Below are 57,671 nucleotides of genomic sequence, written 5' to 3' on the forward strand. Positions count from 1 at the left end.
TTCCCGCTGAACCAGCACAGGACATGGACTCCGCCTTCGTAGTCCATCTGCTTGAAGCCGCGAAGCGGCTCATTGTTTGCGTGCATGGCCCCGCTGCCGCCGTTGTCTGTGAGAAAAATCAGCAAAGTATTGTCAAAAATGTCGTGTCGCTTCAGCGAGTTCACAATCTCCCCGACGCCCATATCAAGGTGCTTGATCATGGCCATCAGGATGTCGCGTGTTTCGTCGCCGGTCACTTTTTCGATGTCTTGCTCGGGGGCTTCCGGTGGAGCATGCACTGCGTTGTAAGCGACATAGAGAAAGAAAGGCTCCTCTTTGTGGCGGTTGATAAAATCGACCGCTTCCTCAGTGATTCGAGTGGTGAGGTAGCCTTCTTCTTTGATGGGGTTGAGGCCACGAAAAATGGGGTGATCCATGTTTGAGTGGTCAAAGTAGGGGTGTGCCCCGCGTCCCATGAAGCCATAGAACTCATCGAACCCTCGATTCATGGCGTGGTACTCTTCCGTGAGTCCGAGATGCCATTTACCCAATGCACCAGAGACATAACCGGCTGGCTGGAGTCGCTGTGGAAGAAACACTTCCTCAAGCGGAACGCCTGATCCTCCTTCCCCCGCGGTGTAGATTCCAAAACGTTGCTGATAACGACCCGTCATCAGTCCTGCACGAGTCGGCGAACAAACATGTCCACTGGTGTAGCCCTGAGTACAGATGATGGACGAATGTGCGAGGGCATCGATATTCGGTGTACTGACTTCTGGCGGCGAGTGCGGGTTGTAGCTGACATCGGCATAGCCCTGGTCATCTGTGAGAATGATGACGATGTTCGGTTTCTCTTCCGCAAAGGCGATGGAAGGCATTCCGATCAAACCGAGGATCAGCGCTTTCAGAATGTGTCGATATCTCATGGTTGCTACTCGGGTATGTTCCAGATTTAAACTTGTGGAGTGAGTTGAAACAGGTTGTCGATCTGTTCGCTGGTCAGAGCCGATCCGAAGAAGGCAAGTTCGTCGATCCTTCCGTGCCAAAAGCCCGATCGTCGATCTCGTTTCTTGCCATCGTACTCTTTCGGGGTTCCTCCGATGCTGAAACGGTTGTGCGGTTGTGCTTGAAACCCATTCAAGGGCTCTGAGGCAACGAGGGCTCCGTTTCTGTAAAGTCGCAAACCGTCAGTCGTCTTAACGACGGCAACATGCGTCCAGTCTTCGAGAGGCAAAGGTGACGGATCCACGATCGTTAGAAACCGAGTTTCATCGGCGAGGGTAAGGCCCAAATGCCCATGATCGCCAACAAGCCCAAAGCGAAATGTTTCGTCGCCCGAGAGATTCATGTCTGAGACGAGAACTGCGTTCCTTGGCAATGTCTCGGTGCGGATCCAAGCCATGATGGTGAACTCTGCTGTTGGGAGTTTGAGGCCTGAGGAGATCTGCGCATATCCGCCCGCTCTAGGGCCATCCAAACGAAGGGATGAACCGATACGGCCCGGAGCGAATGGTTGTCGCCGTGTATCACCTTTCACTACGGAGGCCGTATTGCCATGCCCTTTGGTAGCATCCTTCAAGGTATGTCCGTCGTCGATGACCGCCATGCGATAGTAAACGAGCGGCAGGAGTTCACGAACGTTCCCACTATAGGTTGGTTCCGGCTCATTGAGACTTCTGAGGAAGCGTTGATGGTCGAGGGAGATGCCGAGCGGGATGAGCGTTGAGTGATCGATGCGAGTCGCCTGATTGGTGACAAGACGAACGGGTTCAATCGAGGTGTCCCGCCGCCTGGGTTGCACTTCCACTTCCCCTTTGAACACATGGACTTCACTGCTGCGCTGGCCCACGACTTCGATGGCGAATTCTGTGCCGAAAACGACCACTTCAGCATCGGGCGTTTCCACTGTGAATCCAACTCCCTCCGAAGTGACATTGGCCGCCAGGCGTCCTTCGTTCAAGCTCATGAATTCAGGGCCATGAATTTCGAAAGAAGCCGGTGCTTCGATGATCACTTCGACACCTGATTCAAAGGTGATTTGAACAAGGCCTTGGTCGAGTTGGTAACTGCCGGTCCGTACTTCGCTGCCCATGTTGAACTCAGAGGATGCGCCGAACAGTTCCAGACTGGCAGCCACGCTCCGGGTCAGAGATGCGACCGTTTCGCCCGGTTTCATTCTTGATCGTGCGCCCCATCGTGGCCACAGGATCACTCCGGCCAGCACCAACGCAGCGGCCACGGCCAACGGTTTCCAAAAGCTCAAGAAATCAGAGGGAGGATCGGGAGCGTCAGAAAGATCTGGCAACTGCAGATCCCGCAACACACCATGTTCCCATGCAAGCATGGTGTGAACCTGGCAGTATTCCAGGTGCAGTTGTCTAGCCGCCGGATGCTGGCGAATCACACTCGCCAGACGATGGCTTTGTTCCGGCGAAAGTTCGCCCTCGGTAAGTTCCATGAGGAGAGACTCCAGATCGTTTTTTTCCTCCTCTGTCATACGGCTTTCTCCGGGCGTTGACCTTTGACGCACTCGATTAAAGCGGCACGTGCTCTGAAAAGGGCCTGCTTGATTGAGTTCTCTGTCTGACCGCTTTGAGCGGCTATGGATTTCAGCGTGGCACCTTCGGTGTATCGACGGCGGGTGAGTTCCTGATAGCGCTGGGTTAGTTTTTCGATGCAGTCGCCCATACGTCGTTGTTTTTCTCGCTGCCACTGGCATTGCTGCTCAGCGTCTTCAGCGATGTCTCGAAGGAAGTCATCGTCGAAAACAAGGCGATCCCGCGTCAGTCTGCGGCGGTGCGCCATGACTTGGAAGTAGGCAACTTTGAGCATCCAGGCACCGAAGTTGGTGCCCAGTTTGAAGTCCTGCGATTTACGCCAGAGAACAGCGTTTGTCTCCTGCAGGACATCCTCCGCCTGAGTGCGGTCACCAAGAAGCGACAGTACATAGGCGTAGAGTCGGCTCTGATGGCTGGTCAGAAGCTGAACAAATTCGAAGGATGGTTCTGGTTGTTTTCCGGGCATGTATTTCCGTCCGTTGTTCGGCCATGTATTCCCGTGATCGATGGCGGCTGGTCAGGAAGGATATAGCCCGGGAGTATGGATTGGTTACGGAGGAGAACCAAAAAGAAGGCTGGAAATTATTCCGCCCCCTTTCGGCAGAAACCCGCAGTTCATCGTCCGCTCCACAGTTGTTGTGCGCGCGCGCAACAAAAGTCAGCTGCTCGTTTGTTTGGCATTAACGTGTGCGTAGCGCGAAAAGCCACGAAAACGTGATGTTGGGTGAGCGGGAAGAAAAACGACCCCATATTGCTTTTTTGACTACCCGCACGAAAAGAAGCCTCTCACAAGAGTGTTTCAGTGCCGGTTTGAGCGAGGTTTGGTTCGCGCATGCCGGGGAAAACTAGGAGCGATCGGCTTGGCGGAAGTCGGGGCTGTGCGGCGTGACTTGCGGCATGAAAATCAGCACTGTGTTTTCTGACACACCGATTTTCGACGAATTTGATTGTCCGTCATGTCTCCAACCCTCTCAGCGTTCCAGTACTGCTGGAGAAAGCCTGGTCTTCGATACCCAGATTTTGCAACATACTGACGAATACGTTTGCCAATGGCTCGTTGTGTTTCTGATCAAACGCCAGATGCGAGCCGTGCTTGAATCCGCCGCCAGCGAGCACTACCGGCAGGTTCAAACCATCGTGCCGTGCTGCATTGCCAAGGTTGCTGCCTTGTAGCACCATCGTCTGGTCCAACAGGGTGGCTCCGTCTTCTTTGACCTCTCGCAAGTCTCGCAGCAGCTTTGCGAGGCAATCCATTTGAGCCTTCTCGATCGTCGCCAACTCCTCGGCGGAATCCTTCTGAGATGACTGGTGTGTCAACGCGTGGTGCGGTGCGTTCACGCCGGGCAGGTCGACGGTGGGATTAAAGTCCTCGTTGATCAGCACCGTGATTGCTCGTGTCGAATCGGTTTCCAAGGCTAGTCGAGCCATGTCGAACAACATGCGAGTTTTCGGAATCAATCCGCCCGGCGAGGTATCGTCTTTGGGCATGGAAATCTCCACCTGCGGTTTCGGACGCTGCGACCATGCTTCCTGAATTTCCAGGCGTTTTTCGAGTTCACGTAGTGAATCGAAGTACTGTTGCAGTCGGTGGCTGTCTGCGTTTCCGACACGGCGCTGAAGCGAGTGAATTTCGTCACCGAATTGGTCCATCAAACTGCGACCGTCTCGCAACCGTTGGACTTGGTTTTGAATCTGTTCAACCGAGCCTTCCATGAACAGCAAGCGATACACGTCGCTGGGACGCTCGATCGCGGGAAGCGGAACGCCATCGGCGGTGAACGACAATGATTTAGAACCGGGACCGACTCGCAGCGAAAGCGACGGAAACCGGGTGAGATGTCCCACTTCCTGAGCGATCCGTTGGTCAAGCGAAAGCGTGTTCTTGAAACCGGGGCGAGTTGGATGCGTCGCTCCCGTCAGAAAGCACACATCCGCGGCATGCAGTCCGCCGGTACCGGGATGGTGGAGACCTGAGAAGATCGTGAAATCATCACGCAGGTCATTGAGTGGCTCAAGGTACGGAGACAACTTGTAGTCGCGGCCAGATTGTTTTGGGAAGAACCGTTCGGGCATGAATCCAAGGTCGACGTTGATTGCCACCATTCGCTTTGGCAGCGGAGAATCCTGCTGAGCCGAAAATGCTGGACGCATCGCGTCAAGGAAAGGCAACGCGAGGCTAGCACCTGCGGCTTTCAACAACGTACGACGATTCAGCGATTTACGTTCTGGGAAATAGACGTTCTTCATATTAGTTGGCGTTGTTGAGTATTTACTTATTCCGAAACAATGAACTTTGGACGAGGCCATGGATCACTGATCGAAGCCTGTAACCATCGTCGGCGGTGGCATCCAAAATCGTTTCGATATGCGGTCGGTCACTGATGCCGACTGGATGCCCGGTCGCATAAACGACCAATCGTTCCAGCAGATTCCGAGCTATCGCTCGCTCATCCTTGACGATATTCCGTCGAAACTGTTCGATGCCGTCGAATGGCCGACCATCTTCCATCTGGCCGCTAGAATCGACGGATAGTCCCAGCTTGAATTTGATGGGTTTGGCCCTTCGATTGATGCCCTCGACTGGTTTGCCTTTTTCAAGCGAATGGTATCGCTCGCGAAAACGACCCATCACGTCGAACGATTCTAAGGCAAATCCCGGTGGGTCAATCTTACGGTGGCAGGAGGCACATGAGGGATCTGCACGGTGGCGGGCCAGTTGCTCACGAATGGTGGTCACTCCACTGATGTCCGGTTCCACCGCCGCGACGGCTTCCGGCGGTGGCGGAGGCGGATCACCAAGCAATCGGTCCATGACATAGACTCCACGTATCACGGGAGACGTTGTGGTGCCGTTGGCACTGACTTTCAAGACACTGGCTTGCGTCAAAAATCCTCCGCGAATCGAGTTTTCCGCAATAGCCACTCGCGTTACCGTTGCACCGGCTGGACCTTCGATGCCATAAAGTTCAGCCAATTCACCGTTGAGCATCAGGAAGTTGGAGTCGACCACATTGCGAATCGGTAGATATTGGAGAATCATCTCTCTAAAGAACGCGCGCGTTTCCATCAGCATGGATTCCAGTGTCCATGTTGAGTAACCGTGGTACAAGTTCTCGTCCGGTTCGGTCACTCCGATATCACGCAAGTTGAGCCAGTGGTCGAGAAAGTGATCGACGAACCGCGTCGAGCGTGGATCAACGAGCATTTCATCGACGAAGGCGAGGTAGCGATCAGCCTTCAACGCGGTGTTCAACGATCGACGAAGCTGACCGTCGGCGGGGGCGTTCCAAAGAAACAACGCCAACCGATTCGCCAACTCGGGTGGTGGCAATTCGCCCGCATGCATCTCGACAAGAACAAAGCTCGGCGAACTCAATACCGAGCTGTACGCGGAAATCATCGCAGCCTGAAAGGAAGCACCACTCTCCAGTCGGCGCTGAAACATTCCCATGGGAATCTCAAAGTCCAATGGAGAGATGTCGCGTCGATAGGCTTCGTTCATGAAACTCGATAACAGGCGACGTGCGTCTTTCGAGGGATCCTCGGATACAATTTCATAATCCATAGAACCAATGACAGTGGATCTTGTTGAAGATCCCCGTGCGGACGGTTCTTGGACACGATCCACCCCGCGAGGCTGGAGAGTCAAATCTCCGAACAAACGCCGATGGCTTTCCGGCGGCCAGGCATCAACGAACGGTCCTTCAATCTCGAACCCCTTGATCGCAACAGCGGGAACGTCAACAGCAAGATATTTGGCCTGCTTGCCGCCAACCTCGATTCGCCACAACGGTAAAGTTGCCATCGCGATACTGATTGTCTCGCCTGCCTTGAGTTCAACCTCCAGAAATTGAAGGCCGTCGTTTGCGGATATATCAAACGTCCCCAGCAAAGAAGTGTCGCCGTACACTGCAATCACTTCGGTGCGTTCGGTTGGCTCAACCGTTCCTTTATTTGCCTGAAACGCAAACGCATCGATGCGAATGGTATAGCGACCGGCTTGGCTAGCTCGCCCGATTTTCAGGGGAGCGTTCGAGACGATGCCAATGGCGTCGATGTAGGGTTTTTGGTCCAACACATAGCCATGCTTCTTGGTCTGGAAATTGCCCGGATGGCTTTCAAATGTGAGATCTCGCTTGCGCCCGATCAGCGGTAGTGCACTGCCGTGTTTGAATTCCAGATAGACATCTTGTGCCTCGCGTATCAACCGCAGCGTCGCCTGTTCCTTTGGCTTCCCCTTGTCTAGAACAATGGTTTGCCCGCAAAGATCCTTGATCCAGACGCTGGTTTTTTTGGACACTGGCTTTTCACGCTGCGGAGCCATCGCCGCACGCAAGGCATCATCAGCGACTTCCAAATAACGATCGACCTGAACATGCGAAAACGGCAACGTCGATGAAGATTTGCCAAACCCGTCAGACAATGGATCGGGCGGCAGTTTGTCGCCTGCGTCGAGAAGCGGCATCTTCAATAAATCACGCAGCGCATTGATGTGCTCGGCGCGGCTCAATCGGCGAACGGTTGACCGTCCCTCTTTGGCAATGCGATCTTGCTCCGCTGAGATCAGCGTTGGCTGAAGCGTTTTGAGAAACGCGTCGACGTCGGGTTGCTCGGGTTTTTCGGCGTCGGCAGGAGGCATTTGACCGGTCCGAACCCGGTCGAAGGCACGCACCCATTTGTCGTGAGAATTGGTGTCGGCAAGGTCAAACGAAAGCCCATCTAGATCGAAGCCACGTTCCGAACCATCGCCGCTGTGACAATCCAGACAATGGTTCTCGATGAAAGTCGCGACCTGCGGTGGAGCTTCGGCGCGCAGTGGCGCCGATACCGACAGGCTAAAAACCAACAAAGCAATCAGTAACGACCAAGCCGAAGTGGATCTTGTTAAAGATCCGGCCGTACAGGGATCTTTTGCAAGATCCAGCACCACCACCACCAATCCGAACTTTTGGAGAACAGCAATACGGTTCTTCATGAAAGAATCTCCTTCACGACGTCTCCCGCCAGGTCAGTCAATCGAAAGTCGCGGCCTTGAAGACGGTACGTCAAGTGTTTGTGGTCAATGCCAAGTTGGTGCAACACCGTAGCGTTCATATCGTGAACGGGAACAGGGTTCTCGACCGTGTGAAAACTCCACTCGTCGGTTTGGCCGTAAGTAAACCCCGGCTTCACGCCTGCTCCAGCCATCCACATCGTGAATCCGAGATGATGATGCTCACGCCCGAAGCTCATTTTCGTAAGCTTGCCTTGGCAGAACACTGTTCGTCCAAACTCACCGCCCCAGATGACGAGCGTGTCGTCGAGCATCCCGCGTTGTTTCAAATCTTGAATCAACGCCGCGTTGGCTCGATCGGAGTAGGCAGAGTACTGTTCGATCTGTTTCGGCAAGTTGGAGTGCTGGTCCCAGCCGCCCTGGAACAGCTGCACAAAGCGGACGCCGCGTTCGGCCAATCGTCGCGCCATCAGCGCGTTGTAGGCATACGTTCCCGGTTCGCGAACGTCGGGCCCGTACAAATCCAGAATGTGCGCGGGTTCGTCACTGAAGTCAGCCAATTCAGGAACGCTCATCTGCATCCGCGCCGCCATCTCGAACTGAGCGATACGTGTGTCGATTTCCGGATCACCAACACGCTGGCGATGGTCTCGATTGAGTGCCGCAATGTCCGCAATGGTTCGCCTGCGCATCGCGTCGGAGATGCTTTCCGGGTTGCTGAGGTACTGCACCGGTTCCCGATCCGATCCGCCGATGCGAATGCCTTGATATCGGGATGGAAGAAACCCCGATCCCCAGTGGCGATCGATCAGAAACGAACCGCCCTCTTTCGTTCGCAACGCGACAAATGCTGGTAGGTCGTCGCACTCGCTGCCGAGTCCATACGCGGCCCAAGCTCCAATTGTGGGTCGGCCCGCGATTTGATGACCGGTTTGGATGTACGTGATCGCAGCGTCATGATCGACTTGCGTAGTCGTCATCGACTTGATGAAACAAACGTCATCGACGACTTTTGCGAACTCGGGCATCAGCTCACTGACCCAAGCACCACATTTTCCGTGTCTGGCAAACTTCCACCGCGATGCGACGACTGGAAATCGTGATTGCCCATTGACCATTCCTGTGAACTTCACGCCGCCCATCACCGACTTGGGCAGGTCCTTTCCGTCCCATTTTTCCAGCAGGGGTTTGTGATCGAATAGGTCGATTTGTGAGGGCCCTCCCGCTTGAAAGAGATAGATGACCCGTTTTGCCTTGGCGGGGAATTCTGGAAAGCCGGTGATGCCAGCCGGATTTGCTGGGACGGCGGCGGCCTCCGCAGCAGGCCTGCAGAGTAGCTGGCTGAGCGCTCCGGTTGCCATCACGCCGCCAAGACCGTTCAGAATTCCTCGACGTGACAAGCTCACATTGTCTTGATTGTTAGTGCCCATCACTACTCCAGTGTCATCGTTGCATCGAGGTTTAGCAGCACGTTGCAGAGTGCAGTCCATGCTTGTGATTGATTGCTGTCGGCAATCTCAAGGTAGTCCTTGCGAATCGTTTGAAGTTGCCGCAGTTCTTCATCACTCGGAATGCGCCCCGTGCAGGCATGCCACAACCAGCCAAGCTGTTCGGGTTCGGTTTGAGCCGCCTGCTGTGCCCGTTCTGAAAGGTCTTTCGCGGATGCCGCAAAGCCGGGTTCGTTAAGCGTGACCAGAGCCTGCAATGGCGTGTTGGTTCGCATCGTGCGGACTTCGCACTGATTGCGATCGGCAACGTCAAAGACCGCTAACATCGGGTGCGGCGAGTTGCGTTTCCAAAACGTGTAGAGCGTGCGTCGATGGTTCGACATTTCATATGGCAGCTTGACAATCTTGCCGTTCTGACCGATCACGTCATCAATGATGACCGGTGGGCCGCCTACCGTGTTATCGAGAAGCCCGCTTAGAAAGAGTGCTTGATCTCGGACGGTATGTACGGGCAGTCGAAAGCGTGGACCGCGCGCAAGATGGCGATTCGCTGGGTCACTCGCCCACATCGCTTCGCTGGCGTCGGAACTCTGTCGGTACGTTCGACTGGTAACGATTAGCTTGATCAACGCTTTCGTATCCCACCCCAGTCGTACATATTCGGTTGCTAACCAATCCAGCAGCTCCGCGTGCAGCGGTTCACCTGTTTGTGTTCCAAAGTTCTCCGGTGAATCGGTAAAGCCGCGCCCCCAAAGCGTTTGCCAAATACGATTGACGGCAACGCGAGCGGTCAACGGGTGGTCGGGATGTGTGAGCCAGTGTGCGAGAGCCAAACGGTTTGGATGCTCTTGCGGCAGCGGAGGCAAAAAATCGGGCGTGTCGGTTGCGACTTTGTCACCCAGTGAATTAAACACCCCTGCCAAGCGTATTTGTGTGTGTTTGGTTCGTCCTTCTTTCATCACCATCGTTGTGGGTGACTGAAAAATCGCTTCATCAAGTTTGGCGTGCGCAGCTATCCGAGCATTGTACAATTCGCGTAGATAGGCTGGGAGGCTGTCGTCCTCCAGAAACGCAAGTCGCAAAGTCTCTCGTTCCGCGTGAGTTCGGTTGTTTACCGGAACACGGGCGATCTCATTGATCGTCCTTGCATCGGCGAGTGAACGCACTTCGCTGACGTTCAATTCTCGATCATAGAACCGTAAGTCTCGAAGATCGCCAGAGAAATTCGCAAGGAATGGACTGCCGCCCAGAACCAGCTTTGCCTTGCCAGCGTTATCGGCCGAATCGTTGGTAACTGGATGCGTGCAGAGCATCGCATCATCGCTGCCATCGATGGACGCGGAATACGCGATGCCTTGCATCCGCCCGTCGCAGCGGAAGGTCACATGGTGCCACTTGCCGACCCTGAGCGTCTGGGCCGATTCAAATTCGATGTAACTGTTTACCCACCGACATACATGACGAACTCGGATTTTCCCATTGACCCAATCGGCTTGGATTCCCTGTCGGTAGCGTTCCGGTTCTTCGACGCTTGAAAAGATCGCAGCGCCCTTGTCCGATTCTGGCCGGAACCAGAACGAAATCGTCCAGCGCCGGTTGCCAGCACACAAAGCGATTGCGTCATTTGGTTTTTCGATCGAAGTGTTGCCATCAAGATGAAGCGGCGTTTCTGCGTAGTGGAATTTCAATCCGCGAGTGACACGCGTTTTCGGAGCGGATCTTGTTACAGATCCTTCTTCCAAGGGAACTCTAACAACATCCGCTACCTTGGACTCCCACTTCTGCTGCGCCTCTGCAATCGACGACTCGGCTGCAAGCATTGCCGCGTCCGCAGCATCTGTGGCTTGTTGCAACTGCTTCAGTCTGGCTTGTTCTTTCTGTGTCGGTGTGTGGATGTAAGGGTGCGAAGCAAGCTTGAGCGCGGAACCGGCTTCGCGGACATTGTCGAAGAAGGACAGCAATTCGTAGTACTCACGATTCTCGATCGGGTCGTACTTGTGCGTATGACAACGCGCGCAAAGCATTGTCATTCCCATCCAGACTGTGGCAACCGTTTCCATTCGATCCGCAGCGTTTTCAAACTTGGACTCGGCGGGAATGGTTCCGCTGCCAGTGTCATAACGGTGATTCCGCAGGAACCCTGTTGCGATCAGATAGTCTCTGGATCTGTCGTCGGCAATCCAATCGGCGGACTGCCAGTGTTGGTGCTCTTTCGGAATCATCAAGTCGCCGGCCAACATCTGCTCGGTTAACTTGTCGAACGGAAGATTTGCGTTCAGGTTGCGGATCAACCAATCACGCCACGGCCACATGACGCGATGCCCGTCTGCCTGATACCCGTTGGTGTCTGCGTAGCGAGCTGCATCCATCCAATACCAGGCACGGTGTTCACCATACGCTTCCGAAGCCAATAACTTGTCGACCAGCGATGATATGGCTTGATCGGGGTTTCGCTGGAAATCATCGGCAAATGCATTGCCTTCATTGGGAAGGATCGGAAGCCCGGTCAACGCGAGGCTTAAGCGGCGGGCAAGCACTCGCGGTTCAGCATCATGACGCGGTTTCAAGGATTCCGCATCCAAGTGCGAAGCGACAAAACTGTCGATTGGATTGCGAGGCCAATTAGCGTTCACTGTCTTGGGAAGAGCCCGGGTGATTGGTGCTGCAAACGCCCAGTGTCTCTCGTACTCGGCTCCCTGATCAATCCAGTCTTTCAGTATTTGAATCTGCTTTTTCGTCGGTCTGCGTTTGGAATGTGGAGGCGGCATGACTGCGTCGGGGGCATCCGAAAGCAAACGCTCGATCAGCGAACTTTCGTTTGATTTACCCGGTTCGATCACCCAGCCCATCGCTTCCTCTAACGCATCCAACCGCAAGTCAGCCTCGCGGCTTTCTGCGTCTGGCCCGTGGCACTCAAAGCAGTTGTCAGCAAGGATCGGTCGAACGTCGCGATTGAAGTCCACGTCGGCATAGACACTCGAGGCCAATGACACCACACAGCAGACCCGCACGATTCCGAAGATGAAGTATTGGGACGGCATTATTTTGATTTCCTCTGGCGTTTCTTGAGATCGGGAAATCTGCTCAGCGTTGACGCTAAGAATTCTTTGGCCGCTTGCGCCTCGGGGGTGAGATCGTTTGTGATGGAGTGTTCTTCCAGTGGATCAGCTTGGAGATCGAAAAACGTACCGTTCTGGTACAGCTTCCATCGTTGGTTCCGCACACACCAGTCAACCGGCCCGACGGTCGGAGAACTTCCACGCTTTCCGGGCGGCAGACGCTTGTCGGGCTTTCGCGGGTCGAGTGAAAGATAAATCCACTTTCGCGGTTCGGCTTGACCGCCAGTGATCCTGGTAAGAAAGTTCTGTCCATCGAACGGAATGGTCTGCGGAAGTGAGACGTCAGCGGCTTCGGCGAGTGTGGGCACAAAGTCGGTGAAATCAACAAGGTCCGCGGACTGCGTGCCGGGTGGAACATGGTCGGGCCATTTCACCACGAGCGGCACGTGGGTGCCGGCATTCGTCAACCGTGATTTGCCCCCGACAACGATTCCTGAGTCCGTTTTCGATTCAATACCTTTCACGGTTCCGTTGTCGCCGGTGAAGATGAACAGCGTATTGTCACTCAAGTCAAGTTTCGCCAATGTCTCATCAACGCGACCAACACATTTGTCGAGATACTCAATCATGTCGCCGAAGTGTTTTCTATCCTGCCTGCCAGATGGATCATCGGAATCAGGAGTGGCATCGAACGGTTCGTGTGTCAGCCAGATCGGGAAGTAGACAAAAAACGGTTCGTCTTTGTGGCGTGTGATAAAGTCACAGGCAAAATCTGTGAAATAGTCGGGGCCATAGTTCTCGGTTGGCAACTCAGTGGTCGTGCCATTCTTGATGACCTTCATCCCCCAGTGACTTCGCCCCGGAGAATGAATCGCGTACTCATCGAATCCAAAGTGATCCGGGCGATTTTTTCCGAGTTGCCATTTGTGGGCAAAACAGGTTGCGTAGCCCGCGTCTTTCAAAAGGTGGCCGAACGTCCGTTGGTCGGATGCTAACTCAGAGAACCGAGTGTAGTTCCGAAAGTTGTAGAGGCCGGTCATCAGTTGTACGCGAGTGGGCGTGCACAGCGGTTGTGCGTAGCAGTGCGTGAACCGTGCGCCATCCTTTGCGATCCGGTCAATATTTGGCGTCGCGTAAGACAGACCGCCATTGGCGCCAACACATTCGTAGCCAAAGTCGTCCGCCATTATTAAAACGATGTTCGGTCGGTCGGCAGCGAGGCTGAGGTTGGTGAGACCCCCAATGGCCAACGCCGCACAGAATGCCAGAACGTGAATTTGCCATCTCATAGAATCAACTCGTGAAAATTTATTGGCAGTGAAAAACTAACTTTGGACAACGACTTGGTTGAGTGAGCCGACGTGGCTAGCCGTGGATGCCGCGTGTAGCCTGACGCTAACGCGTTTGGCTGGCAGGAAGCATCTTCAAGAACTCGGCGCTTTTCGGATGTGTATGCGGCCCTTCCACCCCAGTCGCAAATTGAATCAGCAGGAGTCTCGTCTTATGGGCCAAACCGGTTGCGTTCGTATTGGACTCGATGACATTGTCCGCTAGTTTGAATCCATTCGGACTCGGACTTGATTTCCCGATCTGAGTCAAGAACCCACCATCGGGTGCGTGCATGGTTCTCAAGAGTTCCGTGCATCGCCGAACGATCTTCACTCGTAACTCCACGTCGCAGTTCTCGCCGTTGCTTGCGAGAATGTTCAGCATGTTGACCGTGTTGTAGAGAACAATCGTGTTCTGATAGTCCGAATGAAACAGGTGATCCAGAGTGGTCGAAAGCATCTCTGTGGATCGCGGAATCGGTGAACCCGTCCCATCAAGGAACGCCGCAATCTTGTAGGTACCCGAAAGACTCGAAGTCCAATCGTCTGTCGGGGCGACGAAATAGCCGTTGTCGGACTGACGTTTCGCGATGAATTCGCGAGCGATCGAGAGCAGTTCCTCTCGCTTGTCCATCGGCAATTGATTGAACACACCTAACTCGGCCCGCAAACGAGCGCCGACCGTCCAGATTCGCCTCTCCCACGGGAGAGAATTTAGCCAAGCGGAAAATGTTTCTGGTGTTTCGTAATGTTGATAATGTTCCTTTGCGGCGGCATTGTCATCGATCCGATCGAGCGGATGTTGGTAAAGCGGCTTTGCACCACAGGTTTCCAATGCACCGATTGACATCCCCAAAGCGCGGGTCAGCGTGTTGTGGCTGTACTGCGTTTCATAATCTGGGTCGTAAAAGAAACCGGTTGCTGGATTCTGGCGACTCTGGAAATAGTGAATCACGCCCGCTCGGAACTTTGGCGACGTTTGCTCCATCATGCCGGTCCACTCGAGAACATGGATTGCCTTGGCAGTGGCTTCGATGAACGGCCCAAATTGCTCGCTACGTTTGCTGCTGAGCGAATAGAAAAATCCGCCGCTGTTGGGATCGTAGACTTTCCCCCACCAAGCAAAGCAATCATCAAACTCGTGATCAAATTCCTGCAGCGCTGCTGTTAACGCCTGCGAGGATTCAGTTGTATGTTTTCCGTCTGGTTGGGCGGCTGCGTTAATCAACGTTCGCCACGTCGGGAAACGCTTCGCATCGCCTGTAGTCAAATGTCGCACGACTTGCATCAGGTCGGGATCAAAGTAACTGGCGTACTCCATCACTGCCAAGGCATCTGTCGGTTCATACAATCGGCCGGCGCGATATTTTTCAATGCCTTCAGCCGCACGGCGACGGTCGAGTTCGACTTTCGTATTGACCCATTCAGCGTGAGTCTTTTCGCCCATCGCATAGGGCACCATGAAATCAACCGATCTTTTGAGCGATCCGCCCCTCGGAGACGTCCAGGAGTACAGCGCCAGCCCGTCATCGCCGGCCAGCATCGCCAGTTCCATCGGCGGTTTTAGTGAGCTGCCGTGATAGGTCAAACTGTCGCGATGTTTCAGGTCACGACTGCTTCCGTCGGCGTAGAGGCTCTTGCGAACAAATCGTTTCACACCTTCGTTGGCCGCCTGTGCCCAGTCGTCTCGCTCAAGAATCAGTCCCGTCAGTGCCAATAGCCGAACACTTTTGGAGTACCGGTTGGTCACATGCTGTGACTTGGCCACAGCCGGTTCGTGCAATTCGCCAATTTGCTCCACCCATGCGTCAATACGGTGCCGCTGTAATTCATCAAACGAGTCTTGCAGTGCCAGGTAGGCCACCAGCAGTGGATGAAATTTGTTTTCGTTGACATCGTTGCCGGTGGGCTTGTAGGTCTGGGCCCAGCCAGCAATCAAGTGCCGCAGCGTCTCGGCGGTGCGTTCGTCAGCGGTCACTTGCCAGTGTCGCATCAACACCGCGATCTCGCTCATCTGATTTAAGTGTTCGACGGTTTTGATCCGCTTCGGGTCCGTATTGACCAGCCCTTCGTACTGAATCACAGCGATTGGTCTCGGTTGGGTACCGAGTAGCGGAGTCGCCTGGGATTGAATCGAAGCCGCCAAAGCAGCGGCTTCGGGATCCGTCTTCACAAGCATTCGCAACTTGGTGAGTTGCGCAGCGCTGAGCGGACTGACATCGGGAATCGAGAATTCACCAACTTCTTTTTTGTGATCCTCCGTCGAAGCCTCCCGTTGCAAAGGTGTGCGAGCAGCGATCACTCGTGATCGAAGCTGGGCTGCTAGTTTGGACAGCAGCGGACCGTCATCGGCCAGTGCCGTCGTCTCACCAGGATCAACTGAAAGATCCGTCGCGACCGCCGCAACCACGGACTCCGCGTCATTCTTATCCCACCACTGTGTATACCGATGGTTTGCCGTACGGATTGAGTGGCCAATCGTATTGGCATTTCCGACGCGAGCTGGGTACGACGAATAGGCGCTGTTGCGAACTTCTGCGGAAGGATCACGAAGGATCGGGGCGAGCGATCGTCCCTGGAGATGCGATGGAAGAGAAATACCTGCGAGTTGGCAAAGAGTAGGATAAAGATCAATCAGTTCGACCAGTGAAGACGATCTCGATCCTCTTTTCTGCACCATCTTGGGGTGTCGAATGATCAGCGGCACACGCGTGTCGACTTCAAAATTAGTGTGCTTGCACCAAGAAGAATGATCGCCAAGTTTCCAGCCGTGGTCACCCCATAGAATGACGATCGTATTGTCCGCAAGGCCGTTTTCGTCCAATGCGTCCAGCAGTCGTCCAATGTGTGCATCGGTAAAAGAAACACAGGCGTGATAGCCATGTAGCAGTCGCTGGTTGAGATCATCGGCCCATTGGGTGGGTGATTCGTCGCTTGGAATGTCACCATAATATTTGATCTCACCGGGATTCAGGTTGGCTGCCCCGACTGGGTATCCGGAGGGAATACCGGCATTCGGTGGCATGTGGAAATTCTCTCGTTGATACAGGTCCCAATACTTTTGCGGAGCGTTGAATGGTAGGTGAGGCTTGGTAAAACCAACGGCCAGAAAGAATGGCGTGTTCTCAGCCAGCATTGTTGCGTCGATATCGGCAGCCAACGGCGCTAGCTGCGAATTCTCCAGACCACCGTCGTTCCCGACACCCGCGGCTCGCGCCGTCGGCTCATCCGAGCGTCTGCCAAGCTGGTTGATCAAGCGGACAGCAAGGTCCGCCCGCTTGCCATCGATGTACGCATCGTCTGCAACGTCATCGGATTCAGTCACAGGGCCTCGCTTGGGGCCTTTTCCTGATTCCCGAAATCGCTTTTCATTGCGATCATGCTTGGCGATATTGTCTGGATCAACCCAATGAGTCTCGTGTGCGAGATCGAACCAGCGGTGCCAGTTGTCACCATCGACCGCGTCGTGTCCAACTCGTTCGTGATAGATTTTTCCAAGGCCGAGTGTCAGGTAACCATGGTTTTTGAGATGCTGGTTGAGTGTCGTCACATCCGCGAGCTTTTTCCGCCAGTCGTTGACGTGATAGCTTCGCAGGCCGGTTGATTCGGGATACAAGCCCGTCATGAGCGAAATGCGCGAAGCACCACAGACCGCTTGGTTGCAGTAGGCGCGATCGAAACGCATTCCGCTGGCGGCAAGCCGATCGATATTCGGTGTGATCGCTTTCGTTCCATAGCAGCCGAGTTCCGGGCGCAGATCATCGACCGCGATGAACAGAACATTGGGCCGATCCTCGGCCAGCGCGGGGACTGAAAAAGCTATCGAGACAATCGCAATCGGAAAGAAACGCAAAAACAAGTTGCGACAGGCCAAGTCAATTGATTTTCGATTCATTTGGTTCATGCGATCAGGTCCTCAATGACCTTGCCGCCAAATTGACTCAGCTGCTTGAAACGGCCAGCGTGGTAATACGTGAGTTTGTTGTCGTCGAGACCGAGCAGGCGCAGGAGGGTGACGTGGAAATCGCGAACGTGATGAACTTGATCGACGGCCGTCATCCCCAACTCGTCAGTTGCTCCAATCGTGTGGCCAGCGTTGCAGCCTCCGCCAGCCAGCCAGATCGTCATAGCGTGAGGGTTGTGATCGCGGCCGTAGGCGACTCCCCCGCGAACACCGTTGTCGGGAGTGCGTCCAAACTCGCCGCACCAAACAATCAAAGTGCTATCCAGCAGGGAACGCTGTTTCAGGTCACGGATCAGCGCGGCAATGGGCTGATCGACTCCACGGATCAAATTGCCGTGCGCGCGTTCAATGTAGTCGTGACTGTCCCACGATCCGTTGTAGAGTTGCACGAAGCGAACCCCTTTTTCGACCATCTTGCGAGCCAGCAAACACTTTCGGCCGAAGGCATCGGTTGAATCGTTGCCAATCCCGTACATCCGCTGCGTCTGTTCACTTTCGTCCGAAAGGTCGATGGCATTGGGGACTTCCGTTTGCATCCGAAACGCCAGTTCGTAGCTCTCCAGCCGAGCCGCCAGTTCCGCGTGTTGGGGATGCTCCGAGGCGTGCCGCCGGTTCATCCGGGTGAGCAGATCGAGATTCATTCGTTGTCTTTGGGAAGTGATCCCCGCTGGAGGCGAAAGATCAAGAATCGGTGATCCCTTGGGGCGTAGTGGAGTGCCCTGATAGAAGGCAGGTAGATAACCGTTGCTCCAGTTTGCGGCTCCGCCCTGTGGATAGGAAATCTCAGGCAAAACGACAAAGCCCGGCAGGTTTTGATTCTCACTACCCAGGCCGTACGTCACCCATGCGCCGATCCCGGGATCGCCGCCGAATCGGTTTCCACAGTTCATTTGATACATGGCGGTAGGATGGTTCACACTGTCAACCTGACAACCGCGAAAGAAGCAGAGTTCGTCAGCAACAGTCGACAGGTGCTCCCACGACTCCGACATGTCCGCTCCGCTTTCGCCGTGTCGAGCGAACTTGAAAGGGCTGCGGACGTAGTATCGCGTGCCACTTTCCATCGCGGATTTTTGCTCACCTTCCCGAGTGAATTCCTTGAGATGCAGTTTGTCGAGTGCTGGCTTGGGATCGAAAGTGTCGACGTGTGATGGTCCGCCTTCCATCATCAAAAAGATGCAGTTCTTTGCCTTAGCAGGCAGATGTCCTGTCTTTGCCACCATCGGATCGGGTTTTTCGTCGCCGTTGGATTCGTCGCATAGCAGCGATGACAGTGCGATGCTTCCAAGCGATGTGCCGAGTCGAAACAGGCTGTCGCGACGATTGATAGGGGGGATGTTCATCGTTCAGGCAATCAATACACGTAGACGAATTCGTTGCAGTTAAGAATCACAAGGCAGAGATCGGCCAACGCTCGCACGTGGCGATCCACCTCGCTGGGTTGCAGGTCCGGCTCGAATGCTTGGTTGGCAAACAGCTGCTCCTGAAACGAGAAGTCCTCTCCCGTATTTTCTTCGACTGCCTCACGTTTGACGGTCAGCAAGACGGGAGGACTTGGCCGCGCCTTTGCCGGCAGCGACTCCTCAAGTGTCTTCCAATGGGCAAGCAGTTCGCCAGATTCTTCTTGAGTGGGTCGGCGTCCCAGCGTCAACAGGAAACATTGCTCGATTGCCTCGGCATTTCGGTCGTCGGGAGTCGATTTTTCAACCGCCTTCCAAACGCGATTTGCAAGTGCCAGTGCTCGTGAATAGGTGTTCTGGCCGTTGAACAAGCTAAACACTTGCGGCGTGACCGTTGATGCCTCACGTCGTTCACAAGAAAAGTCAGGAGCCGGCGAATTAAAGACTTCTAGCATCGGATGCATCAGACCTCGCAGGCGAGTCACATAGATCGAACGCCGATGCCGCTGCTGCGGTTTAGGATTGGGCACCCATGCAGGGGCAAACGTTCCCATCACCATTCGCGGCTGCAGGGCGACCTCAATGTTGATTTCGGGTCGGCAGGGGATGCCGCCCAGTTTCGCGTTCAGTTCGCCGCTGACCGAGAGCATGCCGTCACGCAGTTCTTCAGCGCTAAGTCGACGAGGATGAAAAACCGCATAGGAATGACCCAACGGATCAAGCTTCGCCAACCGTTCGGGCGCCCGATGCGCCGATGATCGTCGGTAGGCCTCGGACAACAGGATCCGGCGATGAAGTTTTTTGATGGACCAGCCGTCTTCCACGAAGGTCGATGCAAGGTAATCAAGCAGTTGCGGATGGGTCGGTTTTCCTCCGGTTGCACCGAAGTTGTTTGGATTTGCTGCGAGAGGTTTGCCGAAGTGCCATAGCCAGAGTCGGTTGACAATGACTCGCGTTGTCAGCGGGTTATTCGGATCTGCTACCCAATTGGCAAAGGCTGTGCGTCGCCCGTCGATGCTGCGGGGGATTTCGACGGAAACCAGATCGTTGACAACGCTCAGTGTGCCGGGGGCAACCGGTTCACCCTGGGCGAACGGATCGCCTCCGGTGTGAATGCAGGAATGTTCCAGTTCGCCGCTTGTCCGGTCCTTTGGCATTCGCAGCGGAGCATAAACGGCATCGATTTTGGGTGTGTGTCCGTTGTAGACCGACAACGCAAACGGCTGATACCGATCCATTTCCCATTTCAGTCGCTCCATTCCTTTTCGTGCAACGACATTCGTGCCGATTTGATCGGGCGTGAGACCGACCTGCTTTGGTGGATATTCCTCCTGAGGGATGTTCTGCTTGCGAAATTGTGTTCGGACGTAGCCGAATGGTTCGATGCGTTTCTCCTCGGTGGCTTTGGCAATCGCATCGTCCCAACGTTTCTTTTGCTGACGAATGACTTTCTTTTCATTTTTCGAAGCGTCATGCAGACGTTGGTTGAACCACGCTTGAGCGTTTTTCAACAGCTGGGCGTGAGTCTCAACCAGAACGTCGATGTATGCCTGTCTTCGTTTCTGCAGGATTTCCTGTTCCTCGAATCCGCTAGTGTTCTCGTCATCAAGAAAGGCGGCTTTGCGATCGGCAATTTGGGTCGTGGCGAACACTGCCTGAATGGAATAGTAGTCGCGAGTCGGAACGGGATCGAACTTGTGATCGTGACAGCGAGCACATTGCAGGGAATGTCCAAAGAATGTCTCTCCAACGCTGTTGGTGACATCATCAAGAAACCTTTGCCGCGCAACTTTGGGCACTTCCATCCCAGTCAGTTCCCACGGTCCCATCCGCAGAAAGCCCGCCGCTACGACCATCTCCGGATCGTCTGGGTTGATTTCATCGCCCGCGATCTGTTCACGAATGAACTGATCGTAAGGTTTGTCGTTGTTGAACGAACGAATCACATAGTCTCGGTACCGCCATGCGTTGCCACGTTCGTAGTCATTGGCAAAGCCAGACGAGTCTGCATAGCGAACGACATCCAGCCAGTGTTGTGCCATCCGCTCGCCGTAGCGTGGTGAGTTGAGCAAACGGTCGACGACAGTCTCAAAAGCTTTTGCGTCAGTACGCTTGTCGGCAACGAACGCATCGATCTCTTCCGGTGTCGGTGGAAGTCCAGTCAAATTAAACGTCGCTCGCCGAATCAACACTTGACGCGAAGCAGGCGATGCGACGGACAGTCCGTCCGGCAAACGCTTGGCGATCAGGACATCGATTGCATTTTTTCCGTCAGCCGTTGAAAGCTCAACGTTCTTCACTGGCTGATAGGCCCACAGTCCCTCGGGATCGTACTTGCGGTTCGTCCAATCGCTCGCCAATCCGCCCGACGTTTTGACCGGAACGCCGTCTTCGGAGGACCATTTATTTGCGTGAGTCGATTCGATTTCCGTTCGACGATCGGTGTCCGGCCACACTGCGCCCGTTTCGATCCATTCACGCATCCACTTAAGTTGTTCATCATCCAACTTCTCCGCCTCTTTCGGCGGCATCGCTGGCCAGTCGTCATGATCTCGCCGTGAAGCAAGATAAATCGCGCTTTCATTTGGTTTGTTCGGCGTCACTGCAGGCTCGCCACTCTCACCGCCTCGCTCCAAGACGCTGGCGGATCGGAGGTCCAACGAACCTTCAATCATTTCCGGGTCACCGCCATGGCATGCCATACACTTGTCTCGAAACAACGGGGCGATTCGCCGAACGAACAGAATCTCGGATCGTTCGGCGGCGCTGGTTTCTTCGCCAATTGTTTCCGGTAGTGGAAACGTCAACATGGTGAGCATGACCGACAAGATGATGGTTAATCTGGCGATGCTCGAAGGTGGAAGCATGGTGTCGGCAGCCTCTTGCTGTTGGTTTTGCGAATGTAGCGACGGGATGTCGTCGATGCGATTGATCACGCAACGCCAATGGGACGTTTTTAAATTGCGATCTTGCATCGCACTGCTGCCGTGCGAGAGGGGCGGACGCAGGGCAAGCGGTAGGGGAAAGCCCGCTCCAGAAATGAGAGCCAAACTCTCCCGGAAGGAACGTAAACACAGTCTTTTCATTCCGCGTTCTCCAGTATCGGAGCCACACTGCGCCACGTGGGGCCGATTCGCAATTCATCGACTAAACGGGCTGTCTTGCCTTCACTGCTGAGCAGGATGAGATCCAGATTCGCGTCAAGTTCCACATCACGTGTCACAACATGCCACGTCGCTGGTTCCGCATAGTCCAGGACATCCATTTCTCCGTAGACCCGGAAATAAATTTCATCCTCGCCAGATTGCCGTGCCACGATCTTTCCGATCCAAAGCGTGGTTTGTTCTGCTGGCAGTACCAGAGGACTGGTGTGCGAGATGCCCGCACCTGTCCTGACGGTTGGTCGATAGCCGGGGCCATGTCCGAAACTGATCGATTGACCGTCAAAATCGTCAGACGAACGCAACGTCAATCGCAAGCGTTCTCGTGGTCGATCGCGGTCGGTGCGGCGCTCGGTTTCTCGAACCATCAGACTGAAAAACACGACGCCATCCTGGTTGAGCCTGATCGGATCCGCCATCGGTCGCAAATAGTAAACTCCGCCTCCGGGCAACTTGAGCGAACCAAGTCGCCCGCCGGGAACAGGCCATGTAACGTTCATTTCGCCATGGACGATTTCAAAATAATCTGGCGAGGAACCCGTTGCCGGAAATTTGCGTTCCTTCGGCAAACGCTTTCTCCATGGACCAGCCCAGCCTGTGCCAACCACGCTGTCTCGTAGCGGAAGGATGCCAGGCGAATAGTTGAACCCTTCATAGGCGGTCAGCAAGTCTGATCGCGAGCGTGGATTGACACGCCGAATAAATTCTTGAAACCGCGGCGAATTCATCGGCACCGCACGCGGGCGACCGCTTTTGTTGATGGCAATGCCTTCACCGGCCGGCAATATCTTGGCAAGTTCGTCTTCAGTATCAATCGACCGATAGCTGACTTCGCCATCAAGCACATGCACTTCCGTGTCGCCGATGCGATTCACTTTGACCGCAAACTCCGTTCCCAGATCGATCACTTCGCTTGTCGGTGTCGTGAGCGTAAATCCTTCAGCTTCCTCTTCCGCTCGGACCACGACATCGCCTAACAACAATTCAGCACTGCCGGCCGAATGCAGCAGAAGAGACGTTTCACCAGTCATCACAAGTTCTGCGCCGCCGTCAAATCGGATCACAGCGAGACCCGACTCCAAATCGAGCATTTGCGATGAAAGGCGTCGGCCTTCAGAAGGAGAATTGCTTGCGCGCCAGATGCAATTGTCCTCAAGCAGCACGGTTGCGATGTAGTGTTGTTCAGTTGACTGTGTATAGAGGTTGCCACCGGTGGGCTGATTTGCACGACTAACAAAAAACCACGCCAGCCCACCAGCAAACAGAATGGAAACCGCTAGGGCAAACGCCAGAAAGGACTGCTGCCACCCCCGCGTCATTCCTTGCGGCACCAATTTGCCAGACCTTCCGCGAAGCTCTGAAAGGACGTCCCCCACAAACTGCCGGCTGTCATTTTCGACAATTGAAACCGTGTCGTCGACAAATTGCTGATCGTCAAACGGTTGCAGGGCGAATCCAAGTAGCCGGTGCTCTTCGTACAGGTCGCCCGCGTGCCGAAGCAGGTCTGAATCCGATGCCAATAAATCCTGCAACGAGGCCAAACCCTCCTCGTTCAATTCACCTTCGAGGAATCGCGTCCACAACTCTTCAAATTGCTGAGACATTAGACTGCCTCTCCGGCGAACTTCTTTTCAACACAGTCGTGCAATTTCTGTCGCAGAACGAACAAGTGCTTCTTGATAGCCGCAACACTCCGATTCGATCGCTCGGCAATCTCAGCCAATGGAAGTTCTTTGCCGTACCGCAAGTCGAGAATTTCTCGTGCGTTACTTTCGACCGATTGCAGACATTCTCGTAGGTGCGTCAAACGAGTGGGCGATTCTGCAACGCCTTCCGTTCTTCGATCCAGTTCCTGGCTCAGTGCATGCGGCAGGTAGCGGCTGTGGTAATCAGCCATTCGTTTGAGCCGAGTGCATTCAGCCATCAATTGATAGCGAGCGATCGTGAATAGCCATGCCCGAAAGTCCGTTCCGATCTGGTAGTCGTCAATCCGTTTGAAAGCCGCGACGAAGGTTTGCTGTGCGACATCATCTGCATCGCCACCCGGTGGGCATCGCGAAACAATCCACGCACGAACCGGTCGCTGACAAACACGAATGATCTCCGCGAAAGCTTCAAGGTCACCACCGACAACCCGTCGGATCATCTCGTCCAAGATCGGGGACGTTGCCATCTACACCTCTAAAAAACAGCTAAAACTCGACAAAAACGTGTGTATGCCCCAGAGATAACAGTTTCTAGATGGTGGTTACCCTAAAACCGCAACGATTGTTCACAGAGGGGTGCGCCGCCTGGATTCGAGCGGGACATTCGCATTTGGTAGCCTAGCTTTTTGCAACGAGAGACCTCTAACCGGTCGCTGAGTTCCCAACGAGATTGGAGACAAAATCATCGATTACATCGGTCTTTGGAAAGACAAAACCGGCCTGCGGCGACCACGCTGATCGCTTGCATCGGATTGCCGCGAAGCACCTACCACACCGGGAAAGATCGCTACGGCAAACCAAACGATCACAACGGCAAAATCCCGCGTGACTGGTGGTTGGCCGATTGGGAAAAGCAAGCCATCGTCGACTTTCACGACGCCCATCCATTGGAAGGTTATCGGCGTCTGACCTACATGATGATGGACGGCGACATCGTCGCGGCCTCACTGGCGACGGTCTTCCGAGTGCTCAGCGAAGCCCGGCGAATGGGCAAATGCTCGCTGAGCAATCTTGTTTCTCCTGCTTTTCCAAAGTGGGAGGGTACTCTTTTGACGGTAGCACAACGATCGCTAACCGGCGTCGCTACAATGTTTGAATGGCAGGGCATCCGATTGCGTTCAGAAAATGGGGAGACAATTGTAGTGAATCGAGTTTTTCTCTTTTACCTCACAATTTGCGCGTCGTCTTGGTTTACGCAAAGCTTCGGCGAGGAGAGGCCCAGTGCCGAGCCGAGCGTTGCAATGCTACTTCAAAAGTTCAAGGATTATTCCGGAGCTGAATTGGTCTTCGATCGAAACGATCTGCCGGAAGGCCGCTACCACGACGTGCTCAAACCGCTGAGCGACTCTCGCAAGAAATTAGCAGCCGAGATTTGCAATGAGGAAGCAAGAATGTACCCGCCCGGCTATTTTGGTGAAGTTGGCTTGAAAGCGGTAGGAATTTTCGAAGCCTGTGTATCAAAGTCCACCAGTGATCGGTCGAGACCGTATGACAGTCAACTTGGAGGTTATCGATTTTTCGGAATTTACAATGGAGTCAACGCAATTGCCGCGGCGTTTTATTCTGAAGGGCAGCTTGCACTCACATTTCACCATGAGGTGTTTCACCATGTCGATTCCACGGTCGATGGCGAAACTGGTTCTTGGAATCTGTCGACAGACGATGCCTTTTATCAGGCGGCAATTTCGGGATTGAGACCATATGCTTCTCCACCGATCGCTAATCTTGATCTGAGTGCGATCCGGGAACGGTGCATCGGTTTTACTTTGCAAGATTCGGTTAGCGAGTATGCCGCAAAGAATAGTCGCGAAGACCAAGCGGAGACGGCCAGGCATATCATGAGCATGCTTCCCAGCTCACTTGTGCAAATCATTGACCAACCCGAATTGGCAGGCAGTCAAAGAATCATCCACGTCTTGGGTGAGTACGAAAAATCAGTCCCGGATGGACCAGGACTTGACTGGTTTGTTGACGTTGCGTTGGACCGTGCCCGGCGCGACGTTCAATCTGAGACAGTCGAACAACTGCTCATTCGTTTGAGAGCCTATGCAGACGGAGGAGCCAGCGGTTTTGAAGGCGTTGCTGAGGACCCGCAAGGAGCCCGGGACACACTCAAAAAGGTGGTCCGCTTAAAACCGGAAACGGTTCCTCCTAACGTAGAGGTGGAGTTGGTTGAACTTGCGTCGGACATCACTTCCGCGCTCTTGCAGCAAAGAATTCGACCTGATGCGTCAAATACGAGATTCAGAATTTGGGGAAGCGAAGATTCCCAAGGCGTAAACCGAACATTGCGTCGCGATGTTGTTCAGTTTGCTGCCGACGCTAAGCGGCTCAAGCTTATCTCGTCAATCCACCTTCCGGCATCCGACAAGCTGGTGGAACATCTAAAAAGATCGCATTTACATAATCTTCGGCAGATCGCTGCCTATTTCGTGTTCATTGATGCGAATTGGACGATGACACCAGGCACACACGATGTCTTCGAGTCTACAAAGAAGTCTATTCTTCAGTGCTTTCAAGGGAGTGATGTCGATTTAATAGATAAATTACACACAATGGACTTCCGGGAGCTGGCAGATCCTAATACGAACATCGACCCATTGTGATTGCCAACTGATTGAGAGTGACGTGAAGAGTGAAGCTTTCGCCTTGCTGGACGCCTGCCGAGCAAACTTGCAGGGCCCGAAAGGTCCCATGAAATTTTGAGCTCTAAATCGGCGACGTCGCTTCGCGAGCTTGCTAAGCACGAGGCAATTCTGCTTGACGGTGCGGTGCTAACCACCGCGGGCAAACTGCCATTCAAAGCCATCATTCATGTGGCCAGTATTAGCATGTGATAGCGATCAAGGGTAAGTTCGATCTGCCAGGCGTGTCGTAATTGGCATTGGCCCTGGAAAAGAAATTCAATTCGATTGCGTTGCCGCTAATTGCTGCTGGCAACGGCGGCGGGTTGCCCGGCACCGTGCTTGCTACGATGAACGATGAGTGAAGTGGGCCCCAGCATTCGGACCACAATCGCATTCCGCTGACTGTGCGCGTTTTCGAATTGTCGGTGCAAGTCCCGCCAAGAGATCGAAACGAATCCGGCTAACCTTTTCTTTTGGGCAGCGGGATGAGCGCCGTGGTCCATGGTGGATCGACGGGAGACTGACCACTACTTACCGATTCGCACCGTCAAAAGGAGGTCTGGCGGTCAACTTGAGTGAATCTTGACAGGCCTCAGATGCAACAACCGGCACAGATTAGCAAGAGTGACTATGAGTACAAAAACTGACATCCTGCGTCCGATCGTTCTTCTGGTGGCTACCGTCTGGATTTCAAATTCTGGAATTTTGCATGCGGCGAATTCAGCGGCCACCACTCGTCCGAATGTGCTATTCATCGCAATGGATGATTTGAACGACTGGATCGGTGTGATGGGTGGACATCCTCAGGCGATCACTCCGAATTTGGATCGGCTCGCTTCTTCAGGTGTTCTGTTTACGAATGCCCATTGCGCGGCACCGGCCTGTAACCCATCACGCACCGCGATCTTTACTGGGCGGTCACCGCATCGCACCGGCGTGTACAGCAATGCCCAGCGGATGCGAGACGTGCTGCCCGATGCGGAATTGATTCCCAAAGTGTTCTCGCGGCACGGCTATCATTCGTCCGGATCAGGAAAGATGCTTCACTATTTCATCGATGCTGATTCGTGGGACGAATACTATCCCTCGGCTGAAACAGAGAATCCGTTTCCACGCACGCTGCTACCGGAATCGCGGCCGGTCAGTCTGCCGCGCGGCGGACCGTGGCAATACGTCGAAACCGATTGGGGGGCACTCGACGCAACCGACGAGGAAGCCGGAGGCGATTACCTAGTCGCCAAGTGGGTTTCGGAGCAACTCGCTAAACCACAAGAGAAACCTTTCTTTTTAGCGTGTGGAATCTACCGTCCACACGAACCCTGGTTTGTCCCCAAGAAGTATTTTGAGCCGTTTCCGCTGGAGAAAATCCAGTTGCCTCCCGGGTACAAACCCGACGATTTGGACGACATCCCCGAGGCGGGGCAAAATTTGGCGCGGAATCGTTACTTCAAACACATCACCGAACTAGACCAGTGGAAACACGGTCTACAAGGCTATCTGGCATCCATTCACTACGCCGATGCGATGCTCGGCAATGTGCTCGATGCGCTCGATCGCAGTCCGCATGCAAACAACACGATTGTGGTTTTGTGGTCGGACCACGGCTGGCATTTAGGCGAGAAGGAGCATTGGCAAAAGTACACCGGTTGGCGCGCTTGCACGCGGATTCCATTGATGATCCGGGTTCCGGAAGGAACAACCGGATTGCCACAAGGAACGACTCCAGCAAAGTGTGATCAACCGGTGAGTTTGCTCAGTCTCGCGCCAACGCTGCTGGACCTTTGTGGGCTTCCCGCTGAAACGATCCATGATGGGCCTAGCCTGCTACCGCTGTTGAAGGACACCAATGCCCAGTGGCCTCACATAGCAATGACGTATTTGCACAGTCGTGGCAGCTACAGTGTGAGCGCCCGCGGCCTACGACTGGTTCACTATGCCGATGGCGAAGAAGAGTTGTATGACACGGACAACGACCCTTATGAGTGGAACAACTTGGCAATCGATCCACAGTTTGAACGACGACGAGATGAATTGAGAAAACTGGCGCCGACGAAATTTGCGGAATCACCCCGCCCATCCGTTGAATCGTTGAACGAATTGATGTGGCATTCACTTACCGGGAATGAGAGTGCACCCGCATCAAAACCAGACGGCGGCCAATTCGACGTGGTGTTCATCAACGGTTCGGAGCAAAAAGTCCAGCTGTGGTGGATGACGGCAGGAGGGACGCCCAAGCCTTACGAGATGATCGAGCCCGGCGAGCAGCGTCGGCGCAAGTCGCGGCCCGGAGCCGTGTGGATGATCGGCAACGAAGCGGGAAAGAACCTTGGCTACTTTCGAGTTGACGATCGCTCCGCCAAAGCGATTGTACCGGAGATGTAATGCTACGACTTTCCTCTGTTGTATCCATACTTACGAAACGAATCGACCACGAATTTTTTGTTCGCGCCCATTCGTTCGTAGCGACCCGCCGAATCGCAGCGCATTCCGGTCGAACCGGTTGACCCCCGAGACGTTTTCATAAAACCGTCCGTCCTGGATTTTGAGAGAGAGCGTGCTTGCTACGTTTGCTCAGTTGTTTTCTTGGAATCAACGTTGCTGTCGGAATCCTGCTCGTCAGGCACAGCAGCGTAAAAGTGATCCGCGTTCCCCAACGCCACGACTTCGATCACGTCTTTCACAGCCAAATAGAGCAGCGTGACAATGGAAACAGCGGCACCAGCCAGCGTCGAAGAAGTGATCAGCACTCCGTAATAGATGGCCGGATACCACCAGCTGGGCAATGCATTCGATTCGTAAACGGGGACGCAGTGCAACACAAAGATGATTGCTCCAGCACCGAACAGAATGGCATCGTAAAGTGCTATCTTGATGATTCGGTGATAATGGGCGTCGGACAAGCCCGCTTTTGCGCTATGCCCCAGTCCGATCATCGTTAACATCAACGCAAGCACGGTCGCAGAAACGGTCAGGATCGTCGAGCAAAAAAGCCGGCTGGTTGGAATGATTGCTTCAAGCAACCGCCGAGCCTCGGCATCGCCGACGTTGCCCAGCGCAAACGATGCACTGGCAACCGAAACGGCGACCACCGCGCCGATCACTGCAGCGGTGAACAGGTCGTTCCGCAATCGACTAAACATACCTGGTTGATCATCGCTCATCATCGCTTTCCTTGGACGGGTGTTGCATGCTACGACTTGCTCTGCTGACTTGCCCTTAAAGGATCTGGCTGATCTTCCGGCTTTCTACGGTCCAGCACGCTTTGTTCGACGGGCTTGTATTGCACGACATCTCTATCGGTTCACTCGGGCATGGTTCTTCTCTGTCAATTGGATCCAAAGGATGGGAGCCCTGTTGCGTCGGCTTGGATAGCATGCCTGATGGGGGCCATTTCAAAAAAGGAAGTTCGCGCAACCTCTGATGGTCCGAGATTTGCTTCGATCACTTCTGAACGTCGCTTCGATCCCGAGGCGACTATTTTACAGCTAGACAAGGACAATATGATGGCTACCAAACCATACAGCTACACCGACGAAGACTTGAGCACTTGGGAACGAATCAAAAAGGCTTTCGCCAACGATTGGGAGCAGACAAAATCGGACTTTGGTTCCGATTCCGCTCGCGACATGAACCAAGATGTCGATGACACGCTTAAGCAAATGGCTGGTTCTGACGACGCGTTCGAGAATCGCGAGCAAGCGTTTCGGTTCGGCTATACGGCGCAGAATCGCTATGAAGCCGATTACCCTCAGTGGAATGACGATGTCGACGCGCGTTTACGCGCTGAGTATGAGGGCGACTACGAAGCCGACCGAGACTATATCCGACACGCCTACGGATATCGGCCAAGGGGTTAGTGTATCCCGACGGTTAGGTTTTCTTTGAGCAGCCGATTTCCATCGGCGCTATCGGGGTCGTCATCGCTGCGATTCACCAGAAGAGTTGAAAAAACACCGGCCATCCAAAGGACCGCCGGTGGGGCGTTACGGAGCGAAATTCCGATTTGCGTTCGTTAAGTTCCAAGCGGAAATCTAGCCGACGGTTAGCGCGTCCTTGTTAATGGCCTTGGCCAGTTCGGAAAGCTTTTTGTCAGCTGATTCTTCTTCGTCGATGTTCTGCTTTAGCAACTTCAGCGCGCCATCGTAGCTGAGTGTTTCGGCCCAAGTGCAGAGAGTTCCGTAGGTCGCGATTTCGTAATGTTCTACCTTTTGACTGCAGGCGATGATCAGTGCGTCACGTACGGCCGGTTCAGCATCTTCTTTCAACATGTCTTCGGCTTCGGCGATCAAGCCTTTCATCGCTTCGCAGGTTTTCGCTCGCGCCGTTTTGCCGGTGTCTTCAAAGGCTTTTTCGACGCGTTGGACCTGCTTCTCCGTCTCGGAAAGGTGGGATTCGAGTGCGGCAGTTAGCTTTTCGCAAGATGCCTTTTTGGCCATCTTCGGCAGCGCTTTGACCAATTGCTTTTCTGCACTCAGAACATCACGAAGTTCATCGTAAAAGGCATCCGCAAGAGTCTTCATGGACATGTGTTTCTCCGAAAGAGGCGAAGTGGTGTTTGTTGGAAAGCACAAAGCCAATAGCAATCGGTGTACCAAAGGATCGCCATTGATGGTCGCTCGAATGCATGCGGTTAGCGGCCTTCACTTTAAGCCTAGAAACCAATGCAATCGCGAGTGACGCTGGCATGAGAAATCTTCCCGGCAGCCGTCTTCATCAGTGCACCAGGCTCAAAATCCGATCAACCTGAACGCCTAGCGGTCAAGTTCAGCTACGGGCATCCCGAGTGATTACCGGCATGCAAATACGGGGATTTGCGAAGGCTAACAAGGGATTACCAGAGAGCGCGAAACCAAACTGATTAACGAGAATCGAAACGGCAAGAAGTAAGTCGAGTTCCCAACGACTTCTTGTCACTTATTGGGCTTGTACTCAGGGTTCGGTCGCATTGGATCGGCTCCGACGCTTTCGCGCCAGGCTTTCAGCTTTGCGTGCAGTCGGACGACTTTGTCTGGCGCTTTGGCTGCCAGATCATTTGTTTCACCGAGATCGTTGGCGAGGTTGTAAAGTGATAGTTCACCCGTCTCGTAGGATTCCAACAGCTTCCAGTCTCCGGCGCGGATCACTCCAGATGGAAAACTCTGGGGGTGCTGGTTGTAATGCGGATAGTGCCAGTAAATGGCGTCGCGATCAATTCCGCCGCTGCCGGTCAGAATCGGGACAAGATTCATGCCATCGAGATGTTGATGCGGACGCAATTTTTGTCCAGTGGCAGCCAGGATCGTCGGATATAAGTCCGTGCTGATCACCGGTTCATGGGATACCGAACCCGGCCTGGTGTGTCCCGGCCACTTGATGATGAAAGGTACTCGGATGCCACCTTCATAGTTGGAGCCTTTGTTGGCACGCAGCGGAGAATGGTCCGTTGCTTTGGCAAACCCGCCGTTGTCACTGGTAAAGATGACCAGCGTTCTCTCCTCGATCTCCAGATCACGCAACGTTTTCATCACGCGGCCCACGCTTTCATCAACGCTTTCAACCATCGCAGCGTATACGGGATTTCCTTGTCGTTTGTCTTCAGTGACTTGCTCGTAGCGAGCTATCTTGTCCGCCTTTCCTTGCAAAGGTGTGTGAACGGCGTAGTGCGAAAGCATCAGGAAGAACGGATTGTCGGCACTTTCGCGGATGAAATGATCCGCTTCTTCTGCCAGGCGATCGACAAGGTAGTCTCCCTTCTTACCAGGCAGCGGCGTGTCTTTTTGCAACGTTTTCCCAGTCGTGGGGATCTTCCACTGGCCTTTGAATGGATAGAAGTAGTTGCCTGGCGCACCGTAGTCGCGACCCGCGATGTTGATGTCGAAACCCTGATGTTCTGGGAAGTAATACGTTTCGGTCCCCAGATGCCACTTGCCTATAAATCCGGTGCGATAGCCATTGTCTCGCATCGCTTCAGCGATGGTGAATTCTTCCAGCGGTAGGTTTGCAATGTAGCGACCCTCGCGAAGTTTATTCTTCGTCGCGTTCCAGCGCCCCGAGGGCAACCATTGGGTAAGCAGCAAACGAGCGGGATATTTGCCCGTCATGATGGCAGCTCGTGTGGGGGAACACACATTGCAGGCCGCATAGCCGTCGGTAAATCGCATTCCTTCGTCGGCAAGCCGATCGATATTGGGTGTCTGGTAATAGTCGCTGCCGTAGCATCCCAGGTCTTTCCAGCCGAGATCGTCAATCAAAATCAAGACCACATTTGAGTTTGCGTAGCTGTTGTCCGATGAATCGGCACAGACGGCAAACGAACTCGGGATGATCAGCAATAACAAAAGGAGTGAGATGCGTGTCATTCTTCTTTCTCTGTGTACTCAAGGCCATCTTCTTGTGCGTCACCGCTTTCAGATGCCGCAACAACAGCACAAGCGAGATGAAGCTGTCGTCGATAATGGCTTCAGTCAATCACTTCGCATCGCTCCGGAGATCTTTCAGCTTCACCACCGAAACCCCGTCGACCTGCAATAGACCGCCTCGATTTGTTTCGGTGTTGTTGAAGAATACGGTGGCCGAAGTGTCGTTTGCGCCAGTTGTGAATTCGATGCTATAGGACTGAAACCAATTGTGATAAAGTTTACGAGTCAGTCGTGACCCACCATAGTTTTCAACGCCCATCCATCCTTTATGAAAGACCAACGGCGTGCCCCTGAGGTTGGAAGGCTCCAGGGTTCCCGTCGTGGCTGGAGTTCGCAGATACGCGGTCAACAAGTATTTGGTGTTCGGCGTCACCGAAATCGTCTGAGTAGACGCTCCCGGGCCACCCGCACCAATCTGCATCGCGTTGGGATCATCAGAGGGGCGATTGTCTTTCCAAAAGGTCCATTTGGAGACGTCTTGAATCGAAACATTTCCCTCGGTTTTCCAGCCATCCAGACTGGTTGCAAAGCTACCGTTGGAGACCAAGTTCGGGCCATGTCCCGCATGTTGGTGTTTTCCACCGACACCACGTTTCCAATCGCGGACATAGTCTACCTCAAAGACCGCTTCGGGACCAAACATCTCAGGCTTCAGCTCACTGACTCGGCCCTCCCAATCGAAGAGCTCGCAATCAATCCAAATTCGCTGTTTCTGGTCAATCACCCATGCGCCGAGTCCGTTTAGCTTGATTTGGTCCGCTTCCGTCTTGGACAGCGTCCTGACCAAAGTGCCATCGACATAGAACTTGATGTAGTCCTCTGTCCAATCAGCCGCATAGACGTGCATTCCATCGGTGACATCGAAACCCAGAGTGTGCTTCTGGGTCCAGTGCCGTCGATTGCCGAGACTGTCATTGATTGCTCGACTCCAATTGTGAATGGACATTTGCATGGTTCTGGAATCGTCGGGATTGTCTTTCTGGGGATCCCAGCTTTTTCCAACGTGTTCAAAAACATCCAGCTCTCCCCGGTTGTCGTTACCCACGGCCCAGAAAGCGGCAGACATGGGGCTCTTTCCAACGCGACAACGAATCTCCATGTATCCGAATTTTAGGAAGTCTTTGCTGATCAGTGCGCCCGTGGTTACCGGAGGGACGCCGTAGCCCGTCGCAAAGTCAAAGTCCTCGTTCCATTCCGATCGAATTCGTAGCAATCCGCCGTCTTCCGAAATCGACTCCGGGATAAACTGTGAATTTCTGCCTTGGTTGTTATTGTAGTATGGGCCCTGCCCATCATCTTTACCCTGAATGTGCCACGATGTTCCCACGATGCCGTCGTTGAACTCGTCACTGAGCGAAGGCAGCAATTGCCACTCTCCCGTATTGTTGGGGTCGGAATGAGGAAGAAGCTTGATTCTTTGATCAGCTCGCGTCTGGGCGACCGCGCACCCAATCGGAATCATCAGGGTCACAACGATTGCTGACAGGCGGGATGCTTGGATCAGAATGCACGGCATGTTGTTGACGTTGGGTAAGAGAACGGCTGACTTTCAACGAAGGATTTGCAAGTCGGGAGCACCATTGATTCCCTGTCACTCAACTCATCGAAATCATTTATGCCGATTATTGATCTCCGCATTTTCGCCAGCCTGCAAATCATATCGCTCTTGGCCGCCGCCAATGCCATCGCGTTTGCGAAAAGTTCAGCGAATCCGAAACTTTGCGATTTTCACACGGATCGATTTCCATTGGCCCCACCGTGCTAGCTGGCCAAAAAAATGGCCGACGACTACGAATTTTCAGGTGCATTACCGTTTGGGCAAGACAGGCCTGTATTTCAGAAAGGCGTTGCTAATCAAACGCCCGGCCCGCGTTCTCAACGATGAATCCGATTCACCCCGAAATGCCCTTCAAGCGATGCACATCATGTAGAAGCCCAACGAGCCGACAGCGGACACCTGCATGACAAGCAGCAAGTAGGCGATCGTTCGCTTCGGACCCAGGCGAATCATTCCGATGCCAATCACAAGTTCGAGTGCGGTCAACAAGAACGCCAGCCATTGTGATTCCTGGAAATGTTGTCCGAACATTTGACTCAACAGTGCAGCTGGAACAAAGGCTGGCATGCCGGCGATGATGAATACCAGTGTTGGCAAGATTCGGTCGAGCTCGTCGTACCCGACCACCCAGGCGTATGGCAACATCATGCTGCCGACGAGGGTCGCCGCGGCCATGCGATGCTGTGGATTTCGCACGCAAAATGCAATCCAGTACGCAAACGTAGCGGCGAAAGCGATTCCACTGACAACGAGCGGGAACTTGGCGATCAATGCAATCGCAACGGCAACACCAGCGGTCAGCATCAACAGTGTGCGAAGCGAGAATCGCATCGGCTGTCGTGCTGGACGGTCTGACAGTTGGCGCCCAATGGGCAACCAGGGTAGAGCCATGCAAAACGCCGCGGAAGCAGTCGCAGTCCAAAGCGGTACCTTCCACAGCAGCGGCGAGGGGCGGCTCTGGTCGGAGTCGGTCCACGCGTAAAACCCCGGAATCAACCAGCCGACGAGCAAGCTCGCTGCGATGAACAGCGGAAAGATTGGAACTCGCGATGCCAATTTGGAAATTTCCATACTTCCCCAAGAGCCTGTTGAGATTCGCCCACTGCGCCTCCTCGGTCTCCGCCGGTGCAACACCGCGATTGGTGGATTCCGGCGGCGAGAGATTTCGACTGAGCGGGCGAATATTTCTACTTTATCGGATCAACGGCTTTGTGGACGCCATCGGAGGAACCAAAGCGGATAAAGGCACTGCCGCACCTTGTTCTTAGCGGAACGGCGCAAGCCGTCCGGTGTACGCTGCAAGGAAAACCGCGAATGGTATGTGGACGATCAGAGCGAAACGAGGAATTCGAACGCCGCGTTTTTCAAATGAAGACATCTCGCTCGGTCCATGCGAGTTGACCTGACAGGATTGTCCCTGGGATGCAGGGGAGAAGAACTGGCGGCCGATACCTGTGGGGTGCAAGCAAGAGGCGGCGAGTCAATGCTTTCGTAGGAAAATTTTGGCACCGCCTCACTCAATCCAGTATTTCGGATGGTCCAAGGCGTTTGAGCAGCGAACGGTTCCCTGGCAATGGTTGATCGTTCCGGGCGTCAGCTCCTTCACCATCCACGCATCTGCGTTTTGGGGTGGAATCGGGTAGCTTGCTTGGAGTCCTAGAGCTCCTGCGGGCCGGAACCCAAATTGGCGGTAGTAGTCGGGATAACCGAGGACGAAAACAAGGGCGACGCCCTGTTGTGTCAATTGATGCAGCGCCGCCTGAATCAAACGCCGACCAATTCCCTGGCGTTGTCGATTGTGCACCACCGCCAGCGGGGCAAGAATCCTTGCACTGACTTGACCAGGGTCCGGTTCGATCCTCGCGGACGTCATGAGAAGATGCCCGACGAGTTGGACGTCCGTTTCAGCGACGAGTGACAGCGTTGGATCGCCCGAAGCATCATCGAGCATCTCGTCGACAAGCTTGGCGATCACCGAACCTTCGGCCTGGCCAAAAGCATTCCTGTGGACCGCCAAGATCGAATCGCGATCCTGCTCCGCGGCGGCGCGAATCTGCAATCTGTCTTGTGTCATCAATGACGGGCCAATAGCACGAGAATGCAGCTGCCGTCATCGATCACGTTGATGCCGGCGTCGCGTGCGGATTGGCTGGCCTGCTCATCTTCGGCGCCCGGTTGCATCCAAATGTTCTTGACACCTGCGGCGATCGCATCGGCGATCACGCGGCGTGTGACTTCTGGTGGCGTGATGATCGACAGGGATTCGGGGACGATGGAAAGGTCCGTGATTTTCGGATAAGCCTTGTGGCCGTCGATTTCTTCGGTGACCGGGTTCAGCGGATAGGTCTCGCGGCCGGAGGCGAGCAGGGCTTTGAAAACCTTGTAGCCGTATTTGTGTGTGCGAGCAGAAGCGCCGGCGACGGCGTAGGTTTTCGCAGCGAGAAAACTTTCGATTGAGTTCATAACGCGTTTCGTCTCGAGGGTTGGTGCTGCTTTGACAAAGCTTGCGACTGCGGTTTCAACAATGATGCAACGCGTTAAACTAACCCCATGGAACCACTGCGTGAACTACACTTCGACGATCTGAACGCGGCGATTGAAGAGGCACAGTCGCTGCTGAACACCGGCTACAATCGGAATGGCAACTGGTCGCTGGGACAAATCTCCCCCGAAAATGAATCAAAGGCTTGCGAATTCACCCGCAGGGCCAACGCTGATTCCGGTTCATGCGAGGCATCGTAAAGAATGCGTTTTGCGGAAGCGGCCAAGATATGGCCCCGTTTATCCCCGGCACTACTGGCCCCCGCAAAGCCGGCTGTCGGTCTACTAGATCAACAGCCAGCAAAGGCGTGGGAGAAGCGATCCGATCCGTTCGTCGCTGCGAGTCTGACCATCGCTGGTGCAGGGCACGTTATGGTCGGTGCGGACGAGTACACGTCTGTCTGAAAAATCGAACCCGTCCATGCCATGAATCGGCTGGTCATTGAATCGGCTGGTCATTGAACGCCATCAACTCGACTCCTTGTGGTACATCGCCATGGAGCATGGCGGATGTGCCACCTGGAACTCGCTAGGAATCAAGGCGATGTCGACCGAAGATACCTTTCTTGGATGCGTCGACGGTTTCTTGCCGTTTCGACTTCGACGAGCGATTTCAGTGAGTGGCTGAAGACGCTTGACGACAATCGCCAAGTCAACAGCACTGCAACAAAGCAAATCAACAAAATCACAGGCAAGCCGTTCCAAAGAAGGATCATGATGTTTCGCGCGGATTCGTCCGTTCCGCCTTGAGAAACATGGAATTGAGTGAATCGCTGTTTCACGTTGCTAGGCGACGAGCGAAGGTTTTTTTCCCACTTGTCAAGATCCCAGTCAGCTTGCTCAATCGCACTTTGAATGATCTCGAGGTTGACATAGTTGTCCAACACGATCAGCCCGAATGAAAACGCGATCGCGAAAATCGCGGTGATAAAAAGCATCTCACCGTAGAAACGCGAGACGGATGCCATTTCTTTCCGGACATAGCGAAGACGAAATCGGCCTTTAGAATTCTTGCAATTCTCTAGAATCAGTCGTCGTATGTCCGATGGCATGGCAACGATAGCCATTATGAACATCAACGCAAAACAGCAGCCATAAAGTGCCAAAATCATCAACCCACTCCGATCAAAACGTGTTCACTTCGCCAACGTGCTACGTGACGTCGCAGACACACATTCGGTAGCTGCGTCTCGTTCACATTGCGTCTTAGCGTCATCCGCATTCAGGGCGGTCTATTCGGGGTTCATGCGAAACGGAGTGCGAGTGACGGTATCGGAAGACCGCCTATAAGATAATTCGTTTGCAAGGCATTTGGCAAGGTCCAAGCAATTTCCGAAGGGATGGATTGGAACCCGTTTTGTTCGCAAGCTCCTTTTTTGGGATTCATATTCGAATAACATGGTCCGATTGAAGAGTTAGATTGATCCCGCCTTTGGCGGCGTTGAAAACAAAGTAAGAACAGCGCGCTGAAACAATTGGTGTCGCAGAAAGGCTTTATCGACTGTGAAATAGCTCGCTTTGAATCAGTTCATGAACCAGCGAGCGAACGCCGAATTGGTTGGCAGTGGCGCTGTCGACGATTCGTTCGATCGTGGCTCGATCTGCAAACGATGTGGTTGCTCCCGTGGAATAGACCAGCAGGCGATCGACCAACATACGCGCGATCGCGCGTTCATCGTTGGCAAGGATTTGTTTCAGCTCTCGGATATCCTTGAACGACTTGCCATCGGCGAGCTGGTACGACGGATCAACCGGCAGGCCTTCGTTGTAGCGAATCGTATGGTCCTGCTTTCTCAGTTCCGCCTTGGCCGGATCCAAAATGCGATAGTGATCGCGATACCGTCCGACCGGATCAAAACTTTCCAAGGCGACGCCGGGTGGATCGATTTTGGCATGGCACGATGCGCAGTGACTCGCACTGCGGTGTTTTTCCAATTGTTGGCGAATCGTCACGGCTCCGCGAATATCGGGCTCGACCGCCGGGATGCCCGGCGGTGGCGGTGGCGACGGCGCTGCGAGCACTCGCTCGAGAACCCACACGCCGCGAACGACCGGCGACGTGTTGGTGCCGTTTGCCGTCACCTTCAGTACAGACGCTTGTGTCAACACGCCACCACGAACAGAGTCATCGGGAAGCTTGACGACCGTGGGTTCCATGCCTGACACGCCCTTGATCTGGTAGTGTTCTGCCAGTCTGCGATTAATGGTCACGACGTCGGACTCAACCAGATTCCGCGCGGGCAGGTCGTTCGCAAGTAAATGCTGAAAGAACGCCTGGGACTCCTTCAACATCGAGGTGTGAAGAACGGCGTCGTACTCTGGGTACAAGTGGGTGTCGGGACTCGTAAAGTCGATTTCGTACAGGTCGAGCCATTGTCCCAAAAAGTCCTGAACAAACCGTTGCGATCGCTGATCGGACAACAGACGTTCGGTCTGCTGGCGAAGAATTTTTGGCTGCGAAAGTTTACCGGTGTTCGCAAGCTGCATGAGTTCACGATCGGGAGCAGAACACCACAGAAAATATGCGAGTCGTTCGGCCAAGGCAAATTCGTCGGAGTATTCCGTTTCCGCGATCGTTTTTGGCAACGTTGACTGGTGATACAAGAATTGCGGCGAAGTGAAAATCGCCTTGTATCCGGTTCGCATAGATGATTCAAACGAGACGCCTTCGTCCAGCCATTGATGCACAAACTTGACGTATCGAGCCGATTCGTCGTCGGAGACCGGTCGTCGAAATGCGAGCGGTAGGATCCGCTGAATCAACCGCGTCGCGTCCGCTTTGGCGTTCGTCGGTTCCAATGCCAGCGTCCGAATCAATGCACCGGGATGTTCGGCATTCTGATAAATCGGTTCACCACCGTAAGACGGCAACACGCTGCCGATCGGTAAGTTGTGGGGAGGCTTTTGGTAGTCAGGCAACGGGTCGGCTCCCTTTCGCTTGCCCGCCAAGATTTGTTTTACGACCTGTGATCGTTTGCGTGAGTATTCCCGTGCCGGAAATTTGGCATTCCGGTTGATTCTGCCCCCCAGCGGTGTCCATGTGTTGCCACCGGGCGGCCAATCGCTGGGTAGCGTCTTGGGGTCCGCTGGAATAATCGGCGGCGAATGCAGTTGTTCGTTCGGGTCGTCGTTCTTAGCGCCCTCGATCGATTTGGTGGCGACACCACCGAACAAAATCTGTTCTCCAGGCGGCGGCCAAGTCTCCACCAGCGGACCTTCAATCTCAAGCCATTGCACGCAGACGCCCGGCCCTTTCCAATTCACCTGCTGGTAACCTTTGTTGACGGGGAATCGGTAAATCGGCAACTCCGAAGGATACAGGTGCAAGAAGTGCCCACGTAAAAGTTCACCCTGCCACTGGTGAATTTGCGGCCTGTCCGATTCGATTTCAAAGTGTTCGAGCAACCGGTGTTTGACTTTCAGCGACTCCTTGTGACCGTTGCCTCCGACCCGCATGGTCAGTGCGATTGGGTCGCTCGTATTAATTTTGTAGGCCGAGACTTTGATTCGATAAATACCGGTTCGTGGGACGACGTATTGTCCCCACAGGGCATGATGGTTCGACATCGCTTCGGTGGCATAAAGATTCATCCCATCAATCACTGGCAACGCCGGATGCTGCGCCCGGTAGGTCAGCATGTAGCCGCTGTTATTGAGCAGAGAGAGCCGAAACGTTTGTGTTACGGGGCGTTCGGTGAAACGGACCGCTTGGTCGATGGCTGCATCAATGGCTTCGAGATAGGCTTCCATCTGAACGCTGGAGACGTTCAGTGCCGAACCGACAGTCGTAAAGCCCTCTGCCTTGGCATCGGTCGGCAGCAGATCCACAATGTCGAGTGGAGTTTGCAACAAATCGGACAGGGTCGTTTGAAATTCGATCGCATTGAGTCGTCGCGCGGTCACTCGACCTTGCTCGGTTTGCACCGCCTGCTGAGCCCTGGTCAATGAGGACGCCAACGGGGTGAGCACTTGTTGGAGTTCAACCGCTGTCGGCTTGTCGGCATCTTCGGGCGGCATTTCTCCCGAGGAAATACGATCATGAACCAGTTGCCAGGCATCGAAGGTTTTCCGATCACTCAGGTCAGAAACAAGCGAATCCAACTCAAACTCTCCTTCGTTGGCACCGTCGCCGTGACAATCAGCACAATACTGATTGAAGAACGGCGCAAGCGTTTGCGTGGGAATTCGCTCGTTGGCCATCAACGATGTAGCCAGAAGGAATGGCAGCATCCCGCTGAGCCGACAAACAGAACGAGAGCGACCGGTCGCGGATTTTGCCAGGGTTTTCGCGACGAGTAAGACAATATTGATCCGACTCATGATGTCATCTCCAATCCGCGAATGGTGCCCGTGCTGCTACCGAATCGATCAATCGGTAACCCCATTCGTTGCAACATGCTGACATAAATATTCGAGAGCGGTTCGTTGTTAGTGCGATCGAAACCGAGGTGCTGTCCATGCTTGAATCCGCCACCGGCGAGCACCACGGGGACGTTGGTGTTGTTGTGGCTGGATGCATTTCCCAGATCGCTGCCAAACAAAACCATTGTCCGATCCAACAGCGTGTCATCCTCTTCCTTGGTTGCATCAAGTTTTGCAAGAAAGTCACGAAGGATGCCAAGGTGTTGTTTCTCGATAATGGCGAGTTGGGCCAGCTTTTCTTTGTTCTTTCCGTGGTGCGACAACGTGTGGTAGCCTTCGGTGACGGCAGCGATGGGGGGAACGGCAAACCAGCCCACCGACATGACGGTGGCAATTCGCGTCGAGTCGGTTTGCAGTGCCAGTGCGATCAAGTCATACATCAACTTTGATCGCCCGATCGTGTCGGCCTGGTCGCGAATGTCTGTCGGCTCTTTCGCATCGACCTGCGGTTTCGGCTTTCGCTCCCATTCCTGTTGCCGCATCATTTCCTGTTCGACCTCGCGAACGCTGGTCGTGTACTCGTCGAATTTTTCCCGGTCATGGCGACTAAGCTTCTTGCGAAGATTTGCTGCCTCGTTCATCACCATGTCCATCACGCTGGCGCCTTGCCGTAGTCGCGTGATCTGGTCATCAATTTCTGCGGACGAACCAGGGGTGAACAGTTTGCGAAACACCTTCGATGGTGACTCCTCGCCGGGGATCGGCACGCCGCTACGAGTCCACGAGAGCGAACCACCGCCGTTTGCGCTCAGCACCAGCGATGGAATCCTGGTCTGGCTGCCGAGTGATTCGGCTACCAACTGGTCGACCGAGATACTGTTGCGAAAACTGCCGCTTCCCGGATGTGGGGCGGCGGTCAGGAACGATTTTTCGGCGGCGTGTCCGCCATCAACACTGGGATGCGATATGCCCGAGAACACGGTCATTTGCTTGCGAAGATCGCCGAGCACTTCCAAATAGGGCGAAGGGGTATAATCGAATCCCGTCTGTTCTGGCACAAAGTACGGCATGTGCAAGCCAAGGTTGTTGCAGATGAACACCGCGCGACGCGGCTTGCCGTCGGACTCCGGTGCCAGTCGTCGTTCGTTTTCGGCTGCCTGAACCGGCGTCTGCGATTGTAAAAACGGTAGAGCAAGTGTGACACCGGCGCCCTGGAGAAGCTGTCGCCGCGTCCGGGGAGGAGGGTTGGTTTTCATGGGGATTCTGTGTTCAAGTTTTGATTCGATTTTGCGTTGCCAGACATGCTGTTTTTTCTGCTCGATTCATCCAATCCCCTCGATGCCTTGGAAAGCAACTTGGTTGAACTGGTCGGCTTGGATTCCAAACAGTCGCAGCAGCGATAGATGCAGCTGCGACAAAATCGAATTTTCCGGGCATGTGAGATGTCTGCCCGTTTGGAGACGTCCACCAGCGTTGCCGAAGAGGGCCACTGGGATGTTCTTTGGTTCGTGGACGTTGCCATCTTTCATTCCGGAACCGTACATCACCACGCTGTTGTCCAGCAAAGACCCGTTGCCTTCATCAATCTCACTCATTCGGCCCAGGAAGTACGCCGTTTGCGAAGCAAACCATTTCGTCACGATGTTGTAGTCGCGAATCTTGTCGGGATCATTCCGGTGGTGTGATAGCTCATGGTGATTGCGGCGGATCTTGGGATCGGCAAAGTCATAGACGACTCGACTGATGCTGTGCCCCATGACCAGTGTCGCTACGCGCGTGCTGTCGGTTTGCAACGCTAACAGCATGATGTCCATCATCAGCTTCATTTGCTCGGCATAGTTGCTGGAGCTCGCTGATGATTGTGGCCGATGCTTGGCGGCAATCTCTGAGTTGCGGGCGAAGTTCTTGCCGGGATTGGAAGTCTTGCGCAGTTTGACTTGCAGGTCTTGAATGCTGTCGGTGTACTGCTGCAGTCGCTGACGATCGAGATGGCTAATCTTGGCTTTCAGTGATTTGGATTGCTGCCAGATTTCATTGACGATTGCTTCGCGGCGACGGGCGGCATCACGACCCGCCTGGGATTGACCGAAGAAGACCTCGTCGAAAGCTTGCTGCGGATTGATCTGAGGTTCAATTTTGTTTGTCGCACTGCTCCATGAAATCGAATTTCCAAAACTCCGCGGTCGATCCCCAAACGCTCCCTGGCTGGGTGGTTCCATTGCAAGATTCAGCGAGGGCAAAAACGTCTGGTCGGCAAAGTGATGGGCCAGCATTTGATCCAGCGATGGCCGGGCGACGATGGTTCCGTTTGCTTCGGGTGCGAAATCGTGCCCGCTCAAGAACCCGCTTGTTTGACCGAGATGGCCGCCCAGCGGATTGTCGAGACCCGTGAAGAAATTGGCTTGAGACGAAAACTCCGCCAATGGCTCCAGGCTGCCGGTCAGTCTGAGGCGGCCAGCGTCCAGCTTTGGTTGCCAAGCGTCTGGGTAGACACCATTGGGGAAAAACAAGGTGACGAACCGTTGTGGTGGGACGTCGGTGGTTGGTGTCGCAAACGATTCGAGTCGAGGCAGCAGCAACGAGCCCGCGATCGCGGTGCAAAAATTTCTTCGTGAATGTTTTGCATGATTAATCATCGTTTGACTCCGTTGGTGTTTGGTCGCTCTGGCGGCGCATCGCATCGGATTCCAGGATGCACTGGATCAGGGTTTGGGCGCGAAATTGATTGTTCTTTAAACGCAGTGTGGTGTCCCGGACCATCGCTTCATCGTGGTATGTCATTTCACGCCCCAGCGCAAACTCGAACATGCGTATGGTTAGATTGCGGATGAAATCGTGATGGCGTTGTTGTCGCAGGTAGGTTTTGAATTCGGCGAGTCCGTCAATCGATTTTCCGTTGTCCAACGTCGTGCGGGCGTCAATCGTGCGGCCATGATCGTCCGTTCGCCATGCTCCCAACCGGTCATAGTTTTCAAGCACAAAACCGAACGGATCAATTCGATTGTGGCAGCTGGCACATTGTTTGGATTGTCGATGCAATTCCAATTCTTCACGAATCGTTCTCGCTTTCGCAGTGGTTTTCAGTTCAGGAACCGACGGTGGTGGCAGCGGCAAATTTTCACCCAACAGAATTTCAACGATCCAGGCGCCTCGCGAGACGGGACTGGTCCGATCAGGGGTTGATGTGGCTGCAAGTATTGCACCCATTCCCAACAAGCCGCCTCGCTCAGCAGTCGTCAACAGCACAGGTCGCATTTGCTCGCCGGTCACATCGGGAATTCCATAGTGGATGGCAAGCAGGTCGTTCACATAGGTTGTTTTTCCGTCCACCAATTGCAGCAAGTCTTGGTCATCACGGATGATCTGCTGCAGTTGCAGCCCGGGTTCGCGTATCATCGCCTCGGACAGTAGCGGCCCGAGATCGTTGGAAGCGTCAATCGATTCAATGTTCAACCATTGCTGCATGAAGACTTGGCAAAAATCATTGAATCGAGGATCCGAAATCATGCGCTGCATCTCGTCACGCACAGTGTTCGAATCGGAGAGCCCGCCTTCACTCGCAATGCGAATCAGCTGATCATCCGGGACAGAGAGCCATAAGAAATGGGACATCCGCGAGGCAAATTCGTAGTCGTCGATCGGCGTTGCCTCGGTTTCACCACCGGCACTGAATCGAAGCAAAAACTTGGGCGAAACCAGCAGGCCCACCATTGCATCACGCAGTCCTTCGCGATGACGCTGCACGGCGTCGGATGCTGCCGACGAACCGTTTGCCGCACTCGACAAATCCGCCTCGACGCGTGAGTCATAGATTCGCATCAGCGACGCCAAATCCGTTTTGTCGAGGGGGCGGCCATAGGCCCGTCGACCCAACCGTTCAAGAACTGACTTTGCTGCGGCGGGCGTGGGATCGGTGTCAAACAACCAATGTGGAGTTTGAAAACGCTGACCGCCCGCATGGCTTGCCAAAACAACTCGGTCGATGCTCAGCTTTCCTGGCTTCTTCAACACCCGTTCTGGATACTGTTGCCCAAACCTGTTGTTGTACTGCCGTATGGCCGCGGCATACTTGTCGTATGAAAAACCAATGTCGCGTTTGATTTGGGTTTCTAATTCGCGTTGGGGGATCCCCATCAGCTGTGCCACCTTTCCGGCCGACAGGTTCAAAGGAACCTTACTGGCGCGAAATGGAGTTGGCTTTTGCGAAACGCCCTTCTGGCCTTCTTTTCGGATGGACTTTAGCGTATGTCCATCGTACTGGACCAAGTCTCGATCCATTAAGAGTTGTGCAAGGTCACGCATTTGTGAGAACTCGCGAATCACCGTGTTCATCCGGTGCAGTGTTTTCAACGCGTCTTCCGTATCTGGGAATCCCTTGGGCGGAATGAATTCCACGTATGTTTTCGCCGCGACCAGATCTTGCAGTTCAGAGGGCACACCGCGCGGTTCGATTTTTGGTTGAATAATCGGCGCATACTCAGGTGAAAAACCCAGTGTGATGGTGCAGCTACGGTTGGGAAGGTAGGCGATCAATTCCTGAGTCGCGGTTGTTCGGCCGCGCACCGTGACGCCGCGAATCAATCGCCCATCCACTGAAACCGTGAGGCCGGAAATGGGTTCGCCGTCGACTGCCGCGACCTCGATTTGGATGCGGTGCATGCCTGCTTGCGGCGGATCAATAGTGAAGTGAAATGGCGAGACATTTTCCTTGATCAATACTCCGTTCGCTTCTGCATTCAGGCCAACTGCCTTGTCGTTCGATCGCTTCCAAGCCTGTTCCATCTCAATCGTTTTTTGCCATGGCGTTTTTCCGTATGCCATCACCGCATCGACCGCTCGCTCGGCTTCCTTCAAATAGACTTCGAATGCGTTTGGTGCAAATGACAATCCAGCTCGGTCATTCGTAAACCCCGTTTGGCCTTCGGGATCAGGTTGCAGATAGACGCCTGCATCGAGATCCATCCCGAAGATGTCTCGTACTGAATTGCGATACTCTACCGCTGTTAAACGTGCCAATCGCTGTCGTCCAGGATTCGCAAATCGTTTCCAATTGACATCGTTGAGCAGTCGATCGAGCGAGGAGATGAATCGTCGCCGCTGATCCGCGTCGACGTCTGCGTCCTCCGGTGGCATTCGACCCAATTGAACTTGGTCGAGGGCCCGCAGCCACACTTTTCGATGCTTCAAAAGATCCAATTGGCCGCCCACTTCATCCAGTTCAACGCCGGCTTCCGCAGTGCCCTCGCTGTGGCAGTCGGCACAGTACCGGCCGATGAACTCGCCAATCTCGCGGGCCGCTCTGTCGTTCTTCGCATCTTCTAGCTCAGAGCCTTGTGAAGCTCCGGCGAGCAGAAAGGCAACCACGCAGAGGAACAAACTAAAAGCAAGACCGTTGTTCGTTATCCGGCGTTGGGGCATCTTGACCGGTATCCATTCAGATTTTGTCATTGAATGTCTCCACGAATTTGCATCTGGAGCGAATAGATGCTCTTTCGCGCCGTGACAAAAAGCGTGCGCCCATCCCGACCGCCAAATTTCATGTTTGCCGGACTCTCGGGAATGGGTAGGAAACCGATCTGTCTTGCTTGGGCGGAGTAGACGGTGATCCCTTCTTTGGACGTCGTATAAACGTTGCCCTGTTCGTCGATTGCAATTCCATCCGATCCTTGCCCAGCAGCAAGCTGCTGGTCGGTCAACGATCCGTCGGCCTGAATCATGTATCGCCAACATTTCTTTGCTCCGAAATCTGTGACGTACAATCGCTTTCCATCACGACTACCGACGATTCCATTGGGAGACTTCAGTCCGATCCCAACGTTTCGCACGGGCGATCCGTCTGCCGGGATGATGCACACGGTCGCGTCCACAGCATTTTCAGGCACCGCGCTGGCTCGTTGCTGCTTGGTCCGTGGGATCGTGAAATAGAGATCCCCTGTAGGAGCAATCCAAATGTCATTGGGCATGCCCAGTGGTTTGCCGTCACAAGAATCTGCGATCGTTTCTTCGCTGCCGTCGACAGCGCGTCGCACAATTCGTCGCCCGCCAATCTCGCAAAAGACAAGCCGCCCCTGATCGTCAACAACGATTCCGTTGGATGCCTGTTTCCCTTTGCGGATCGACGTAACTTTGCCATCCGCTGAAAACTGTTGGATCGTTTTGTTGGGGATGTCAGAAAAATACCAATTGGCTGTTCCATCCCATGCGGGACCTTCGGTAAATCGAAAGCCATCGGCGAGTTTGCGAACTGGGCCGGCCATCAATTGCGGCGAGCCGTCTTGGTGCGTCTTGCGACTGTTCGGAACATAGGCAACGTGATAATCGTCTGGCAGCGGCGTGACGTGATTCTCTGCCGCCCAATGATCCCAAGCCTTTGACAACCGATGGACGATCTCGGGATGCTGTACCGCCAGATCATTCAACTCGGTGCGGTCGTTATCGAAGTTGTACAGTTCCCATGGACGCTGCCGCAAAGCAACCAACTTCCATTTTCCATTACGGACGGCTCGATTGCCTTCGTGTTCAAAGAACAAGCCGCGCTCAGGCAGCGGGTTGCCATCGAGTATTGGCAGGATACTGGTACCCGGTAGATCAGCATCTTGATTGGCCGCGGTTGCACCTGCAGCGTCAAGCAATGTCGGCAGCACATCAATCAAGTGGAATGGCGTTTGGTTGATCTGACCGCGACCGGATGGCTTGCCCGCCATTTTGGAGGGCCAGTGCACAATGCACGGCACGGCAATGCCGCCTTCGTGGTTGTAGTGCTTGTAAAGTCGCCATGGCGTGTTTGATACGTTAGCCCAGCCCGAACCGGCGCTATGAAACGTGCCCGGTGCTCCCATCGCGTCCAATTGGTCATCACGGTGCAGTACATTACTCGGCCCCGATTTCCCATCGAAGCCAAACGGATCCCACTCGGCACAGGCTCCATTGTCGGAGGTGAACAGAATCAGAGTATTTTCAAACTCGCCGCGACGTTTCAATTCCGCAATGACTCGCCCGATGTTTTGGTCCATTGAATCGACCATCGCCGCATAGATCGCCATACGACGTGAGAGGTCTGTACGTCGATCCTTGGACAACGAATTCCAAGGTGGATTCTCGTCAGGTTCGGACGCGCCCCAATCGAAATGAACTGATCGCGGGGTGAGCTGTGTTTCTAGGGGAACAACGCCCAGCTTTTTCATTTGTTCCAATCGCCGCGAGCGAGCAACATCCCAACCACTTGCATAGCGATCTGAGTACTTGGCGATCAGTTCCTTGGGAGCGTGAAGCGGGAAATGAGGCGCGTTCATCGCCAGATAGACAAACCACGGGGTGTCCGGCGTCTGGCGGGCGAGATTCAAAAACTCGATGGCATGATCGGCGACCGCTTCGGTGGCATAAAAATCACCGTCATCGTAAGACTTTGTGCGACGTCCGGCCGGCAATCGCAAGAAATGGTCCGCATCCCAAAATGTCTTGGCGCTGGTTAGCGTGCCGTAGAACTCTTCAAAACCATGTCGGGTTGGATCGTCGGTTCCCAGATGCCACTTTCCCGAGAGAAAGGATCGGTAACCCGTTTTCGCCAGCTGTTCTGCGATCGTCTGGGCGCCTTCAGCAATGCGCCCTCGGTAGCCCGGTTGGCCGATGTCCTGAGTCATGTGACCAAGTCCGACACGGTGTGGGTATTGCCCAGTCAACAAACTTGCCCGCGACGGGCAACATCGCCCAGTCGTGTAGAACTGGGTCAGTCTCAAACCGTTTTGGGCCAGCTGGTCCAGATTGGGTGTGTCGATCTCGCCACCGTAGCAGCCGAGATCACTGAAGCCCAAGTCATCAGCGACAATCAGCAGAATGTTTGCAGGCGTTGAATCGTCGGCCGTTGCAGGAGCCGCCAAAATCGATACCAATAGAAGCAGGATCAAAAGAGTCACGCTAATACCTCGTTGACGACGGTTCCGTAGACATCGGTGAGCCGATAAGGACGTCCGGCATGTAAGAAAGTCAGACGTTCGTGATCCAGGCCTAGCAGGTGCAGAACGGTCGCGTGGAAGTCGTGGATGTGCACTCGGCCTTCGACGGCACTGTAACCAACCTCGTCCGTCGCACCGTATTTGAACCCGGGTTTGACACCGCCGCCTGCCATGAACAAACTCCAACCAAATGGGTTGTGGCCGCGGCCGGGTGGCTTGGATTTCGCCTTTGCACCCCCGATCTGCTGGTAAACGGGAGTCCGACCAAACTCGCCACTCCAAACCACCAGAGTGTCATCCAACAAGCCGCGAGCCTTTAGATCGGCGAGCAGGCCGGCAATCGGTTTATCGACCTGATGACAACTCGCCGGAAGCAGTTTTTCAATCGTGTCGTGGTGATCCCATTGCTTGCTGGTCACCTGAATAAATCGTACGTCTGCTTCGGCCAGGCGTCTCGCCAACAGGCACTGCCGGCCGAACGCGTCAGTCTCCTTTTCACCAATGCCATACATCGAGTGAGTCTCGGCGGTCTCCGATTCGAGATCCAGCACTTGCGGTGCCTCGGACTGCATTCGAAACGCAAGCTCATTGGCTTCGATCATACTTTCCAAGTCGGGATCGCTGCCGGACCGCTGGGCGTGGTTAGCGTTTAGTTCTTGCAGGAATTCAAGCTGGCTGCGACGCATTGACCTTGGGAGGCGTTTATCAAGCAGATAGCGAATCGTTTCGCTGTCCACTTTGTCGGCGTCCTGCAGAATCGTGGATTGATAGATTCCTGGCAAAAAGTCAGTGCCGCAATTCATGTTGCTGCCCGCCGGCGGACTAATGACGACGAAGCCAGGCATGTTTTGATTTTCCGTACCCAATCCATACATCAGCCAAGCACCCAGGCTGGGTCGCGGCAGAACAGGCATGCCGGTGTGAAATTGTTGTGTGGCCGTACCGTGTTCTGTCCTATCGCAAATCATGCCGTTTAGAATGCACAGGCGGCAAAGCAACCGCTCAGCTCCCGCCAATTGGAATCGAAACCGGAACACGCCGTCGGAGAACGCGATGGGAAGCGTTGGTGAGGCGGGATGGCCATTTTGGTGTTCGACCAGCAGCGTCCCATCTACCACTTTCATCGATTCGAATCGTTGAAACAGCGGTGTGATCTGCTGGGGATTGTCAAAGCTGTTGTGGTACAGTGCCTCGGATGCGGGTGGCTCGGAGGCGGAAACCGCGCACCCGAGCAATAGCAAGACGAGTGATGCGAACACGCCCCGAGCGTCGGCAAAATTCGCGTCAGGATCGTCTCGGAAATTGGTCACAGATTCGGCTTCGGCAAGGTAGATCGGTATCGGAACCGTTGGCAATCACGCCCATTCGAGGTGTAATAGCACTTTGGTCGAAGCCTGTTACCAAAGAAATCTAGAATCGTGGTAACAGGCGAAGCGAAACTGCTATTTGTGAGTGGGAACCAGTGAGATTCTAGCTCGACTCGGACACAAGAGGGGGGCCGTCGCTTGCACTCTCGGTTTTAGGTCGTGCGGGCAGGGACATCGTGCGGACAGGGACATCGTGCTGGTCGAGCCTACGAACAAACGGTGCAATGTGAAGCTGTGTAATTGGCTGAGCAACTTCGGCGGCAGCATTCAAACAAAGGCGTGGTCAATGGACACAACTTCAACCGAGCAGATTGAGAATTCGATCGAAAGAATTCTCGATGGCGATCGAGATGCGTTCCGTCTGATTGTCGATCGGTATCTATCATCTGTTCGTGCGTTGATCGTCGGCCGCAGTCTGCCGGGCATCGACGTCGACGATGTGGTTCAGCGTTCGTTTGTCGAAGCGTACAAGAACCTGGCCGACTACAAGCTAGGAACCAACTTTCAAGCTTGGATCTTGACAATCGCTCGGTATCAATTGATGGCCGAAACGACACGGGTGCGCCGTGTTTCGGACTACCACTCCAAATACGTTCCCGAAGCCTTGGCGCGACAGAACCAGCGGTCACTTGAAGTGGACGCAGATGACGGCCAGCGAATGCAGCATCTAGCCAGCTGTTTGTCGGAAGTGCCGGATTCGGGACGCGAAGTTCTGCGTCGACGCTACGAAGCCGAACAAACGTGTGAAGAAATAGCGTCGGCACTCGATCGTTCCCCGGGGGCGATCCGCAAGCAATTGTGCCTTTTGCGACAACAATTGCACCGATGCATTTCGGTCAAACTGGCAAACCAATTTGATTGTGAAAAGTTCAGCGGCGAGTTCGGTCATGAGTGAGGGACGCTACGAACAACTATTGAACCGATTGCTTGACGACGAATTGTCCGCAAGTGAAGTTCAGGAATTTCAGGCAATCTTAAACAGCAATGTAAGTCTGGCCAGTGAGGCAAGCCAGCGACTTGCCGAACATCGTCTTTTGGGAATGGTCCACCAGCCTTTTGATGCAGATGCATTTAGCAACTCGGTCATGAGCTCATTGACCGCTTCGGACGCTCGAACCGTTGAGTCCATTCTTAGCGAAACAGGCGTTTCGACTGGCAAGAAACCACTGCCATCAAATAATTGGACGAAATATTCGACCACCGTCGTTTTGGGAAGCCTTGCTGCTTTGTTGCTGTTGGGGCTTGGGCTATTTGTCTGGAGTGAGCGTGCGGCGACAAGAACGCTGGTGCAGGGGGGAGTCTCCGTCGAAGTGCCGCAGCTGGTGGTTGCGACGCTGTTGCTGTCAGAGAATTGTGCCTGGGTGAGTGGAGATGTTCTCCAGCCAGAGCTGTCAGAAGGGGAACGGTTGAAGAAAGGGAACCTAACGCTGAAATCCGGTCTCGCGGTGATCCGATTCGATGGGGGAGCAGAAGTTGTTTTGCAAGGCAAATGTTCCCTGGTGCTGTTGTCCGCCGGAAGTGTGCAAGTGGATCAGGGAGATGTGATCGTTCGCGCTGCCGACGAGGCGACTGGTTTCCGAGTGCAAACTCCGTCGTCAGAACTGATCGATTTGGGAACCGAGTTCTCTGTGAGTGTCGGTGACGGTGGCCAGACGAAACTCAACGTCCTTGAAGGAGAGGTGTCGATACGCCCACGAAACTTGAATGCCAGCCAAAGCAGCCTGTTGAGCGAAGGCAAATCAGTGGTCGTGAAAGATGCCGCTTCGCCACCACAGTCCTCACCGCACGACGATCTTCGTTTTGCATCCGTGATTCGCAACGCCAATCCTCGTAGCCGACCCAATCTGCGATTCGCTTACGACGGATTTTTCTACGATGAAGGACAGGTTCCTCTTTCCGAAAGTACTAAGGGCAAAGGCTGGCAGGGACCGTGGAGAAAGCGATCACCGCAGGAGGGCTATCGCGAGGATCAGGACACCACGGATGCTCTTAGCATTGTTCAGGGGAAGATGAATGTGACCTGGGGCGTGCAAGGCGGCCAATTGGGCATGCTGGAAATGCCTGCTGGTGTGACCGTCCGGCTTCGTGAGATGACACGCTCGATCGATCTCAGCAAAAGCGGTGTGTATTATTTCAGTCTGATGGTGCGCGAGCCAGACCACGTGAAACGTCGGACCCGATCGCAGCCACGAGAACGCATTCGACTCACGTTCCGGAGTGAGCAAGACTACAACGGCGAATCACTTAGTTTTGGCATCGCCAGTGGCGGAAAGCCGCGTGTGTTGACCGGAACGGGAGTCGGATTTGTCTGCTCGTCCAAGGCTCCGACGAATCAAACCACGCTCTGGATCGGAAAAATTGTCAGTCGGGCAAACGGCGAGGACGAAGTCTTTTATCGGATTTTTGGTGAAGACGAAGAATTGTTTGGCGACCAGTGGAACTGGGCAGAACCCGCCGAGTGGGACGTTGCCAGTCGCAACCTGGATCTGTCGGCGCGACTGAATCTCGTCGTATTGACCTCCGAAGGCGTTGGCACACGTTACATTGACGAGCTGCGAATTGGCCCGACATGGCGTTCGGTTGCACCGTTACGACAATGACTGGACGAGAGATGGCTTCACGCAGTGCATGCAGTCGCCCTCACCACCAAGGAACCCACGATGAAACGTCAATCGTCCGATCCATCCCAAGCAAACTCTGCGCTCTCGCGTCGACAATTTGGCAAGGCTTCAGCGGTCGCGATTGGTGCCTCCGCCGGTTTTCATTTTTTCCCCGCCTTGGCAAATAAGCGTCTGGAGAAACCGACCCTGGCCGCAATCGGAATCGGTGGCAAAGGCAATGCCGATAACAAGAATGCCGCCAAAGTCGGCTTTGAAATCGTTGCCCTTGTCGACATCGTTGATATAAAGAAATTGAAAAATGTGGCAAGACGTCTCAAGTCCGTCGCGGGATCTCGCGACGACCATCCCGACGCCGAGTTCTTTTCGGATTATCGCGAGATGCTCTCGCAGATGGGTGACAAGGTTGACGCTGTCATGGTGTCGACGCCCGACCATCATCACTTCCATGCTTCGGCGTTAGCGATGCAGGCTGGCAAACATGTCTATTGCCAAAAGCCATTGACGCACGGCATTTGGGAAGCGAGACAATTGACGCAAATTGCCAAACAGACCGGCTTGAAAACTCAGATGGGTAACCAGGCTCACGCCAATGACGTGATGCGTCGTGGCGTCGAATTGATTCGCAGTGGGATCATCGGCAAAGTGCAGGAAATCCACGCCTGGACCAACCGCCCGATTTGGCCCCAGGGTTTTGCAGCGCGCCCTGAAAAACAGCCCGTCCCCGACGGGATTGATTGGCAGCAATGGATCGGCCCCGCACCATGGACCGACTACAGTCCCCACATCGCTCCGTTTGCTTGGCGAGGTTGGTGGGATTACGGCTGCGGCGCACTGGGCGACATGGCTTGCCATATCATGGACCTGGGTTACTGGGCCATGAACCCAGGACCACCCCAAAGCGTTCGTGCAACGCAATCTGGTGCGACCGAATTGTCCGCGCCGATCAATTCAATCGTGACCTGGGATTTTGGCCCAAATCAATACAGTGCCGCGGACGGGTTCAAATTTCATTGGTACGACGGCTATGTGAACGCAACGTTTGATCGCAAAAAATGGCAGCTTGAAAAGCACGGCGACCAATACAATCATCCCGCCGCAGACGTCTTGGATGGTCAGGATTTCGAGAAATTCGGCAGCGTGATCATTGGCAGCGAAGGCAAAATGTTTTTCAGACGAAGTGCTGGCTGGGTGATTACACCGGATGCACTCGCCGCCGACGCAAAATCGGTTCCAAAAACCTTGCCGCGAGCACCGCAGCAAAATAATTACGGTGAATGGATAAGCGCGATTCAAGGCACGATTGATCAATCCGAATCGAATTTCTCACTCGCCGGACCGATGACCGAAACGATCCTGCTCGGTGTGCTGGCCCAACGGTTCCCAGAATCGTCGCTGGTGTGGAATGCTGAAGCCATGGAAATCCAAGGGCGCCCCGAATTGACCAAACACATCCATCGTGAATACCGCGACGGCTGGAAGATCGACGTCTAGAATTCTCACCAGCGTCCACAACATCACGCCACGACTAGCAAGGTCGAGGCGACAAAGTCGGCACGCCTGGATCAATCCTGTTGCAGGGCCACGGCAACCCACTGCAATACCGGAACATTTGGGTCGTGGAAAGGTAGACCGGTTGATGATCCCACGATGCTCGGCATCGTCAACAGTTTTGGTGTGCCGTTTCGAGGTGCATGCGGCGGCTATCGTGCCGGTCACATCAGGACCGAATCTGACTCCAGGTCAATTCGTGCGGCATCAGGTGCTTTTGAATCGAGACAGCGGCGGCGAGTCCTGCGGCTTCTCCCATGGGGACAGAGTTCCCGGTGACTCGATAACTGGAGTGGGCGATAAAGTCGCCGCTAATGCACCGGCCGGCCAGCAGCAATCCATCGACATCCTCGGCTACCAGCGCGGGATAGGGTATGTCGTACGGTTGATGGCCGCCTCTTTTAAAGGCGGTGTTGATTTCTTTGTTTCCGTGCGCGTCTAAAGCATGCACGTCGATTGGGAATCTTGCAGTACAGACAGATTCCTGATGTTTGAGACCGTTGGCAAGATCGCTCGCCGTGATCTTGTAGCGGCCACGGATCCGTCGACCTTCACGCACCCCAATCTGTTCGGCGGTCGCCACCACGGCGACGTTCTTCCATGGCCCACCAATGCGGCGCAGACCGTTAACCAGTTCGTGAACTTCGCGACGAGCGCGGATCGTTGCCATGCTAATCGCGTTTGCGTCGAATGCGGAAACACCATACTCGTGATTGGTCATGATCGAAAAAATGTCACTGTGCAAATGCCGCAGCGTCGGCGCGCGGTAGGATGGGGACAATCCATGGTCCTCCATTAATTTCAATAACAAGCGTTTTGCCGCAGATTCTGTTTCTCGGATGTATGGTCGCACATCATCGGCATCGATCCCAGTCAACAACGCCATCATGGACATCGGTTGACACTCGCAATCTTTCCCCACGCCAAGGTCGAAACGACAACCTGCGTGGGCCGCCAGATCACCATCACCGCTGCAGTCGACGAATCGGTCGGCCAGCCATGTTTCACGTCCCGACTTGGACTCGGTCAACACCGCGACCACACGTCGATTTGAGTCTGTGACGGCGCCGACAAGTCGCGTGTGTAAGCGGATTTTTACGCCCGCTTCGAGACAGACTTCTTCTAAGATCAGTTTCGCAATTTCGGGATCGTAAACGGTGCCATGGGTCTGGTTGGCCACCGCGCTGCCCTGCGTCGCAAACCGATGCAGCAATTCGGCCATGATTCCAGACTTGTTCTCAGAATCCAGGATTTTGGTCAGAAGCCCTGCGGTCCAGACACCGCCCAAACAGCCTGCGACCTCGATCAATTGCACCGTAGCTCCGGCCCGGGCAGCGGCCAACGCCGCAGCGATTCCAGCCGGTCCACCCCCACAGACAAGCACGTCAGTTTTTCCCACCACGGGAATTGCACGCTGTTGCTCGAGCAAAGTCTGAGCGTTGGGGGAAAGTTCTGCCTGAGTGCGTAGCACATCACCGCCGAGCGGGTTCGCAACGCGGATTCCCTCGCTCGATTCCGCCGCCTGGGTGTCGGGCGAAGTGAGCGCGGCTGAAACAACCAACCCGCCGGCAGTGGTTTGCAGAAAGTTTCGGCGTGAGGTGGTTTGACGGTCCATGATTTTGATTGAGGGTTTGGGCTTCGACATCGTTGACGCGGATGAATCCGAGTAGACAAATATGAGTCAATTGCCTAGTCGGTCACGACCATCGTTCCGTTCATGACCATCCAGTGACCGGGAAAGGTACAAAGGAAAGGATAGCGACCCGGCGTGGTTGGTGCGATGAAATAAATCGTTTCTTTCTGGCCCGCCGCCACGATGTCCGTGTGGGCGAGGATCTGATCCGACTGTGGAATGTATTGTCGAGCGAAGGCGTGGGGGTCTGCGATCATCTGATTGCCAAGCTCACCAACGTGTTGCAGCGAACCGCGTTTGACGAGCACCCAGTTATGGGGCACCACATCAGGATTCGAGAGCGTCAGCGCCAACGCCTCATTGGCACTGACAGTGAATTCGCGGGTGACGTAGCTGAGGTTACTGCCTGTTTCGATCTGGATATCCCGTGCATTCGCAATCTTTTTGTGCCACCGATTAGGCGTGCGTTCGGTCAAGGACGCCAAGTCGACCAGTAGTGGATGAGCTGCAATTTGTTTTTCACGGCGCTGGTAACCTTCAAACTCGGTGAACGGTTTGTCGAGTCGATGGATCGTGACGAATAGATCGTGACCACTGCCCGCGGGATTTAGAGACATCGGCTCGTGGCGATTGACGTGCATTCGCAGATGCAACTGGTTGACCGGTTGTAACTGCGGTATTTCCAGAAACAGCGAATGCCCATCGTCCAGGACGTGTGCCGCTTGAATTCGCAAGGGATCGTGCCCCGGAGTCCCCAAGTGTGTGCACGAATACTCCGGTGACCCGTACCCGCCGCTGTATCGATAGTTCCAACATTGTGCAAAATGTTGGGCCGGATCGGCGGCGATGCCGACATCAAGCGGTTTTTCAAATGTGATGCGAATCCCATTCTCATAGGTGTGGAATCCGGTCGGCACTTGCACGGCGTCGCCGGTGAAACGAATGCGTTGGAAACAACCATCGTCGCTGGTGTAAGTTCCCCATCCGGACATTCCCGAGACATACAGTTGGCCGTCCAGCGGATGAAAACGACCGCGATGCACGCCTGACAAAAAATCGCCGGCAAGTGGAATCACCGCGCCTTGAAGTTGATCTTCGACCTCGTCACGGAGCACGGCAAACCAGGTGCCGGCGCCAAACGAAAAATGCAACAACTGGTCTGCCAGCGGCCCAAAGGAGTCGCTGTCCACATGGACTTGACCGCCACTGGAGTTATCGACTCCACGGGGCAGGAATACCAGCGGCAATTCCGGTGGCTCGCCATTGCGAGGACCCCCGTATCCGTGGTGAGGCGGAGAGTCGGCTTTTTGGGACGAGGCATGCCTGACCGCATGGATCGCTGACGCGGGCGTCCATCCGCCTTCGGAGACCGGTACGGTGACGGTCCCATCGGACAGGATGCCCAAGCCATCGGGATTGCGAAAACCGGTTGCAACCACAGTTGCGTTCTTTCCATCCGATGAAATTC

Annotated in this window: 37 protein-coding genes (1 of these 37 running past the window's edge); 7 read left to right on the forward strand and 30 right to left on the reverse strand. The window is 54.3% G+C overall.

All coding sequences use genetic code 11. The features are described 5' to 3' along the window. The 13 genes from NHH03_RS22470 to NHH03_RS22530 all read right to left on the reverse strand — a co-directional run. A partial coding sequence (locus tag NHH03_RS22470; RefSeq protein ID WP_253159887.1) for a sulfatase-like hydrolase/transferase occupies positions 1-905 on the reverse strand: 905 nt, incomplete at its 3' end. 26 nt (positions 906-931) lie between these two features. Next, entirely contained in the window at positions 932-2,476 is a 1,545-nt protein-coding gene (locus NHH03_RS22475; RefSeq protein ID WP_253159889.1) for a LamG-like jellyroll fold domain-containing protein, read from the reverse strand. Next, positions 2,473-3,003, reverse strand: coding sequence for a sigma-70 family RNA polymerase sigma factor (locus NHH03_RS22480; RefSeq protein ID WP_253159891.1), 531 nt, complete (start codon positions 3,001-3,003; stop codon positions 2,473-2,475). Before NHH03_RS22480 ends, NHH03_RS22475 begins: the two co-directional genes overlap by 4 nt. A gap of 488 nt (positions 3,004-3,491) precedes the next feature. Continuing rightward, positions 3,492-4,784: a DUF1552 domain-containing protein gene (locus tag NHH03_RS22485; protein ID WP_253159894.1), complete on the reverse strand. Its 1,293-nt coding sequence runs from the start codon at positions 4,782-4,784 to the stop codon at positions 3,492-3,494. 22 nt (positions 4,785-4,806) lie between these two features. After that, positions 4,807-7,512, reverse strand: coding sequence for a DUF1588 domain-containing protein (locus NHH03_RS22490; RefSeq protein WP_253159896.1), 2,706 nt, complete (start codon positions 7,510-7,512; stop codon positions 4,807-4,809). After that, positions 7,509-8,960, reverse strand: a complete 1,452-nt coding sequence (locus tag NHH03_RS22495; RefSeq protein WP_253159898.1) for a DUF1501 domain-containing protein — start codon at positions 8,958-8,960, stop codon at positions 7,509-7,511. Before NHH03_RS22495 ends, NHH03_RS22490 begins: the two co-directional genes overlap by 4 nt. A 2-nt stretch (positions 8,961-8,962) precedes the next feature. Further along, complete coding sequence (locus NHH03_RS22500; protein WP_253159900.1) at positions 8,963-12,019, reverse strand: DUF1553 domain-containing protein; 3,057 nt, start codon at positions 12,017-12,019, stop codon at positions 8,963-8,965. Next, positions 12,019-13,326: a sulfatase-like hydrolase/transferase gene (locus NHH03_RS22505; RefSeq protein ID WP_261364415.1), complete on the reverse strand. Its 1,308-nt coding sequence runs from the start codon at positions 13,324-13,326 to the stop codon at positions 12,019-12,021. The genes NHH03_RS22500 and NHH03_RS22505 overlap by 1 nt, the downstream gene beginning before the upstream one ends. 106 nt (positions 13,327-13,432) lie before the next feature. Then, positions 13,433-17,260: a sulfatase-like hydrolase/transferase gene (locus NHH03_RS22510; RefSeq protein WP_253159904.1), complete on the reverse strand. Its 3,828-nt coding sequence runs from the start codon at positions 17,258-17,260 to the stop codon at positions 13,433-13,435. A 5-nt stretch (positions 17,261-17,265) separates the two neighbouring features. Then, complete coding sequence (locus tag NHH03_RS22515) at positions 17,266-18,672, reverse strand: DUF1501 domain-containing protein (protein WP_253159906.1); 1,407 nt, start codon at positions 18,670-18,672, stop codon at positions 17,266-17,268. Positions 18,673-18,683: 11 nt separating this feature from the next. Continuing rightward, positions 18,684-21,704, reverse strand: coding sequence for a PSD1 and planctomycete cytochrome C domain-containing protein (locus NHH03_RS22520; RefSeq protein ID WP_253159908.1), 3,021 nt, complete (start codon positions 21,702-21,704; stop codon positions 18,684-18,686). Positions 21,705-21,811: 107 nt separating this feature from the next. After that, the gene (locus NHH03_RS22525) at positions 21,812-23,494 is read right to left on the reverse strand and encodes a FecR domain-containing protein (RefSeq protein WP_253159910.1); all 1,683 of its coding nucleotides are present in this window, start codon (positions 23,492-23,494) and stop codon (positions 21,812-21,814) included. Next, positions 23,494-24,063: an RNA polymerase sigma factor gene (locus NHH03_RS22530; protein WP_253159912.1), complete on the reverse strand. Its 570-nt coding sequence runs from the start codon at positions 24,061-24,063 to the stop codon at positions 23,494-23,496. Before NHH03_RS22530 ends, NHH03_RS22525 begins: the two co-directional genes overlap by 1 nt. A 234-nt stretch (positions 24,064-24,297) precedes the next feature. Between NHH03_RS22530 and NHH03_RS22535 the strand changes: the two genes are divergently transcribed. Further along, on the forward strand, positions 24,298-26,202 hold the full coding sequence (locus NHH03_RS22535) for a hypothetical protein (RefSeq protein WP_253159914.1): 1,905 nt from the start codon (positions 24,298-24,300) through the stop codon (positions 26,200-26,202). Between the two features lie 651 nt (positions 26,203-26,853). Further along, the gene (locus tag NHH03_RS22540; protein WP_261364416.1) at positions 26,854-28,605 is read left to right on the forward strand and encodes a sulfatase-like hydrolase/transferase; all 1,752 of its coding nucleotides are present in this window, start codon (positions 26,854-26,856) and stop codon (positions 28,603-28,605) included. Between the two features lie 179 nt (positions 28,606-28,784). On the opposite strand, the gene NHH03_RS22545 is transcribed toward NHH03_RS22540, so the two are convergent. After that, complete coding sequence (locus NHH03_RS22545) at positions 28,785-29,363, reverse strand: hypothetical protein (protein ID WP_253159916.1); 579 nt, start codon at positions 29,361-29,363, stop codon at positions 28,785-28,787. Positions 29,364-29,603: 240 nt separating this feature from the next. Here NHH03_RS22545 and NHH03_RS22550 point away from each other — a divergent pair, with 240 nt between their 5' ends. Continuing rightward, positions 29,604-30,080, forward strand: a complete 477-nt coding sequence (locus NHH03_RS22550) for a hypothetical protein (RefSeq protein WP_253159917.1) — start codon at positions 29,604-29,606, stop codon at positions 30,078-30,080. Positions 30,081-30,254: 174 nt separating this feature from the next. Here the strand turns inward: NHH03_RS22550 and NHH03_RS22555 are convergent, their stop codons facing one another. From NHH03_RS22555 to NHH03_RS22580, 6 genes are all read right to left on the reverse strand, one after another. Further along, entirely contained in the window at positions 30,255-30,743 is a 489-nt protein-coding gene (locus tag NHH03_RS22555; RefSeq protein ID WP_253159919.1) for a YciE/YciF ferroxidase family protein, read from the reverse strand. 390 nt (positions 30,744-31,133) lie between these two features. After that, on the reverse strand, positions 31,134-32,561 hold the full coding sequence (locus NHH03_RS22560) for a sulfatase (protein ID WP_253159921.1): 1,428 nt from the start codon (positions 32,559-32,561) through the stop codon (positions 31,134-31,136). Between the two features lie 109 nt (positions 32,562-32,670). After that, entirely contained in the window at positions 32,671-33,987 is a 1,317-nt protein-coding gene (locus NHH03_RS22565) for a family 16 glycosylhydrolase (protein ID WP_253159923.1), read from the reverse strand. Positions 33,988-34,530: 543 nt separating this feature from the next. After that, a complete protein-coding gene (locus NHH03_RS22570) occupies positions 34,531-35,250 on the reverse strand; it encodes a hypothetical protein (RefSeq protein ID WP_253159925.1) in 720 nt (239 codons plus the stop codon). Positions 35,251-35,692: 442 nt separating this feature from the next. Then, a complete protein-coding gene (locus NHH03_RS22575; protein ID WP_253159927.1) occupies positions 35,693-36,253 on the reverse strand; it encodes a GNAT family N-acetyltransferase in 561 nt (186 codons plus the stop codon). After that, complete coding sequence (locus tag NHH03_RS22580; RefSeq protein WP_253159929.1) at positions 36,253-36,642, reverse strand: CoA-binding protein; 390 nt, start codon at positions 36,640-36,642, stop codon at positions 36,253-36,255. Before NHH03_RS22580 ends, NHH03_RS22575 begins: the two co-directional genes overlap by 1 nt. A gap of 87 nt (positions 36,643-36,729) precedes the next feature. Between NHH03_RS22580 and NHH03_RS28450 the strand changes: the two genes are divergently transcribed. Continuing rightward, positions 36,730-36,921 carry a DUF1569 domain-containing protein gene (locus tag NHH03_RS28450; protein WP_390895610.1) on the forward strand — a complete coding sequence of 64 codons (192 nt, stop codon included), beginning with the start codon at positions 36,730-36,732 and terminating at the stop codon, positions 36,919-36,921. An 84-nt stretch (positions 36,922-37,005) separates the two neighbouring features. On the opposite strand, the gene pgk is transcribed toward NHH03_RS28450, so the two are convergent. From pgk to NHH03_RS22625, 8 genes are all read right to left on the reverse strand, one after another. Further along, positions 37,006-37,179 (reverse strand): phosphoglycerate kinase, encoded by a 174-nt coding sequence (gene pgk / locus NHH03_RS22590; protein ID WP_253159931.1) that lies wholly within the window; start codon positions 37,177-37,179, stop codon positions 37,006-37,008. A 77-nt stretch (positions 37,180-37,256) separates the two neighbouring features. Beyond that, entirely contained in the window at positions 37,257-37,688 is a 432-nt protein-coding gene (locus NHH03_RS22595; RefSeq protein ID WP_253159933.1) for a hypothetical protein, read from the reverse strand. Positions 37,689-38,214: 526 nt separating this feature from the next. Next, positions 38,215-41,040, reverse strand: coding sequence for a DUF1592 domain-containing protein (locus NHH03_RS22600; RefSeq protein ID WP_253159935.1), 2,826 nt, complete (start codon positions 41,038-41,040; stop codon positions 38,215-38,217). Beyond that, a complete protein-coding gene (locus tag NHH03_RS22605; RefSeq protein ID WP_253159937.1) occupies positions 41,037-42,338 on the reverse strand; it encodes a DUF1552 domain-containing protein in 1,302 nt (433 codons plus the stop codon). The genes NHH03_RS22600 and NHH03_RS22605 overlap by 4 nt, the downstream gene beginning before the upstream one ends. Before the next feature lie 66 nt (positions 42,339-42,404). Next, positions 42,405-43,718 (reverse strand): DUF1552 domain-containing protein, encoded by a 1,314-nt coding sequence (locus tag NHH03_RS22610; protein ID WP_253159939.1) that lies wholly within the window; start codon positions 43,716-43,718, stop codon positions 42,405-42,407. Beyond that, positions 43,711-46,530, reverse strand: a complete 2,820-nt coding sequence (locus NHH03_RS22615; protein ID WP_253159941.1) for a DUF1588 domain-containing protein — start codon at positions 46,528-46,530, stop codon at positions 43,711-43,713. Before NHH03_RS22615 ends, NHH03_RS22610 begins: the two co-directional genes overlap by 8 nt. Then, entirely contained in the window at positions 46,527-48,995 is a 2,469-nt protein-coding gene (locus tag NHH03_RS22620; RefSeq protein ID WP_253159943.1) for a sulfatase-like hydrolase/transferase, read from the reverse strand. Before NHH03_RS22620 ends, NHH03_RS22615 begins: the two co-directional genes overlap by 4 nt. Then, the gene (locus NHH03_RS22625) at positions 48,992-50,389 is read right to left on the reverse strand and encodes a DUF1501 domain-containing protein (RefSeq protein ID WP_253159945.1); all 1,398 of its coding nucleotides are present in this window, start codon (positions 50,387-50,389) and stop codon (positions 48,992-48,994) included. Before NHH03_RS22625 ends, NHH03_RS22620 begins: the two co-directional genes overlap by 4 nt. 298 nt (positions 50,390-50,687) lie before the next feature. Here NHH03_RS22625 and NHH03_RS22630 point away from each other — a divergent pair, with 298 nt between their 5' ends. The 3 genes from NHH03_RS22630 to NHH03_RS22640 are packed head-to-tail and all read left to right on the forward strand — an operon-like array spanning position 50,688 to position 54,513. Further along, positions 50,688-51,296, forward strand: coding sequence for an RNA polymerase sigma factor (locus NHH03_RS22630; RefSeq protein WP_253159947.1), 609 nt, complete (start codon positions 50,688-50,690; stop codon positions 51,294-51,296). Next, a complete protein-coding gene (locus tag NHH03_RS22635; protein ID WP_253159949.1) occupies positions 51,289-53,001 on the forward strand; it encodes a FecR family protein in 1,713 nt (570 codons plus the stop codon). The genes NHH03_RS22630 and NHH03_RS22635 overlap by 8 nt, the downstream gene beginning before the upstream one ends. Before the next feature lie 60 nt (positions 53,002-53,061). Further along, positions 53,062-54,513, forward strand: a complete 1,452-nt coding sequence (locus NHH03_RS22640; protein ID WP_253159950.1) for a Gfo/Idh/MocA family protein — start codon at positions 53,062-53,064, stop codon at positions 54,511-54,513. A gap of 226 nt (positions 54,514-54,739) precedes the next feature. Here NHH03_RS22640 and NHH03_RS22645 read toward each other — a convergent pair whose 3' ends face one another. After that, complete coding sequence (locus tag NHH03_RS22645; RefSeq protein WP_253159952.1) at positions 54,740-56,185, reverse strand: FAD-dependent oxidoreductase; 1,446 nt, start codon at positions 56,183-56,185, stop codon at positions 54,740-54,742. Positions 56,186-56,259: 74 nt separating this feature from the next. Beyond that, positions 56,260-57,671, reverse strand: partial view of a DUF6797 domain-containing protein gene (locus NHH03_RS22650; RefSeq protein WP_253159954.1) — the 3' portion only. 3,187 nt of this gene lie beyond the right edge of the window; only the last 1,412 of its 4,599 coding nucleotides appear in the window; the start codon falls outside the window, past its right edge; it ends in the stop codon at positions 56,260-56,262.

Origin of the sequence: Stieleria tagensis (genome assembly GCF_024129865.1) — a bacterium.
Classification (GTDB): Bacteria; Planctomycetota; Planctomycetia; order Pirellulales; family Pirellulaceae; genus Stieleria; species Stieleria tagensis.

Excerpts from the sequence above, each read along its gene's own strand:
- NHH03_RS22475 (WP_253159889.1), bottom strand. The coding sequence starts at position 2,476 with ATGACAGAGGAGGAAAAAAACGATCTGGAGTCTCTCCTCATGGAACTT.
- NHH03_RS22480 (WP_253159891.1), bottom strand. The coding sequence starts at position 3,003 with ATGCCCGGAAAACAACCAGAACCATCCTTCGAATTTGTTCAGCTTCTG.
- NHH03_RS22485 (WP_253159894.1), bottom strand. The coding sequence starts at position 4,784 with ATGAAGAACGTCTATTTCCCAGAACGTAAATCGCTGAATCGTCGTACG.
- NHH03_RS22490 (WP_253159896.1), bottom strand. The coding sequence starts at position 7,512 with ATGAAGAACCGTATTGCTGTTCTCCAAAAGTTCGGATTGGTGGTGGTG.
- NHH03_RS22495 (WP_253159898.1), bottom strand. The coding sequence starts at position 8,960 with ATGGGCACTAACAATCAAGACAATGTGAGCTTGTCACGTCGAGGAATT.
- NHH03_RS22500 (WP_253159900.1), bottom strand. The coding sequence starts at position 12,019 with ATGCCGTCCCAATACTTCATCTTCGGAATCGTGCGGGTCTGCTGTGTG.
- NHH03_RS22505 (WP_261364415.1), bottom strand. The coding sequence starts at position 13,326 with ATGAGATGGCAAATTCACGTTCTGGCATTCTGTGCGGCGTTGGCCATT.
- NHH03_RS22510 (WP_253159904.1), bottom strand. The coding sequence starts at position 17,260 with ATGAATCGAAAATCAATTGACTTGGCCTGTCGCAACTTGTTTTTGCGT.
- NHH03_RS22515 (WP_253159906.1), bottom strand. The coding sequence starts at position 18,672 with ATGAACATCCCCCCTATCAATCGTCGCGACAGCCTGTTTCGACTCGGC.
- NHH03_RS22520 (WP_253159908.1), bottom strand. The coding sequence starts at position 21,704 with ATGCAAGATCGCAATTTAAAAACGTCCCATTGGCGTTGCGTGATCAAT.
- NHH03_RS22525 (WP_253159910.1), bottom strand. The coding sequence starts at position 23,494 with ATGTCTCAGCAATTTGAAGAGTTGTGGACGCGATTCCTCGAAGGTGAA.
- NHH03_RS22530 (WP_253159912.1), bottom strand. The coding sequence starts at position 24,063 with ATGGCAACGTCCCCGATCTTGGACGAGATGATCCGACGGGTTGTCGGT.
- NHH03_RS22540 (WP_261364416.1), top strand. The coding sequence starts at position 26,854 with ATGAGTACAAAAACTGACATCCTGCGTCCGATCGTTCTTCTGGTGGCT.
- NHH03_RS22545 (WP_253159916.1), bottom strand. The coding sequence starts at position 29,363 with ATGTTTAGTCGATTGCGGAACGACCTGTTCACCGCTGCAGTGATCGGC.
- NHH03_RS22550 (WP_253159917.1), top strand. The coding sequence starts at position 29,604 with ATGGGGGCCATTTCAAAAAAGGAAGTTCGCGCAACCTCTGATGGTCCG.
- NHH03_RS22555 (WP_253159919.1), bottom strand. The coding sequence starts at position 30,743 with ATGAAGACTCTTGCGGATGCCTTTTACGATGAACTTCGTGATGTTCTG.
- NHH03_RS22560 (WP_253159921.1), bottom strand. The coding sequence starts at position 32,561 with ATGACACGCATCTCACTCCTTTTGTTATTGCTGATCATCCCGAGTTCG.
- NHH03_RS22570 (WP_253159925.1), bottom strand. The coding sequence starts at position 35,250 with ATGGAAATTTCCAAATTGGCATCGCGAGTTCCAATCTTTCCGCTGTTC.
- NHH03_RS22575 (WP_253159927.1), bottom strand. The coding sequence starts at position 36,253 with ATGACACAAGACAGATTGCAGATTCGCGCCGCCGCGGAGCAGGATCGC.
- NHH03_RS22580 (WP_253159929.1), bottom strand. The coding sequence starts at position 36,642 with ATGAACTCAATCGAAAGTTTTCTCGCTGCGAAAACCTACGCCGTCGCC.
- NHH03_RS28450 (WP_390895610.1), top strand. The coding sequence starts at position 36,730 with ATGGAACCACTGCGTGAACTACACTTCGACGATCTGAACGCGGCGATT.
- pgk (WP_253159931.1), bottom strand. The coding sequence starts at position 37,179 with ATGACCAGCCGATTCAATGACCAGCCGATTCATGGCATGGACGGGTTC.
- NHH03_RS22595 (WP_253159933.1), bottom strand. The coding sequence starts at position 37,688 with ATGGCATCCGTCTCGCGTTTCTACGGTGAGATGCTTTTTATCACCGCG.
- NHH03_RS22600 (WP_253159935.1), bottom strand. The coding sequence starts at position 41,040 with ATGAGTCGGATCAATATTGTCTTACTCGTCGCGAAAACCCTGGCAAAA.
- NHH03_RS22605 (WP_253159937.1), bottom strand. The coding sequence starts at position 42,338 with ATGAAAACCAACCCTCCTCCCCGGACGCGGCGACAGCTTCTCCAGGGC.
- NHH03_RS22610 (WP_253159939.1), bottom strand. The coding sequence starts at position 43,718 with ATGATTAATCATGCAAAACATTCACGAAGAAATTTTTGCACCGCGATC.
- NHH03_RS22615 (WP_253159941.1), bottom strand. The coding sequence starts at position 46,530 with ATGACAAAATCTGAATGGATACCGGTCAAGATGCCCCAACGCCGGATA.
- NHH03_RS22630 (WP_253159947.1), top strand. The coding sequence starts at position 50,688 with ATGGACACAACTTCAACCGAGCAGATTGAGAATTCGATCGAAAGAATT.
- NHH03_RS22635 (WP_253159949.1), top strand. The coding sequence starts at position 51,289 with ATGAGTGAGGGACGCTACGAACAACTATTGAACCGATTGCTTGACGAC.
- NHH03_RS22640 (WP_253159950.1), top strand. The coding sequence starts at position 53,062 with ATGAAACGTCAATCGTCCGATCCATCCCAAGCAAACTCTGCGCTCTCG.
- NHH03_RS22645 (WP_253159952.1), bottom strand. The coding sequence starts at position 56,185 with ATGGACCGTCAAACCACCTCACGCCGAAACTTTCTGCAAACCACTGCC.